Annotated in this window: 55 protein-coding genes and 1 pseudogene (1 of these 56 only partly in view); 36 read left to right on the top strand and 20 right to left on the bottom strand. The window is 38.9% G+C overall.

Going from position 1 to position 57,671, the window contains the following annotated elements; genetic code table 11:
- Both GM698_RS03555 and GM698_RS03560 read right to left on the bottom strand, forming a co-directional pair.
- Nucleotides 1–8,218, bottom strand: partial view of a hemagglutinin repeat-containing protein gene (locus GM698_RS03555; protein ID WP_245189288.1) — the 5' portion only. The gene continues 1,634 nt to the left of window position 1, outside the view; 8,218 of the gene's 9,852 nt are visible here — the first part of the coding sequence; the start codon lies at nt 8,216–8,218; the stop codon falls past the left edge of the window.
- Nucleotides 8,219–8,287: 69 nt separating this feature from the next.
- Nucleotides 8,288–10,036: a ShlB/FhaC/HecB family hemolysin secretion/activation protein gene (locus GM698_RS03560; RefSeq protein WP_209289671.1), complete on the bottom strand. Its 1,749-nt coding sequence runs from the start codon at nt 10,034–10,036 to the stop codon at nt 8,288–8,290.
- 246 nt (nt 10,037–10,282) lie between these two features.
- Here GM698_RS03560 and GM698_RS03565 point away from each other — a divergent pair, with 246 nt between their 5' ends.
- From GM698_RS03565 to GM698_RS03650, 18 genes are all read left to right on the top strand, one after another.
- Nucleotides 10,283–11,035, top strand: coding sequence for a hypothetical protein (locus tag GM698_RS03565; protein WP_176812192.1), 753 nt, complete (start codon nt 10,283–10,285; stop codon nt 11,033–11,035).
- A 222-nt stretch (nt 11,036–11,257) separates the two neighbouring features.
- Nucleotides 11,258–11,494 carry an AlpA family transcriptional regulator gene (locus GM698_RS03570; protein WP_238348733.1) on the top strand — a complete coding sequence of 79 codons (237 nt, stop codon included), beginning with the start codon at nt 11,258–11,260 and terminating at the stop codon, nt 11,492–11,494.
- A gap of 11 nt (nt 11,495–11,505) precedes the next feature.
- Nucleotides 11,506–12,258 carry an antA/AntB antirepressor family protein gene (locus GM698_RS03575; protein WP_176812191.1) on the top strand — a complete coding sequence of 251 codons (753 nt, stop codon included), beginning with the start codon at nt 11,506–11,508 and terminating at the stop codon, nt 12,256–12,258.
- Nucleotides 12,255–12,542, top strand: a complete 288-nt coding sequence (locus GM698_RS03580) for a hypothetical protein (RefSeq protein WP_238348732.1) — start codon at nt 12,255–12,257, stop codon at nt 12,540–12,542. Before GM698_RS03575 ends, GM698_RS03580 begins: the two co-directional genes overlap by 4 nt.
- Before the next feature lie 5 nt (nt 12,543–12,547).
- Nucleotides 12,548–12,991, top strand: coding sequence for a hypothetical protein (locus GM698_RS03585; protein ID WP_176812190.1), 444 nt, complete (start codon nt 12,548–12,550; stop codon nt 12,989–12,991).
- Nucleotides 12,988–13,407, top strand: coding sequence for a terminase small subunit (locus GM698_RS03590; RefSeq protein ID WP_176812189.1), 420 nt, complete (start codon nt 12,988–12,990; stop codon nt 13,405–13,407). Before GM698_RS03585 ends, GM698_RS03590 begins: the two co-directional genes overlap by 4 nt.
- Nucleotides 13,408–13,412: 5 nt before the next feature.
- The gene (locus GM698_RS03595; RefSeq protein WP_238348731.1) at nt 13,413–13,775 is read left to right on the top strand and encodes a hypothetical protein; all 363 of its coding nucleotides are present in this window, start codon (nt 13,413–13,415) and stop codon (nt 13,773–13,775) included.
- Complete coding sequence (locus tag GM698_RS03600; protein ID WP_176812188.1) at nt 13,772–14,104, top strand: hypothetical protein; 333 nt, start codon at nt 13,772–13,774, stop codon at nt 14,102–14,104. The genes GM698_RS03595 and GM698_RS03600 overlap by 4 nt, the downstream gene beginning before the upstream one ends.
- A 52-nt stretch (nt 14,105–14,156) precedes the next feature.
- Entirely contained in the window at nt 14,157–14,447 is a 291-nt protein-coding gene (locus GM698_RS03605; protein ID WP_176812187.1) for a terminase small subunit, read from the top strand.
- Nucleotides 14,448–14,730: 283 nt separating this feature from the next.
- Nucleotides 14,731–15,084, top strand: a complete 354-nt coding sequence (locus GM698_RS03610; protein ID WP_176812186.1) for a hypothetical protein — start codon at nt 14,731–14,733, stop codon at nt 15,082–15,084.
- A gap of 47 nt (nt 15,085–15,131) precedes the next feature.
- Entirely contained in the window at nt 15,132–15,578 is a 447-nt protein-coding gene (locus GM698_RS03615) for a hypothetical protein (protein ID WP_176812185.1), read from the top strand.
- Nucleotides 15,579–15,588: 10 nt separating this feature from the next.
- Nucleotides 15,589–16,203 carry a hypothetical protein gene (locus tag GM698_RS03620; RefSeq protein ID WP_176812184.1) on the top strand — a complete coding sequence of 205 codons (615 nt, stop codon included), beginning with the start codon at nt 15,589–15,591 and terminating at the stop codon, nt 16,201–16,203.
- Between the two features lie 328 nt (nt 16,204–16,531).
- Nucleotides 16,532–17,449, top strand: a complete 918-nt coding sequence (locus tag GM698_RS03625; protein ID WP_238348743.1) for an ash family protein — start codon at nt 16,532–16,534, stop codon at nt 17,447–17,449.
- Complete coding sequence (locus tag GM698_RS03630) at nt 17,442–17,642, top strand: hypothetical protein (RefSeq protein ID WP_176812183.1); 201 nt, start codon at nt 17,442–17,444, stop codon at nt 17,640–17,642. The genes GM698_RS03625 and GM698_RS03630 overlap by 8 nt, the downstream gene beginning before the upstream one ends.
- Nucleotides 17,643–17,652: 10 nt before the next feature.
- On the top strand, nt 17,653–17,922 hold the full coding sequence (locus GM698_RS03635) for a hypothetical protein (protein WP_238348730.1): 270 nt from the start codon (nt 17,653–17,655) through the stop codon (nt 17,920–17,922).
- On the top strand, nt 17,915–19,678 hold the full coding sequence (locus tag GM698_RS03640) for a DUF5906 domain-containing protein (protein WP_209289672.1): 1,764 nt from the start codon (nt 17,915–17,917) through the stop codon (nt 19,676–19,678). Before GM698_RS03635 ends, GM698_RS03640 begins: the two co-directional genes overlap by 8 nt.
- A 134-nt stretch (nt 19,679–19,812) precedes the next feature.
- Nucleotides 19,813–20,079: a type II toxin-antitoxin system RelE/ParE family toxin gene (locus GM698_RS03645; protein ID WP_176812181.1), complete on the top strand. Its 267-nt coding sequence runs from the start codon at nt 19,813–19,815 to the stop codon at nt 20,077–20,079.
- 42 nt (nt 20,080–20,121) lie between these two features.
- Nucleotides 20,122–20,520, top strand: coding sequence for a helix-turn-helix domain-containing protein (locus tag GM698_RS03650; RefSeq protein WP_176812180.1), 399 nt, complete (start codon nt 20,122–20,124; stop codon nt 20,518–20,520).
- Between the two features lie 474 nt (nt 20,521–20,994).
- On the opposite strand, the pseudogene GM698_RS03655 reads toward GM698_RS03650, so the two are convergent.
- The 14 genes and pseudogenes from GM698_RS03655 to GM698_RS03720 form a co-directional block, all read right to left on the bottom strand.
- A pseudogene (locus GM698_RS03655) lies at nt 20,995–22,314 on the bottom strand (IS3 family transposase).
- A 115-nt stretch (nt 22,315–22,429) separates the two neighbouring features.
- The gene (cysE, locus tag GM698_RS03660; RefSeq protein ID WP_176807585.1) at nt 22,430–23,245 is read right to left on the bottom strand and encodes a serine O-acetyltransferase; all 816 of its coding nucleotides are present in this window, start codon (nt 23,243–23,245) and stop codon (nt 22,430–22,432) included.
- A gap of 1 nt (nt 23,246) precedes the next feature.
- Complete coding sequence (gene gpsA / locus GM698_RS03665) at nt 23,247–24,257, bottom strand: NAD(P)H-dependent glycerol-3-phosphate dehydrogenase (protein WP_209289673.1); 1,011 nt, start codon at nt 24,255–24,257, stop codon at nt 23,247–23,249.
- A gap of 107 nt (nt 24,258–24,364) precedes the next feature.
- Entirely contained in the window at nt 24,365–24,868 is a 504-nt protein-coding gene (secB, locus tag GM698_RS03670; RefSeq protein WP_159629048.1) for a protein-export chaperone SecB, read from the bottom strand.
- A 21-nt stretch (nt 24,869–24,889) separates the two neighbouring features.
- Nucleotides 24,890–25,342, bottom strand: a complete 453-nt coding sequence (locus GM698_RS03675; protein ID WP_159629047.1) for a rhodanese-like domain-containing protein — start codon at nt 25,340–25,342, stop codon at nt 24,890–24,892.
- A gap of 94 nt (nt 25,343–25,436) precedes the next feature.
- Nucleotides 25,437–26,735, bottom strand: a complete 1,299-nt coding sequence (tig, locus tag GM698_RS03680; protein ID WP_176807588.1) for a trigger factor — start codon at nt 26,733–26,735, stop codon at nt 25,437–25,439.
- 278 nt (nt 26,736–27,013) lie between these two features.
- Nucleotides 27,014–28,198, bottom strand: coding sequence for an elongation factor Tu (tuf, locus tag GM698_RS03685; protein ID WP_176807589.1), 1,185 nt, complete (start codon nt 28,196–28,198; stop codon nt 27,014–27,016).
- Nucleotides 28,199–28,257: 59 nt separating this feature from the next.
- Nucleotides 28,258–30,360 (bottom strand): elongation factor G, encoded by a 2,103-nt coding sequence (gene fusA / locus GM698_RS03690; RefSeq protein WP_176807590.1) that lies wholly within the window; start codon nt 30,358–30,360, stop codon nt 28,258–28,260.
- Between the two features lie 93 nt (nt 30,361–30,453).
- A complete protein-coding gene (gene rpsG, locus GM698_RS03695; protein ID WP_159629043.1) occupies nt 30,454–30,924 on the bottom strand; it encodes a 30S ribosomal protein S7 in 471 nt (156 codons plus the stop codon).
- A gap of 129 nt (nt 30,925–31,053) precedes the next feature.
- The gene (rpsL, locus tag GM698_RS03700; RefSeq protein WP_005708967.1) at nt 31,054–31,428 is read right to left on the bottom strand and encodes a 30S ribosomal protein S12; all 375 of its coding nucleotides are present in this window, start codon (nt 31,426–31,428) and stop codon (nt 31,054–31,056) included.
- 119 nt (nt 31,429–31,547) lie between these two features.
- Nucleotides 31,548–32,507: a lipopolysaccharide heptosyltransferase RfaC gene (gene rfaC / locus GM698_RS03705; protein WP_176807591.1), complete on the bottom strand. Its 960-nt coding sequence runs from the start codon at nt 32,505–32,507 to the stop codon at nt 31,548–31,550.
- A 62-nt stretch (nt 32,508–32,569) separates the two neighbouring features.
- Nucleotides 32,570–33,607, bottom strand: a complete 1,038-nt coding sequence (gene waaF / locus GM698_RS03710; protein WP_176809590.1) for a lipopolysaccharide heptosyltransferase II — start codon at nt 33,605–33,607, stop codon at nt 32,570–32,572.
- 68 nt (nt 33,608–33,675) lie between these two features.
- Entirely contained in the window at nt 33,676–34,095 is a 420-nt protein-coding gene (locus tag GM698_RS03715; protein ID WP_176807593.1) for an MliC family protein, read from the bottom strand.
- Between the two features lie 61 nt (nt 34,096–34,156).
- Nucleotides 34,157–35,329, bottom strand: a complete 1,173-nt coding sequence (locus GM698_RS03720) for a LysM-like peptidoglycan-binding domain-containing protein (protein WP_176809589.1) — start codon at nt 35,327–35,329, stop codon at nt 34,157–34,159.
- A gap of 279 nt (nt 35,330–35,608) precedes the next feature.
- Between GM698_RS03720 and GM698_RS03725 the strand changes: the two genes are divergently transcribed.
- Nucleotides 35,609–35,935 (top strand): helix-hairpin-helix domain-containing protein, encoded by a 327-nt coding sequence (locus GM698_RS03725; RefSeq protein ID WP_159629038.1) that lies wholly within the window; start codon nt 35,609–35,611, stop codon nt 35,933–35,935.
- A 161-nt stretch (nt 35,936–36,096) separates the two neighbouring features.
- The gene (gene asd / locus GM698_RS03730; RefSeq protein ID WP_209289674.1) at nt 36,097–36,993 is read left to right on the top strand and encodes an archaetidylserine decarboxylase; all 897 of its coding nucleotides are present in this window, start codon (nt 36,097–36,099) and stop codon (nt 36,991–36,993) included.
- A gap of 59 nt (nt 36,994–37,052) precedes the next feature.
- On the opposite strand, the gene GM698_RS03735 is transcribed toward asd, so the two are convergent.
- Nucleotides 37,053–37,856: a tyrosine-type recombinase/integrase gene (locus tag GM698_RS03735; RefSeq protein ID WP_176807595.1), complete on the bottom strand. Its 804-nt coding sequence runs from the start codon at nt 37,854–37,856 to the stop codon at nt 37,053–37,055.
- A gap of 206 nt (nt 37,857–38,062) precedes the next feature.
- Here GM698_RS03735 and gshAB point away from each other — a divergent pair, with 206 nt between their 5' ends.
- The 5 genes from gshAB (at nt 38,063) to GM698_RS03760 (ending at nt 43,779) form a co-directional block, all read left to right on the top strand.
- Nucleotides 38,063–40,339 carry a bifunctional glutamate--cysteine ligase GshA/glutathione synthetase GshB gene (gene gshAB / locus GM698_RS03740; RefSeq protein WP_209289675.1) on the top strand — a complete coding sequence of 759 codons (2,277 nt, stop codon included), beginning with the start codon at nt 38,063–38,065 and terminating at the stop codon, nt 40,337–40,339.
- Between the two features lie 249 nt (nt 40,340–40,588).
- Nucleotides 40,589–41,566, top strand: a complete 978-nt coding sequence (gene manX, locus GM698_RS03745) for a PTS mannose transporter subunit IIAB (RefSeq protein ID WP_209289676.1) — start codon at nt 40,589–40,591, stop codon at nt 41,564–41,566.
- Nucleotides 41,567–41,577: 11 nt separating this feature from the next.
- Complete coding sequence (locus tag GM698_RS03750) at nt 41,578–42,378, top strand: PTS mannose/fructose/sorbose transporter subunit IIC (RefSeq protein ID WP_176807598.1); 801 nt, start codon at nt 41,578–41,580, stop codon at nt 42,376–42,378.
- Between the two features lie 13 nt (nt 42,379–42,391).
- Nucleotides 42,392–43,228, top strand: a complete 837-nt coding sequence (locus tag GM698_RS03755) for a PTS mannose transporter subunit IID (protein ID WP_159629032.1) — start codon at nt 42,392–42,394, stop codon at nt 43,226–43,228.
- An 89-nt stretch (nt 43,229–43,317) separates the two neighbouring features.
- Entirely contained in the window at nt 43,318–43,779 is a 462-nt protein-coding gene (locus GM698_RS03760; RefSeq protein WP_176809585.1) for a DUF986 family protein, read from the top strand.
- Nucleotides 43,780–43,886: 107 nt separating this feature from the next.
- Here GM698_RS03760 and tpiA read toward each other — a convergent pair whose 3' ends face one another.
- A complete protein-coding gene (tpiA, locus tag GM698_RS03765; RefSeq protein WP_159629030.1) occupies nt 43,887–44,678 on the bottom strand; it encodes a triose-phosphate isomerase in 792 nt (263 codons plus the stop codon).
- 185 nt (nt 44,679–44,863) lie between these two features.
- Between tpiA and GM698_RS03770 the strand changes: the two genes are divergently transcribed.
- The 8 genes from GM698_RS03770 to GM698_RS03805 all read left to right on the top strand — a co-directional run bounded on the left by GM698_RS03770 (nt 44,864) and on the right by GM698_RS03805 (nt 54,877).
- Nucleotides 44,864–49,696 (top strand): S6 family peptidase, encoded by a 4,833-nt coding sequence (locus GM698_RS03770; protein ID WP_209289677.1) that lies wholly within the window; start codon nt 44,864–44,866, stop codon nt 49,694–49,696.
- 18 nt (nt 49,697–49,714) lie between these two features.
- Nucleotides 49,715–50,734 carry a tRNA pseudouridine(13) synthase TruD gene (gene truD / locus GM698_RS03775; protein ID WP_209289678.1) on the top strand — a complete coding sequence of 340 codons (1,020 nt, stop codon included), beginning with the start codon at nt 49,715–49,717 and terminating at the stop codon, nt 50,732–50,734.
- A gap of 159 nt (nt 50,735–50,893) precedes the next feature.
- The gene (gene surE / locus GM698_RS03780; protein WP_209289679.1) at nt 50,894–51,682 is read left to right on the top strand and encodes a 5'/3'-nucleotidase SurE; all 789 of its coding nucleotides are present in this window, start codon (nt 50,894–50,896) and stop codon (nt 51,680–51,682) included.
- Nucleotides 51,669–52,253, top strand: a complete 585-nt coding sequence (locus tag GM698_RS03785; protein WP_176809581.1) for a YqaA family protein — start codon at nt 51,669–51,671, stop codon at nt 52,251–52,253. Before surE ends, GM698_RS03785 begins: the two co-directional genes overlap by 14 nt.
- Before the next feature lie 19 nt (nt 52,254–52,272).
- Nucleotides 52,273–52,764, top strand: a complete 492-nt coding sequence (locus tag GM698_RS03790) for a LysM peptidoglycan-binding domain-containing protein (protein ID WP_176807605.1) — start codon at nt 52,273–52,275, stop codon at nt 52,762–52,764.
- Between the two features lie 12 nt (nt 52,765–52,776).
- Nucleotides 52,777–52,980, top strand: coding sequence for a hypothetical protein (locus GM698_RS03795; RefSeq protein ID WP_159629024.1), 204 nt, complete (start codon nt 52,777–52,779; stop codon nt 52,978–52,980).
- 18 nt (nt 52,981–52,998) lie between these two features.
- Nucleotides 52,999–54,222, top strand: coding sequence for a peptidoglycan DD-metalloendopeptidase family protein (locus GM698_RS03800; protein ID WP_159629023.1), 1,224 nt, complete (start codon nt 52,999–53,001; stop codon nt 54,220–54,222).
- 79 nt (nt 54,223–54,301) lie between these two features.
- Nucleotides 54,302–54,877: a DNA-3-methyladenine glycosylase I gene (locus GM698_RS03805; RefSeq protein ID WP_209289680.1), complete on the top strand. Its 576-nt coding sequence runs from the start codon at nt 54,302–54,304 to the stop codon at nt 54,875–54,877.
- 31 nt (nt 54,878–54,908) lie between these two features.
- Here GM698_RS03805 and acpP read toward each other — a convergent pair whose 3' ends face one another.
- Nucleotides 54,909–55,139: an acyl carrier protein gene (gene acpP / locus GM698_RS03810; protein WP_159629021.1), complete on the bottom strand. Its 231-nt coding sequence runs from the start codon at nt 55,137–55,139 to the stop codon at nt 54,909–54,911.
- A gap of 195 nt (nt 55,140–55,334) precedes the next feature.
- Nucleotides 55,335–56,012, bottom strand: a complete 678-nt coding sequence (rpe, locus tag GM698_RS03815) for a ribulose-phosphate 3-epimerase (protein WP_176807608.1) — start codon at nt 56,010–56,012, stop codon at nt 55,335–55,337.
- Nucleotides 56,013–56,231: 219 nt separating this feature from the next.
- On the opposite strand from rpe, the gene GM698_RS03820 reads away from it, so the two are divergent.
- From GM698_RS03820 to GM698_RS03830, 3 genes are all read left to right on the top strand, one after another.
- Nucleotides 56,232–56,504, top strand: coding sequence for a type B 50S ribosomal protein L31 (locus tag GM698_RS03820; RefSeq protein ID WP_159629019.1), 273 nt, complete (start codon nt 56,232–56,234; stop codon nt 56,502–56,504).
- Between the two features lie 11 nt (nt 56,505–56,515).
- The gene (gene ykgO / locus GM698_RS03825; RefSeq protein ID WP_025218041.1) at nt 56,516–56,641 is read left to right on the top strand and encodes a type B 50S ribosomal protein L36; all 126 of its coding nucleotides are present in this window, start codon (nt 56,516–56,518) and stop codon (nt 56,639–56,641) included.
- A gap of 236 nt (nt 56,642–56,877) precedes the next feature.
- Nucleotides 56,878–57,651 carry an amino acid ABC transporter substrate-binding protein gene (locus tag GM698_RS03830; RefSeq protein WP_159629018.1) on the top strand — a complete coding sequence of 258 codons (774 nt, stop codon included), beginning with the start codon at nt 56,878–56,880 and terminating at the stop codon, nt 57,649–57,651.
- Nucleotides 57,652–57,671 lie beyond the last annotated feature (20 nt).

Consider the following 57,671-nt stretch of genomic DNA (forward strand, 5'->3'; position numbering starts at 1 on the left):
TCATTTTTGAAGAACCGTAACTACCAGAAACAGATGCCCCAACTCCCACAGTTGCAGAGCCTGAAACATTTTTCTGTTTACTGTCGTAATCAAGTGTTTCTTGTACACTTTCAATATGCAAGTTATCCGCAGTTAATACAACACCTTTGCCTGAAACTTGTCCACCTTTTAGAGTCACATCATTACCTGAATGGATTGTTGTTTGGCTATTTGAACTACCAATATGAGAATAGGTATAGGTAACTTCATCACCATTGCCGTATCCTTTTCCATAGTTTGCCCTAGCTGTAAATCCAATACCCCCAGTACTCACTGTTACTCCAGTATTAAAACCACTCGATTTATTATTGCTACGCTCTTGATGAGTTTGTTGAGCAGCTTCAATGTTGATATTGCCCTCAGATACTAAATTTGTACCCGAACGACCTGCAATATTTGAACCAATAACATTAATTTGAGAATGTTCGCCATTACCAATAGCAGAGAGATTAATCTTACCACCAGCCTTAATTTCACTACTTGCCATTGTTGAACCCTTACTTTGGCTTGTAGAAACACTTTTTTGTTGCCCGTAAGTTGCAGAAATACCAAAATCAGAAAAAGTATTGCCTTGTATAGACCCTAGAGCTGATAATCCTGCATCTATGGCTCTGAATGAATCCCAAGCCGCATTTACAGCAGAAAGAGCATTAATTCGGTTGTTTTGGCTTTCTCCTGCCTGCTGTAAGGAATTCATTGCTTTTTCTGCTGCATTAACTGCCGACATTACGGGGTGGTTAATCGCAACCGTTACTCCTTTTTGCTGTACCGTGCGTTTGTAATTGCTTTCATAATCCGAACGCGCCGCCGTAATGTTGGCTGATTTGGCGGCAATATCTACATCACCGTCTCGGGAGGTCACGACGCTGCCGGTTTGTTGGTAATGCCCGTCTGTGCGGATTATTGTATCACCCGATAAGCTCCCCACTTGGCTACGCGCCGCACTTTGTTGGGTGTGGTCTTGTTCAATTTGTTCTTTCTTCTTGCCCACACTAACACCAATTCCACCTGTCCCCATTAAACCGCTTTTCGTTTTAATCCGTTCATCTTCCGCATAATGCGTCTTGGTGGCAGAGGTAATATTTACCCCTTCTTTACTATCAATCACTAGCTGCTTATCGGCAACCACCACAGAGCCGTGAATATCAACTTTGCCAGCTTCCGAGTAGAGTGTGACATGATTGCCGTCTATCTTACTGCCGATATTTTCCGTGGTATCGTGGTAGTGACGGCGGGTTTCCGTGGTTTTACTAAACCAACCTTTGGTACTGCCTTTCGAACTGCTGGCTAATTGTTCGGATTGCTCGCCTGATTCAATACGCACATCACCTTTTGAGCCAACAAAGGTTTCACCGCTTTCGCTGCTCACCGTGGCTTGGCGAAGCGTAGCATTTTCCATTCCGACTAGGCGAACACCGTCTTTACCTCTCAGGGTTGAGCCAATTTCACCTTGTTGGTCTAAACGATAGTAGTTATCCGCATTGCCGTTGTAGTGTTCTTTGTTGCTCACATTCAGCGTAGTAATACTCAACGCCTTGTCTGCTATCGCTTTTAAGCTGCCTTGGCTTTCAATATTAGCGGCTTTTATCGTAAGGTTATCGTCACTGTGTAAAGTTAAACGTCCACCTTCACCGGTGACTTTGACCGAAGCGAGTTGGTCTAACACCGTGCGGGCAAAGTTGCCGTCAGTACTTTGACTTGATGAGAGGGTAGAGCTGATTTCGAGATTTTTGCCTGCATAAAGGGATAAATCTTTCACCGCTTCAATCTTACCGCCTAAGTTGATGAGGTTTTGCTTAGCCGATAAATCCACCGTATCACCCAAAATCGTGCCTCGATTTTCCAGTTGATTGCTGTGTAAGCGAGTTAAATCTAAGCCGGTAATCACGCCACTGTTTTGTAGATTATCAACATTACCGATAATTTGATTGGCTGAAATCACTGCACCTCGGGAAGTAATGTCACTATTGCGGGCAACCAGATACACTTGTGGCACAAGGGCTGTTACTTTTCGCCCATCAGCCAGCGTGATTTCTTTATTCACTAACCACACCATATCTGTTGTCAATTCGGACATCTGTTTTGCGGTTAAACCAACCCCAACAGCAAGGTTAAATTGTTTAGCGTATTTCACTCCGTTATTCATTAAGGCTTTATATTGCTCTAAATCGTTGTTATAGCCTTGAATAAAACGGCGACCAGTCAGTTGGTTAATTTGTTCGTTAATTAAACGCTGTTCATAGAAACCATCGCCCAAGCGTTTATGTACATTATCGTGGTTGTGACGGAGCTGTTCAAACATATAGTCTGAACTCAGCCATTGTTTGCGGTCGGTAAATTTAGGATCGGTTTCAACAATATAGCCTTTCGTAGCATCAGGATTGATTTTGTAGAGACTAGCCTGAGGTAAACTTACGTCTGCTAAATGGGTTTTTACCATCGGCATAGTCATATTAGAGATATCCTCAGCGCCAAATTTATCAATAGTTGTTTGTAATTTAGCTATGACTTGTCCTGAACTGATAATATTATGGTTATCAATAGTCGGAGTAAACGTAATTTCTGTAGTAGTACCAATAGAAGAGTCTAATGAAGCCTTCCCAATAGAAATCGCATTCGGTTTATCTACATTATTCGACACGACCGATACGGTATCTAGCTGAATATCTTTTACTTTTGTTTTACCATCAACAGTTGCATTAGATGTAATTGGAGTACCAATAGTATTAAGTACGCGATTAAATGAAAAATGTTCAACTGGGTGATCATAAGGTCCATATTCCAATCCATTATGGTGGTAGTGGTAATGACCTTTTCTTCCTTTTTTCTTACGAACACGGTATTCAATTCTATAAGTGCCATTATCTTGACGATTAATTTCACCTATAATATCTTCATTATGCAGTTTTACTCTACCTCCATCTAATGGACTATTTTGACGATTTTTATCAAAAACCGTATCTCCTAGCCAAAGTTGTTTACCTACTAATAAATGACTATATTTATTATGAAGATCTTCCCCATCTAATTCCAATGAACCACCTATAGCGATTTTAGCTGGATCCGTATATTCTAATGTTGTTGTATTCGTTGTTTGATTATAAAACCAAGAATACCAACCAAATCCCTCAATTCTCGTACCATTCTTTAATTGAAAATAAGAATTTGGGTTTCTAGAGCCATTATTAATATTATAATAACCATCTCGTCCTTCTCGATAACGGTTGGAATTCTTGCCTAATGCATGCTCAACAATATTTTCAACTTGAGTATCAATACCTGTTTTTACATAGAGATCTTGATTTAATAACTGAACTGTATTGATTTTACCGTTTCCAAAAGCCTCAATAGTTGCACTGCCATTCTCTACAAAATCTGCTTTACCTGTTGCGTGATGGTTTTCATCTAATTGTCCACCAATTGAAAGTTTATCTAAGCTAAGAATCAGTGAGTGATCACGGTTAATCAGTTTTTCAACACCAAAATCTAATCTTTCTCTTGCAGCAATCGTACCCGCTTTAGTTTCCCCATCTACCGTTTCAGCTAAATTTTCGACCGTAGAGGAATTAAATGCCACATGATCGCCATAGATTTTTCCTGTACCGATATTGGTTACAGCAATACTATTGATTAAGGTTTTTACCCCGTCAATTAAACCTCGGTTCGTTAAAGCGTTTGAATTAAGCGTTGTCTCATTTGATGAAAGTTCTGAATTGGCGTTATTCACAATGTTATTTGCTGAAATTGTCATTTTATTCGCAATTGTCTGCTCAGTATTATTAGTGAAATTCCCATCTGTTTTAAGAGTGAGATTGCCAGCTTCAAAAGCATTATTTAAAATAAAGCTATCTTTTAAAGTAATATTTAAGTCACCTTTAGTTCTAATATTTCCTTCAGATTCCAAGCTTTTTGCATTTAAATTAACGGTTTTATTACCTTGAATTAGCCCTTTATCATTATTTACTGTTAAATTACCACGATTTAATACATTTACTGTATTAACAGCTAATAATTCCCCTTCCTGATTATCCAAACGATTATTTGAAGTTATAGAGACATTATTCGAACTATAAACGCCCCCCTGTTGGTTATTGAATAATGAGGCTTTTAAAGTAATATCTTTCCCTTGAATACCTTGTGTCGGAGTATTACCTTTTGCTTTTGTGCCTTGGTTATCAAGTTGTTCCGTGCTAAGTGTTAATTTATCTGCATAAATGAGTGAACCATTATGAGATGTCGCACGGTTATTGATTGTTTGTGCATTAATATTTGCACTAGAAGAAGAGAGTTTACCTTCTTGGTTATCAAGTACTTTGGTTGATAAGGTTAAATTACCGTTACTTTGAATAATGCCTTGTTGATTTTGTGAACTCTCTACAGCAGTAATGTTAAGCTCGCTTCCACCATAGAGCTTACCTTGTTGATTAAGCAGAGTGGTTACGCCTTGTAAAACCACACGACCCAATCCAATAATCCCTTTTGCGACATCTTGAGTATTCCGGTTATCAATCATATTTTGGTTAACATCAATTAAAAGTGAATTATCTGCACGAATAAGGCCGTTCTGATTATTCATTTCACCTGAACGAATACTAGCCTGATTTTTAGAGAAGATTAGACCATATTGGTTATCAATCTGTTGTTGAGCAGTATTAATTACTAACTGATTTGATGAGGTGATATTACCTTGTTGGTTGTCCAAGCCTTTGGTCGTCAATGCAAGCTGATTTTCTGCACCAATTATTCCTTGTCGATTATTTAGTGCTGTTTGTGTAGTAATAGTTAAATTAGCAGATGTGGAAATAATTTGACCTATTTGGTTATTGATTTTATTTGCCTTCAACAAACCATCATTAACCACTAGAATTTCACCTGACTGATTTTGGATATCAGAGACTTGAAGTGTAGCATGATTCAATACTGCAACTCGCCCGTCTTGGTTATCAAGTTGTTTAGCATTCAAGGTTAAATCTGTTACTACAATACCTTGATGCTTATCTGAAAGCGTATTGCGATTATCTAAGGTTTGTAATGTTGTAACCCCTGCTGTTTTTGCACGAATAGCACCCTGTTGATTATTAAGAGTATTAGTGTCTAAGTTCAGTGTACCATTTTGTGCTGAAATAAGACCTTTTACATTATTGAGATCAGATTGGTGACTATTAATAGTCAGTCTTTCCCCGAGGCTAGCAAGTACGCCATTTTGGTTCTGAATCCCCTGTTTTACATCAACGTGTGCGGAGTGTTGTGCAATCAATTTACTCCCTTGATTATTAAGGGTTTGTGCAGTCACATTCACTTGATTACCACTGATTTCACTCTGTTTGTTTGATTTAATGGAATCAGCAACTAAATTGACAATATTCGCAGTAATTAAACCTGTATTCTGTAAGAGTGTATTGGTATTTAAATTAAGCTGTGATTGTGTACGCATTTCACCCTGATTATTAACGAGTGACGTAGTATTTACTGTACTATTTTTCCGTGAAAGAATATTGCCATTATTGTTATTCAGAGAGCCTGTATTTATCGTCAATGCATTCTGAGCGATAATTCCTCTATCACTCTGATTTTCCAATAGTGTATCTTGATTGTTAATTGATTGACTATTGCTATTAAGCGTAATGTTATTTGCAGAGATTAAGCCCTGATTATTTTCAATAACTCCGCTGTTAATAATAATATTTTTAGCAGCAACAATACGTCCTTTTTCATTTTCTAGACTATGATTATTAGTATCAATCTTTAAAGAGCTTTGCTTGCTACCAATAGTTCCACTCGTATTATCTAACGTACTTCCTGCTTTAATATTGCCATCAAACTTCGAAATAATTCGGCTATCTTTATTACTTAATTCTGCTGATGTTGTAATATCCAGATTATCAGCAAAAATTAAACTTTGATTGGTTGAACTCAGTGAGTTTGCAATTAAGTTTAATCTCTCTGCTTGGAGAGTACCATTTTGCTGATTGAAATTACCTGATAATGTCATATCTGCCTGCTTAGCAGAACGAATGCTCCCTTGATCATTAGTGAGGTTTTTAGCATTTAAAGCCAAATTTTCTTGAGAGTAAATCAAGCCTTGTTGATTATCGATATTTGTAACATTAAGAGTTTGATTCCCTACACTGACAATACGCCCTTGTTGGTTGGTAATATTTGCAGACTGAATATTCAGCTTACCAAGTGCTACAATCCCTTTATCTTGAGTGTCTGTTAACGTCTGCTTATTAGATAGGTTTTGTCCCTGAGTATTAATAGCAACATTTTGATTAGATTGAATTAAACCTTCATCATTAATGACCTCACCAGAGTTAATCGAAAGACTATGATTAGATAGCATTACGCCATTTGTCGTATCAATTTGACTTGTTCCAGCATTAACAAATAATTTACCATTTGCCAATAATCGACCTTGTCGATTATCCATTCCCTGAGAATGAATGGTTAAATCACCTTGTGTTTTAAAGGTACCACCTTGGTTTTTAAGTTGATCATTGACCGAGAGGTTCAGCTCATCCGTGCCCGTCTGTTCCCAAACTGCATTTTGTGTATTGAGCGAACCTTGATGAGAAGTGATTTTTTCTGCTTTAAGGTAGCTTTGTTGCGTTTGGAGTTCGGTTGGTGTACTTAATGATAGGGTTTTATCTGCAATCAACGTTGCATTATTCGCTTGAATGTGACCTTGATGAGCGGACACATTCACAGAGTAAGCGTAAGCTTGGCTATTATCAAGATCGATTTCTGAACCTTGAACATTGATCTTACCTGAAGCAATATTTTTTCCCTGTAAGGCTGCTTTTATCGTGGCCGAAACCGTAATATCTTTTCCCTGAGCAGAATGGGGTTCAAGAGAACGCACTTCACCTTGTGCAGTATCTTTGACTTCTACACCAGCTGCAATGAGTGATTGGGTTGAAGCTCTCACTTTAGGTGCTTGATAGGTAATGCTACCTTTAGCGACAGATTCTCCATTCTGGGTAATTTGAGAGGATGCTGTTTTATGGATATTACCATGACGAGCAACAATCGAGCCATCTTGCTTAATATCAGCGGTACTGTTCAGTTTGATATCGCCTTGTTTATTTTCAATCTTGCCTTTGTTTTCAATCCCTTGACTGGCAGTAAGTATCATCGGTTTAGCTGCATTAAGTGTACCGGTATTGACAATTCGCCCTTGGCTATCAATTTGCAGGGTGTCGGCACTCGCCCCAATATGCCCCGCATTACGTACACCCACGCCATTTTCCGTGCCGATAAGATGAATTTTGCCCGAGTACATTCCGCCCAACTCACCCACATCAATGGCGAATTGAGGTTTAGCTTCCTCTGCAAGCGGTTGTTTTGTGTGGATAATTTGCAAATGGTTGTCAGAATCTGACCGCTTGATGGTATTTTTACCCGTGATAACGTTAGTCTCTTTTTTCGACCAAATGCCTGCATTAACCTCGGCTTCTCGGGCAAGGATGGCAGTGTAATCCACACGGCTATTATCCATTCCTTTGCCTGAGACGCTTACCTTGCCTTTTTCCACCACAAAACTTTCAAGGTTGCCACTCACAATCTGTGGCTTGCCTGTGGTAAAGGTTGCTCGGTTTGAATGGATAATGCCGCAGCCCTCACAATGTAAGCCTGACGGGTTGGCAATAATCACCTCCGCCTTTTTACCTGCCACTTCCACATAGCCTTTTAACACAGAAGGGTCGGACGAATTCACCTCATTTAAAATCACTTTCGCCTCACCGCGTGCCAGGTAAGGGTTGCCGGTAATATAGCCTGCCAATTGAGTTTGAGTGTGTGTGTGGCTGTTGTTGAGAATCGCCCCTCGGGTATCGACATCGAATTTTGAATATTTATTATGCGAAAGCCCTTTATCGTTTGGGGTTTGGATATTGATTTGAGGCAGACCATTTGCGGTTTGCAGAATAATGGGTTGCTCACTTTTAGGGGCGGATTTATCCGCTTGAATAATGAGATTCGCCAGCGCTGAATCTGAAAATGCCACAAAGCCCAAGGCACAAAATAGGCTAAAGACAAGCGGTCGGATATGGGCAAAAAGTTGCAAAAACGTGAAAGGGGATTTTTCAGTTGATTTACCCTCAGACTTTGCGAGTTCAGAGGTCACCACTACGCGTTGTAAGGTTTTGCTGAAAATCACACGAAAGCATTGTTTGTTCATATTCAATTCCTTTATGTTGTAGAAATAGTGGGTAAATCCACCCTACGAGAAATATAAAACCCTATGTCATTAAAAAGGGTAATTTAAATTAAAACCTACCACGGTATCGGAGGTGCTAAACCCTTCTGGTTTACGCACAGGTTTACCCACAAAAACATCATAAGACATCCCTTTGATATTGCCTCGCAAGCCTAATGCTGACCCCATTAAATGATGCCCCAACTGATTTTTAGTTGACCAACCCATTACCCACCCGCTGTCTAAAGCAAAATAAAGTTGATGACCTAGGCGATTGACCTGCCACGCTAATTCATTACGCCACAACCAACCGCGTTCGCCTGTAAGGGTTAATTCGCCATCAAAACCACGCACGGTATAACGTCCACCAAGCGAAAAGCGGTCTTGCAAAATGAGAGGGGTTTTATTCCATTGAGCCTGCCAACTGGAGTTAAATTGCCACGGTTGTTTGCCCCACATAAACGGTTTGTCATAAGAAATTGATACCGTGATAATCTGTGGTCGAGATGTGCCTTCTCCCCGTAATTCTTCTGGCGCTTGTAACTGCCCGCGTGCCCCCGTTCCGCGTTTATAATTAGCGGATAGCACTAACGTGCCGTTGCCTAAATATTCTTTGTGAGAAAAACCCCCTTCCCACCCTGCCATTCGGCGTTTTTGCACGCCCACTTCAGCACCATCAATATAGTTTTGCGATTGGCGAGACCAAAGTGACGCGGAAATCGTCGTTTTACGCACGCTATCACGATAAAGCAAATAAGACAGCGTGAGTTTGTCGTTATCACTTACACCTGAATAACGATAGCTATTATCAAAAGCACCAAATACTTCTTGGTGATAACGGTTTTTGTTGTGAGAGAAAGCTAAACTCCAATAGCCAAACGGAATAGAGTAATACAATGTTAGATTTTTGCTGGCACGACTACCTTTATCATCGCCTTTTTGCTTGAGGCTGTGGGTAAATGAGGTGTAAAACAGGTCGTTGGCAGAAAAAATATTATCAATCGAAAGGGTTGCAGAAGCTTGTAATTTCCCTGTGGATGTTGAGCCAGCGTCATCCAGCCCTAAATTCAGCCTAAACGGAAAGGCTTGTGCATAGCTGATTTTTAAATCACTGTCACCCACTTCCGCTTTATCACTTTCGCTCGGCAAAATTTCAATATTTGCCTCGACAGTTGGCACACGTTTTAAATTTTCAAGAGATTGCTCAATATCTCGGATGTTAAGTAAGTCACCCGAATCAAAGGTTAAAGCCGTAAGAGCATGTAAGCGCGTAAAACGAGGTACATTGCCACTATCCGCTACAATCGTATTACGCACTTTACCCAGAATAACAGTTAAAACTAATTTTCCACCTCTCAAATCTTGTTCTTCAGTCACCACACGAGTCGTCACATAACCACGGCCAATAATTTCGTTTTGAACTTGTTTCATTAATACGCCTAAACCTTCACCACCAAAACAGTGTGGTAGCGTAAGCTTTAATGTTTGAGCAGCCTTATCAAAGGCCCATTGGAATTGACTTTGTAGGGTAGAAGAACCGTAATCAGTTAGTGTGATTTGATGGATAGGATAGCAGGGTGATTCAGTATGAGAGAGTAAAAGTGATTCAGAGGAAGATGTATCGAGACGAATATCGGGTTGAGCTTGTAATTGTTCGGCTTGTGCCTGTTGATGCTGTTGCTGGCGTTGTTGTTGAGCAGCATCTATGCCGCTTAATTGAGTATCAAGCGTATTAGCGAAAGCGGTAGTTGCTATCGCTGAAGAAATGAAGCTTAAAATGAAGGTTTGATGGTATCTCATAAGGTCAATAGAAGCTGTTATTCAGTTTGAAAGAGTGTATAAAATTCCTCACATTTTTGCAAATTTAAGTATAAAATATCAACAAATAAAAGTGTCAAAATAGAGTGTAAAAAACTATGCAAATTGCTGTTTATATTTACAAATTTATTTTTTAAATTTAAATATTTTTAATAAACAATTGATTTAAAAGATGTTTTTTATTTGCATTTTATAGATATATGCAAACAACCGTTCTAGGAGGTAAGAATGGCACAATTTAATCAGAATGATTTTGAGACAACGCTACTAAATAAAGCTGAATTAGAGCAGGCTTTAGGTATTAAAATCAATCTAAACAACAGCACAACACATTTAGATGATTATGCGATGTATTCAGAAATAAATTTACACGATGTTGTATGCATATTTTTAGATTTGCACCCTGAAGACTGGAATGCTCACGAACATCCGAGATACAACACTATTTTTAATGCCATCAAACAATCTGCTGAAACAGGAAACATCACAGCAAGAATAGAAAAGGACAGAAATGGATTTAACCAGATTTTTTTAAATCACGATACGATCAGACGATATGCTCAAACCTATAATTTACTATGGAATGTTCCACCGTATAAGGCGGTAGAAATTAACACCCAAACAGCAGACAACAGCGAACTAATACAACAACTCACCTCCAAGGATGAGGAAATAGCAAGATTAAAAGCGGAAATTGAGAGCTTGAAACAGGCTCAAATGCAAAAAACTCAAATAGTAGATTATGAGCAACGCTCAATCTATGGACACACAACCGAGCCAATCAAAGCTATTTTTGATGTAATTAATCGATTTTGGGTAAATGCGGATTTATCTCAACCTGACACGATAGCAAATGCGGAACATATAGAAAAATGGATAGAAGACAATTTCGATAATGTAAAGGTTAGTAAGACGATAAGAGAGGCTATTCAAAAAATCACTAGACCAGAACAAGCTCGCTATATAGGTAGAAAATCATAAAAGGGGCAACCCCTTTTAAAACCTTATAGCACAAGGCAATAACAAATATATAAGGGTTAAATTCTAAAAGGGTTTAACCCTTTTTCTATGATAAACCCCTCCCCCCTTTAAAACCCTTTCAATCTATTTTCATTCCTCAAAATTCCCAAAATATTCCCATAGCAACCGCTTACACCCTTTCAAGGTTTAAGCATTTCAATTTAACAGCATAGGGGAATATAAATGACCGAAAGCACTATCACACACTTAGCTGATGATGTTCGCATTATCCGCCCATTTATCGCTCGCCAAAAGTTAGGCGTAGGCAAAACCACCTTTTCAGACTGGCAAAACCCGAAATCAAAACGCTATCGCCCTGACTTCCCGAAGAAAATTCAGCTAGGGGCTAATTCGGTCGGCTATCTCGAAAGTGAAATTAATGCGTTTATTCAATCGCTAGCGAATAGCAGAACAGTATAGGGAGGTTGCCAATGACAGCAGAAAATTATTCAGCCACTCAATTAACCGAATTCTTACCGATTGTTACGCAACAACATCAAGGAGAAATCAAGCAATTAGTTGATGGTCGCCAATTATGGCAATTCTTAGAAAGCAAACAGCACTTTGCGGACTGGATTGTAAAAGCGATTGAAGCAGGGTTCTTTGAGAAAAATAAGGATTATTTTACATTTCATAAAATTATGAATCGTAAACAAGGCGTTAGAGGTGCAAGTAAACGCAATGAGTATTTGCTGACCGTATCAATGGCTAAAGAATTAGCAATGTTAGAGCAAAATGAGCAAGGGAAATTAGCTAGAAGATACTTTATTCAATGCGAAGAACGACTATCACAACTTGCCCCCAATGATGTTATTCAATACCGCCAACAATGGCATAAAGACCGAGAAGCAGTAAAAACCCCATTCAAACGAATGTGTAACGCACTTGAACAAGCAAGAGAAAGAAAGGGTAAGGCAACAAGCAAATTCCACTACACCAATGAAGCAAAAATGCTGATGGAAGTGTTACTAGGTATGAATGTTCATCACTGGCGACAGGCTCACAACATCATAGGCGATACAAGAAACGCACTTAATGCAGAGCAACTACTCAAGCTGGAATATTTAGAACAAGCAAACAGCCTATTGCTTGATATGGGCTTGTTAAATTACCAACAACGCAAAGCCAAACTAACTGAAATTTTATCTACTAAATTCAATAAAAAAATAATGGCGGTTCTATGAAGTGCATTACAGCCAAGCAAAATCCAGTTTTAATGCGGTTAGCTATCCGGCACTACCTAGATAATGACAAAGGCACTAAAACGCCATTATTCACGTTTTTAAGCCTGTATTCAGATAATGAGCCTTACCCCTTGCCCGAGCTTTTAATAATGCTAGGTAGGCGAATAGAGGCACTAGAGAAGCAATATAAGACAATGCCAATAGAAAACGATTTAATCACACTAGGTATTTTAAGAAAACAGCTCGCACAACTGCGAAAAGTGGCGGGCAGACTGGAGAATTAAACAAGATGAAAACAAAAAACACATTAAAGCACGAATTAAATTTACCGGGTATTACTGCCCTAATGAATGAGCCTATCAAAGCAACATTGAGCTTTTTAGATTTTCCGCATATCCGAATTGAACGACTATACCACGATAACGGCAACCCATTTTTTATTGGGGTGCTTTCTCTTGACCTTGAAGATCATATCAATATTGAAATGGCGGGGGCAACAGGCTTTTTAGAAGCCCTAGCGGTTATTGCCTATCATCAACAACTAACGGCAACGCCTTTATTAGTGAATGATGACCTATTGAGCGAAATCAACAAACTACCCTACCCACAGCGAACAAACCCATTTATCGACCGGCACGGCAATGAAATCACAAAAGAAATGATGAGCAAAGATTACAGAAAGCAAGTTGATTATGCCTTTGCTGAAAAACGAATGGCGGAGGGGAAAGAATGACAGAACTCACACCAAAACAAGAGGCTTTTTGCCTTACCTATATTGAAACAGGTAACGCAAGCGAGGCATATCGCCAAGCATACGAAGCGGAGGGAATGAAACCCGAAACTATCAACCGCAAAGCAAAAGAATTATTAGACAACGGCAAGATTACGGCAAGAATTGAGGAATTGAAAGCCGAACACGCAGAACGCCATAAATTAACCGTTGATGACTTATTAACTGAGCTTGAAGAAGCGAGAACACTTGCTAAAGCTAAAGAAAACCCTAACGCAATGACACAAGCAACAATGGGGAAAGCAAAGATTTTAGGGCTAGATAAACAAATTCACGAGGTAAAAGCCGATTTGCGAGAGCTACCCTCAAAAATCAATATTATTTTTACAGATGAACCAGAGCTGCAGATAACAGGATAAACATAATGAAAACCCTAAAACCCAACTTTAAAACCTACCCACAAACCAACCGCTTATTTGCGTTAAACAAAATCGCTATTGAGCATTGTAAGCAAGATTTCCCCGACTGCTATCACTTCAAAAAAGTGCTGGCGGAAGAATGCACCGAACTAGCCGACCGTTTGAAAATGGGCTTAGTGCTAATGGCGGAATTAAAAGCCAACGGCACAACGCTAACAAGCGACCAAAACACGCAATTTAAAGCGTTTAGAAATGGGGCAAAGTATTTGCTCTACACGTTGCTAACGTGGATAAAGGCGAATTTGAGCCGACACCCTACAAGCCGATTAAACAAGCGGACTAAACACTACATTAAGGCAGGAAAATGAAGAAACACCATACACAAACCAACGGCGAAAAAGTGATGTTAGAGGTTGCTTTAAATGAGAATGGCACGTCTGAACTCGAATGCACGTTTAAGCATTTCATTGTTAGCCCAAGAACCTATATCAGCCAATTTGAGCAAGAGACAGGGCTGAAACTATGGCATAACAACACAATATCGGATAACGGCAAATATTACACACGTTACCAACTACCCGACCGCCATACAGCCCGAAAAGTTATTGAGTGGCTAAATCATAAAGCAGGGCTAAGAAATGAAATTGCTATCACGAGCGAACAAGCACAGCAGATTTTAAGCCGTTTTGATGTGTAGCAAGGTGCAAGCACTCCCGAAAAAGTAGGGAAACACTACTGAGGAAATCACTATGCCAAGAATACGAACAGAAACCCTAACCGAAAAACAAGAAGCCTTTTGCTTAGCTTACCTGAAATGCGGCAACATTCTAAAAGCCTATCAAGCAGTGAATACCGGCACAATGAAACCGCATTCAATGCGAGCAAGGGCAAGCGAAATGATGAATGATTACAGGGTATTTAATCGGCTGAAACAGCTTGTCCAAGCACACAAGGCAAGAGGCGAACACTTGCCGAAGTTTAGAAAAGGCTCACTAATGGCGGAATGGCTAGAAAGCAATAACTTAAAAAACGATCCCTGATAAAAGTTGACTTTTATTCAGTCATTTTTACCCAAAACAGGTAAGAAAACTTACCCCAAAACAGGCAAACTTTTACTAATTCAGTCAAACAAAAACCCCTAGCCATACACAACTAGGGGTAATGGAGTGACTTCTTATGAAAAACTATCTTCTTAACTTCAACATTGATATTACTCTCTTTCATCTAAAAATCAATCTCTAACCATCTATAAATCTCACACCGAATAAATATGAACTTATGGTAAAATATTAACCATTTTCAAATACTTACAGGAGCGTTTCTATGATTGTAAAAGGCAATAAAAATCATATTGTCAAAAGCGGTAGATACCCCGCCAAACTAGCTGAAATTAAGACCATTCAAAGCGGATATGGTGAAAGAATGGCGTTCATCTTTGAAATCATCGGGGGAGTATATCAAGGCGTTAAATTAACCCGAACTTGTACCCCGATACTAAAACCTAATAGCAACTTAACTGAGATCGTCCAAAGTCTAAATCACAAACCGCTATCACCTGAGCAGATTTATAACGGTATTGATGTATCTCAATTTCAAGGCAACGAATATCAAATTAAAGTTACACAACGAGAAAGCAAAAACGGCTTTTACTACAGCCATATTGAGCAAATCATCTAGCCAGTGACTACACTCTCCACATCACCAAAAAGCAAAGGCTAAAAGGTATGAAGAAAAAAATCAAAAATAATAGTCAGTATTTCCAAGCTGACTTCTCTCTATTGAAATCCGTTGCAAGTAAAGGCGATTTTAGACTTCTATCCGCTATGCTTGTCTTAAATCGTTTTGCTAATGGCATTCCTAAAACCCCGAAAGAACAACCCTTCAGCATTACCTACGCAGGAGCAAAAGCAATCAGTGAACACCTAAATTGCCGTTGGGAAACAGGCAAACAACTTCAGTCTGAGCTTCTTTTAAATGGTTACATTTCTAAACTAAGACAGGCAAAAGGGACATTATTTAAAATTAACTACACGACATTAAACATCAATTTGCCCGTTGCATTTGTCGATAGTATCAATCAAGTTAGTTCTGTTATATATCGCATAAATCACGCTGAAAACGCCACAGAAAGCGAAAAACTAAATACCCTAGCTACTGCTAACTTTTTATAAAAATCTCTCTATGAGCGATTTAGGCGGTTTTAATGGCGTATTTCAAAAATGGGATATAGAAACAAAGCATTTTGATGCTACTGACTTTCTAATAAGACTTTCTGCTTCTAACACGAATAAAGAGGAAGCCTATAAATCATTTATTCGAGATTTTTTATTTTCACAAGACGAAGTAATCAGCGAAGAAAACAGCTCTCTATTTTGGAAAACGCTTCAGCAACTAAAACGGTTAGGATTGATTTATGAGGTTATTGTATTGCTAGAGAAGCAACCACCCAAGCAACCTAAGCTGATATTCACGATAAGAATTAACGACTATCACGCAGATAATGCCGATTTATCGTATGTTAGTTCAGCAATCGATAGCAGTATTGCTTACTACGGTAACAGGGATTTTAACTATGATGTAGATGAGTTGTACGATGAAGAAATGAGCCTGAAGAACAGCACCACAGGCAATAAAGTAATTCGCCTCGTTATCCCTTGCCACCCAAATAGAGAATATGAAATTTTAACGATTTATCGTCCACGCTTCCGCTTTTCTCACCCTGATATAGCTCTTTGGCAAAAAACAGAAGACGAAAACATCTCTAATTTCATTGATGAAGTAGATGACAATTTGTGAGTTTGACCAAATTTTTTTGTATGAAATCCCATAAAAAATGGGATAAATGTCCCGTAAAAAATGGGATTAATTTACCCAAAATAACCACAAAAAAAGTAATGGGAAGACATATAAGTAGAACGTAAATATATACGTAGATCGTAAATATATAAGTAGAGCGTAGAATATAAATAGAGTGATTGTCCGCAAAAAAATTTTTGCAGACCACGCACAAAAAAAGCCAAAAATGAAGATTAACAATTCGTACATTCTGAAAATGTGTAGATTGGCTTTCTGATGAAAAAATTAAAAAATGTGAACGAGATCACTTTACAAAATCCTAAGTGAGATTTATTCTGCTCACGTTGTAGCAAAATCTACAACCGAGCGTCAGAACTCGAACGATTTATACACGGCGAACAAAAGCATGCCATTCAATCGTGCTATTTTTGTTTGTAGCACACACACACCCAAAGAAAACAATCTCCCCACTTTTGGGCAGATTGCCTTTCTCTCTATGGTAGCGTGTAATGGGAAAGGTTCGCCCTTTGCTGTGTTCCGTGTATCGCAGTTTCTGACCCCGTTACACGTTACCGCCCAAATCGTCAGAAGTTTAGCGGTAGCCCCTGAAAAATCAAACACGGAGCTATCATCAATGATCTACAAATTCCTCTTACTAGGCTCACAACGCCTGAAAATCACCGTACACGCCAACAACAAAGCCGAAGCCTTGAGCCGTGTTCAATTTGCCTCTAAACCGCTTCTAGTGGCACGTTTACGCAATCCACTTGTAAATAATTCAGCAAATATGACCGCTTGCGATACTGAACAAAATAACAGCTTGCCAAGTGTGGATGGTTGCGGTCATAATGACCTCACTACTACATACGACGCTAACCGCAAGCGTGATACAAGCGGTCTTTTTTTACCTCAAATTCACAATCACGGGATTACTACACCCAAGATCTATTCAGAATTAGCGGTAAGGGCGACACCCCGAAATAAGGCTTTAAGCACGAATAAGGGGGGCTATTCGTATGTAGCAGTTGAACCCTTATCGCACCTTTCACAAAGCGATAAGTCATTTTATCAACTAACTAAAACATACGACACTATGAAAAAACCAACCCAAACCGGCAACACCGCCAAAACTACGCCTATCGTTCGCTCTACACGTTTTATTAACTTCCACCAATGGTGGAAGTTGAATAGCATTCGCTCCCCTATTGCCCTTTCTTCACGTTTTGAGGGGGTGCAATATGTATAAATCTCAAGAAATCAATGCCCAAGAATTAGAGGATTTTGACACAGCCAAATGCACCCTATGGGAAGCTCTATGTATGCTTGAAATGATTAAGGATAACCTACTTGCTAACGAAGATACTATCAATATAGGCACGGCTTTAAGAGGCGTGGTCAAGATGATTGATGACAGCGTAACACGTTTGGAAGAGATTTAAGGGGGCGGGTATGACTAATCAGCAAGAGCAATTTAACAACGGCATTTTTAAGTGTTGGCAAGCAGCCAATATTCTTGAAGCAATGATGAAATCTCGCCTACAAGATATGGACGGAGTCGCTATATCCGTGGCTTTAGAGGGCGTACATAGCATTTTGATCGGTGCATTAAGCGAAATGGAAGGACTTGATTTTAATCAACAAGCCTTTACACCTCACACCGCCACCAAGATAAACCGCATTGAAAAGCAACGATTAGCAACAGGGGGCAAATATGACTAAACTCAAGAATGCCCCGAACGTAAACAAGCAACCGAAAGGCAAACCATACGAAGCCTACATCATAGCCGGTAGCAATGCGTGGGATAAAACCAAAAAGCAAACCGTGCTAGAGTGGACGAAATCAGAAAGCGACTATCAACCTATCATTCTAGGTGGTAAAGAATTGCGAGAAATCGACCGCTTGAAATTGGCGGTAGAGGTAGGAACAACCTCAATCTATCGAGCAGGAACACTCACAGAAGCCGAGAAATCGGCTATCTGTCAAAACCTTGCCAAACATTCAACGGCTGAAACGGTAGCTTTCTATGATGAAGCTCTACAGCTTGAAGAAAATGTAAGTGAATACATTGCCCGATTGCGTGCGGAAATGGGGAAAGATGGCGGAAGAGTGAAAGCGGAAAGCGATATAAGCATATCCGATAACCCAACACAAAAGGAGCTATTACACGCCTTTTTGAAATGGCAACCACAACCACTAGCCCGAGACACTAAGTTAGGCATAAACTACCTTTACAACGGCATTTACTGGCAATCGCTCGATAATGAAATGCTTGAACGGCAGATAATGGCATTTTTTGAAGAAGTGGATATTGATTTTTCAGACCGAAAAATTACAAGCCTAGCTAAACTGGTAGAGCGTAAAATCCCCCAAATGCCTGACGGTTCGCCCGATATAATCGGGTTTGCGAATGGTAAGCTAAACAAACATACAGGCGAATTTACCGCCATCACAAAAGAGGATTATTTACGAGAGATTGAGGACTACGAAATAAACCCAAATAGCACCGATACACCGTACTTTGAGCAATGGTTAGACTTTGCTTCTAATGGCAACAAAAACAAGCGAGAAGCCCTATTCGGGGCGTTATACGCAGTCTTAACTAACCGCTATAAATGGCAGCTCTATTTTGAGGTAGTAGGCGTAGCCGGTGCAGGTAAATCAATCTTTGGTGAAATCGCCAAAGTAATTAATGGGCGAGGCAATACCACTATTCTTGATATTGGCGGATTTGATGAACAAACCGAGTTAGCAAAGATTATCGGTAAATCGCTTGTGCTATCACCTGAACAGCCATACTACTGCGGAAATGCAGATGGATTGAAACGAGCAACAGGAGGCGAAGCAGTCGGCGTTAGATTGCTATACAAGCAAGGCATAGACTACTACCCTAAAATCATTTTTATGTATGCGACAAATAACGTTATCACGTTTACTGACGGCAGAGACGGCAACCAAAACAGCGGACACTTAAGACGCAAGGTTACTTTCTACTTTGGGCGTAAAATTCCTGATGATGTACGTGATGATGATTTCATTGAAAAGGTCAAAGGGGAAATTTACGGTATTATTCACCGCTTGCTAAACACTTTCCCAAACCCCGAACAGGCAAGAGAAGTATTGCTATCACATCAAAAGCAAGGCGAAGCGATAGAAATGCAGCGAGAGAGTAATCACTTAATCAGTTTTGCTACACATTTCAAGATAGACAATAGCAAGCCAATCTCTATGCGATGGGGTTCAACGAGAACATCACTAAACGAAAGTAAAGCACTCTATAAAGCCTATCTATTCTTTTGTGATTGTATCGGACAAAAGCCGTTATCACTCCAACACTTTAAAAGGGCATTCCCTGAAGCCTTAAAAGCAAGCGGAGAACAAGCACAGATTATTGAAGTAATGAAAACAGGAAATAAAACGTTAAACATCTCTTATAAAGACTATCAAAGCACTATGGACGAATGGCGAGACGGTTAGCCCTACCGCCACATCATAAGCCTAGCTGAAATATGCTAGGCTTTTTATTTATAATTTACTTATAATATAATTGATTAGACAAATATAAGTCTTTATAATACATCTATTGTTAAATAATAAGAGAATGCTACACAATGAATAAAATCACATTCACAGGGAAAGCGGATAAGCAACTCTCAAAAATTGATAGTCGATATATACAAGCTATTTTGGATGCAATTGAAGCACTTGTTTTATTCCCTGATGTTCAACTCGATATTAAAAAACTAAAGGGCTATATAAATAGGTTTAGGCTAAGAGTTGGACGGTATAGAGTGATTTTCGAGGTGCAGGATGGAGAGCCAAAAATCATCGAAATTCAAACGATAGCAAAACGAGACGAGCAAACCTATACACATTAAAGAATAGGGGCGAAAGCCCCTCAAATAAGCGGAGAATGCGAAATGAAACCATATCAAACAATTAAAGACACCAACGGCAAGGATTTATTTGTGCTTGTGCCGGTGGCTGAATTTGAAGAGCTAACTGGGGCGGGTAAATATAACTTCCCTTATGATGACGAAACCGAACAAGACCTTGTAGAGATTGAAGTAGATAATGATGAATTTGACGATGTAACACTACCTTTTGAAGTAGTGAAGATCAAACTAGAACAAAACATCAATTCATTAGGAGCGTGGCGGATTTACCGCAACCTATCACAGCAAGACGTGGCGGAAAAAACAGGGCTTTCACAATCTGCTATTTCACAAGCTGAACGCAAAGGCAACCGACCACAGAAACGCACAAGGGAAAAACTAGCTAAAATCTACAACTGCACCCCTGAACAGTTGGCAATTTAAACCTACTACATATTACTACATTAAAAAGCCGTTGATTGAGAAATTGACGGCTTTAAAATTCCTATTACATTAAAAACGCCCCCTAAATATCACCTATTTTACCCAAATATCACCAATTTCACCAAAACATCACCACTCTACAAAGCCTTATATATCAATACTTTAAGCCTATTTTTGGTGATAATGGTGATATTTTTTTCAAAACTATTTTTCTAAACTTTGAAAAAAGAATGGCAAAGGTAAAATAAGCTACATATCACCGATTACAAAATAATCTATTTAATGAGGCACTTTGAATTTTAGGAGTATATTTAGGAGTACAAATAAAATTTGAATTAACCAAAACCCTTATTTATCAAGGCTTGATGACACTCAATTCAGATGACCCCAGCCACCAAATTATAAACCTATAGCGTTCTATAGATACCTAAAAAGCCTTGAAAATCAATGATTTGACCCCAAAAAGTTAGACTGTTATTTAAAGGACTGATGTCGATATTGTATCGGACTCAGTCCTTTTAGTTTTAGTTGGATTCGTTCTTCATTATAGTAACGAACATATTCATTGATGACTTGTTCCAGTTCATCAATACTCTCAAACGTTTTTTCGTAAAAGCATTCTGTTTTCATTCGCCCAAAAAAGCTTTCCATCGCCGCATTATCTAAACAATTCCCTTTCCCAGACATACTTTGCTGAATACCATTTTTAGCTAATAGACTCTGATAACGATGCATTTGATAATGAAAACCTTGGTCTGAATGTCATATCAGATTTGCATTTTTCGGGAGCTTTTCGACCGCTTGTCATAACATTTTCTGTACAAGCATGCCATTTGGGCTACGGCTCATTTGATAAACGGCCAATTCATTGTTAAAGCAATCTAAAATCGGCGAAAAATAGAGCTTCTCTTCTTTCACTTTAAATTCGCTAATGTCTGTCAGCCATTTCTCATTCGGCTTAGTTGCACTAAAGTTTCTTTGTAACAGATTTGGCGCGATTTTGCCTGGTTCTCCTTTATAAGCGTTATATTTACGTTGTTTCTTCGACCTAACTTGTCAGCCCATTACTTGAATCAAGCGTTGAACTCGTTTGTGATTCACATCGCCTAATTTTGCGGTGACTCGGCGATAACCATAGTGAGGCTCTTTCTGCTTAATTTCACAAATCCGTTTTTGAGCTCACGGTCTTTGTCTAATTTAGGGGGTTGATGATAAAAGAATGTACTTCGAGCCAGCTTTGCTATTCGCAGAAGAATAGCTAACGGATAGTGTTCTTTAACTTTTGGATGGTTTCTGCCGTTTGGCTTCGCCCCTTTTGATTATCTCGTCTAACTTTTTTAGATAGGCTACCTCTGCTTCTAGTTCTAAAATACGCAAGCGTAGGCGGTCTTCTTCTGTTTTAGGCGGTGGCGGCATTTTCGCATAGTGAGGCTTCATACTCGGGCGACCTTTGGATTTTGGTTGGAGTCCATTTATACCGCTTTTCCGAAAGGCTTTCAACCATTGGCTGATTACCCCGCTATTGGAAATACCAAAATGAAGAGTCGCCTCTTCAGCAGAAAATAAACCATCAAGGATTCATTTAATCGCCTGAAACTTAAATTCTGGAGAGTAAGCTCTTTTACAATGGAGGACAGCTAACCCATTGATACCTGAATATTTATATTGAGCAATCCAACGTCTCACTGTTTTACTAGATAAATCAAAATGATGAAGTGTTATAGGAAGATTTTCGTGATGTTCAACATAGAAATCCACGACTTGTTGTTTAAAAATTTGGGGGTATTTAGTCATAAAAAATCTGCACCTTAATCAGTTGGAAAGTGAGTCCAACTTTTGGGGGGCAGATCAAAAAACTTACAGGGCTTTTTTATTGTCCTATGCGTACCTATGAAGAAATCTAAAGTAGCTAAATTCCATCGCCAAACAATCGCTGTTCGTCTCCGAAATATTGGTTCATATCGAATGCTGGTTTTTGTTCTGAAGACTTGCCTATAATGCGAGCAGGTACGCCAGCGGCGGTAGCATATTCTGGAACAGGTTGTAGTACCACCGAATTTGCACCAATTTTTGAATAACGACCAATTTCAATATTACCCAAAATTTTCGTACCAGCACCAATCATTACACCTTCTCGAATTTTCGGATGACGGTCACCATTTTCTTTACCTGTTCCACCTAGTGTGACGCCTTGCAAAATTGAAACATCATTTTCAATGACTGAGGTTTCGCCTATTACAATGCCCGTAGCGTGGTCAAACATTATGCCACAGCCCACTTTTGCAGCAGGGTGAATATCCACATCAAAAGCAACTGAAATTTCATTTTGTAAATAAACCGCAAGTGCCTTTCTGCCTTGATTCCATAAATAGTGCGTGACTCGGTAGCTTTGTAGAGCATGGAAGCCTTTTAGATAAAGTAATGGCGTACTCCATTTATCGACTGCAGGATCGCGTGTGCGAACTGCATTAATATCACAGGCAGCACTCGCAATAATTTCGGGCTCTGCTCTATAGGCTTCTTCAATAATCTCTTTTAATGCAATTGCTGGCATAATCGGATTTTCCAGCTTATTTGCTAAAATATAACTTAACGCATCACCCAAATTATGGTGTTTTAAAATAGTTGCATGGAAAAAACTCGCTAACATCGGCTCACTGTTAGCAAGATCTTTTGCCTCTTCTCTAATAGATTGCCAAATCTGATTAATGTCATCTCGTTGCATATTATTCCTCTTTTCGCTCACGCCCTAACAAATCTTTAACTGCATCCGAAGCATTTTTCCCACAAAAGAGGATTTGATAAATCTGCTCGACTATAGGCATTTCAACACTTTGTTTTTGTGCAAGTAAATACGCTTCTTTGGTATTGTAAAAACCTTCCACTACTTGCTTAATTTCACCGATAGCGGCTTCTGCCGATTTTCCTTGTCCAAGAGCGAGTCCAAAGCGGCGATTTCTAGATTGATTATCGGTACAAGTCAGCACTAGGTCAGCTAGACCCGCCATTCCTGTAAAGGTTTTTGGATCAGCGCCTAAAGAGGCACCTAAGCGGCTAATTTCAGCAAGCCCTCTAGTTATTAAGGCAGTTCTAGCATTTGCTCCAAACCCCATTCCATCTGAAATACCAGCACCAATGGCAATCACATTTTTAATTGCACCGCCCAGTTGCACCCCAACAATATCGCTGTTGAGGTAAACACGGAATGCCTTTGAGCAGTGAATACGTTGTTGCATTTCATCAGCAAAAATAGGATCCGTTGAAGCAAGAGCAATAGCAGTTGGTAGGCCTAAAGCAAGCTCTTTTGCAAAAGTTGGACCAGAAAGCACAGCGAGTGGGTAAGATTCGCCTAGAATTTCTTGCATTACCGTTTGTAATAATCGTCCTGTATCTCGTTCGAGCCCTTTAGTTGCCCACATAATGCGGTGCTCTTTAGACAAAATCGGCTTAATTTGCATCAAAACATCAGAAAATACGTGGCTTGGCACAACAATGAGCAAATCTTTAACTTTTTGCAATACCGTTGATAAATCTGAAACCACTTCCAACGCTTCTGGAAAAATAATATCTGGCCAAAAAGCTTGGTTCATCCTAACTTTAGCAAGTTCCGCCATTTTTACTGGGTTATGTCCCCATAAGTAGGTTTTATGACCATTGCGAGAAAGAGCAATTGCGAGTGCCGTACCGTAAGAGCCTGCACCCAACACGGCGATTGGTGCTGAATAAACTTCACTCATAGAGCCTCTGTTTAATTCTCAAATAAAGTTGCAAAAAATTCGTAAAAAACGACCGCTTGTAAGATAAAAAAATAGGTATGCAGTGCATACCTATTTCTCTAAAATGCTTAGTTAGCTAATGACTGCTCTGAGCTTTCTTCTTGCTGCTGGCTTTGGAGGTAATCCATAAATAACGCATCAAAATTTACTGGGGAAAGATTGAGCGCAGGGAATGTACCCCGATTAACCAAGCTTGCGATTAATTCACGTGCATAAGGATAAAGCACATTTGGACATTGCGACGCTAAACAATGAGCAAGCTGAATGCCTTCTAGACCTTTAATGGTAAAGACACCTGCTTGTTTCACCTCGCAGATAAACGCAACATCATTGCTATCTTCCAAAGTAGTTTGTACAGTAATGTGCAATGTTACTTCGTATAAATCTTCACCGATCTCTTTGGTTTCAGTATCTAACTCAAAACCTAACTGTGGCTTCCATTCTTGATGGAAAATAGTAGGCAAATTCGGCGCTTCAAATGAAACATCTTTCACATAAACACGTTGAATTTGAAGTTCGAAAGGCGCTTGTGTAGCCTCTTCTGTTGAAGCAACTTGATTTTCTTCTGACATAAAATTTCCTTAACAAATAGATTATTTATGTTTCTTAACTGTTGGGAGGCTTGCTGCACGCCAGCCTGCAATTCCCTCTTTTAATACATATAGCTTACTAAAACCTTGTTTAGCAATAGCATCTGCAACACCGCCTGATGTAAACCCATTAACATCAACTAAAATCATAGGGCGAGCTTTGTATTTATCAATCTGATGTGTTTTTCCTGCTTTTAATTCTGAAGGTAAAACGTGAATACTATCAATAATATGACCTGCACGGAACTCATCATCTGAACGTAAATCAATCACTATCGCTTCTTCTTTATTAATCAACTGAGTGGCTTGTGCATTATCCACAATATTGTATTTGCGGTTCGCATTTTTATAAAAACTGAAAACCACCGCGACAAATAATGCAACCCATGCGAATACCATAATTGTATGATTTGCAAAGAATTGCTGAAATTGTTGAGCAAAAGTAAGTTGTTCCATAATTTAATTTCCTTAGAATTAAAAAAATAAGCGGCTGCTTTTATGACCGCCTCTAAAAGTAATAAAAGGTAGGCATAAGCCCACCCTAAGGAAATTACTGAGCTTGTTGTGACATTACTTCGTCAAATGACATTGCTTTTTCTGTCACCTTCGCTTTCGCTAATACAGTATCAACCGCTTGCTCTTCTAAAACCACATTTCGAATATTTTCTGTTAATTGGCGATTTTTTGCATAGTGAGCAACTACTTCTTCTGGTTGCTCATAAGCTGAAGCGATATCAGCAACCATATCTTCAACACGTTTTTCATCAACTTTTAATTCATTAGAACCAATGATTGAAGAAAGTAATAAGCCAACTTGTACACGACGCTTAGCTTCTGCTTCAAATAATTCCGCTGGTAGTTGTGCAACCATATCAGGCTTACCGCCAAAACGTTGAACGGCTTGCTGGCGTAACACATTAATTTCTTCTTCCACAGCAGCAGCTGGCACTTCAACATCGTTTTGAGCAATCAATCCGTTGATCACTTGTGTTTTAATACGTGAAGTTACTGCATTTTTAAGTTCACGTTGCATATTTTTCTTAATTTCTGAACGTAACTCTTCAACAGATTTTGCATTACCGAATTTTTTTACAAACTCTTCTGTTAATTCAGGTAATACCATTTCTTCTACTTTCTTCAAAGTAATCGCAAATTTTGCTGCTTTACCTTTTAAGTTTTCAGAATGGTACTCTTCTGGGAAAGTTACATCAATGTCGAATTGCTCGCCTGCTTTGTGGCCTACGATACCGTCTTCAAAACCAGGGATCATACGACCTTGGCCCATAAATAATACGAAGTCAGACGCTTTACCGCCTTCGAATTCTTCTCCATCTACCGAGCCTACAAAGTCAATAGTTACACGAGCATCTTCTTTTGCAACGTCTTGAGTTTCTACCCACGTTGCTTGTTGTTTACGTAACACATCAACCATTTTGTCTAAATCTGCATCTGTAATTTCAACAACTGGTTTTTCCACTTCAATGTTTTCTAAGCCTTTTAATTCCACTTCTGGAAATACTTCAAATTCAGCAGTAAAATCGAAATCCTGACCTGGTTGATAGTTGTTCGGTGTAAAAGTTGGGCGACCTGCAAGATTGATCTTTTCAGCAATTACAGTTTCAAAGAATGCACGCTGCATTTCATCAGATAATACATCTTGACGAGCTGCGACACCAAAACGTTGTTCAATAATTGAGTGTGGCACTTTACCTTTGCGGAAGCCATCCACACGAGCATTTTTCGCATAGCCTTTTAATTGTTCTTTGTAGCCTGCTTCGATTTTATCAGCTGGAACGGTTATTTTTACACGGCGTTGTAAGCCTTCTAATGTTTCAATTGAGAATGACATTCTTAAACCTCAGTTTAGGGATATAAAAAAGATACATAAATAGGGAACTATTGTAGCGTTCTATCACTAAACTGTCGAGAAGAAAGTCATTGGTAGATAAGGAAAATAGAATTGTTTTTGCAAAAAAATCTCAAAATCTAACCGCTTGTAAATTTGACTCTCTACAAGCGGTCTTTTTTCATCAATTTTTTGCAAATCACACAAACAAAAAAGAGGCATATCTTTCAATATACCTCTCTCTTCTAGCTATTTGCTATCAAATCAGAACATCCGTTCTATTATTTGATGATTTTCGCAACAACGCCTGCACCTACTGTACGACCACCCTCACGAATCGCAAAACGTAAACCTTCGTCCATCGCGATTGGGTGAATTAAGCTTACAACCATTTTGATGTTATCGCCTGGCATTACCATCTCAACACCTTCTGGTAATTCGATAGTACCTGTTACGTCCGTTGTACGGAAGTAGAACTGTGGACGGTAGCCTTTGAAGAATGGCGTGTGACGACCACCTTCTTCTTTTGATAACACGTAAACTTCTGATTCAAAGTCTGTGTGTGGTGTGATTGAACCCGGTTTAGCAAGTACTTGACCACGTTCGATTTCTTCACGTTTGGTTCCACGTAATAATGCACCAACGTTTTCACCCGCACGACCTTCGTCTAATAATTTACGGAACATCTCAACACCCGTTACCGTCGTTTTCGTTGTATCTTTGATACCTACGATTTCAACTTCATCACCAGTACGAACAATACCACGCTCTACACGACCTGTTACTACTGTACCACGGCCTGAAATTGAGAATACGTCTTCAATTGGTAATAAGAATGGTTTATCAATCGCACGCTCTGGCTCTGGAATGTAGCTGTCTAAGTGACCCGCTAATTCAAGGATTTTTTCTTCCCACTCCGCTACGCCGTTTAACGCTTGTAACGCTGAACCACGTACGATTGGTGTGTCATCACCTGGGAAATCATATTGTGAAAGAAGTTCACGAACTTCCATTTCAACTAATTCTAATAACTCTTCGTCATCTACCATATCGCATTTGTTTAAGAATACGATGATGTATGGAACACCTACTTGGCGACCTAATAAGATGTGCTCACGAGTTTGTGGCATTGGACCGTCTGTCGCTGCTACTACTAAGATTGCACCGTCCATCTGCGCTGCACCCGTAATCATGTTTTTAACATAGTCCGCGTGTCCTGGGCAGTCAACGTGTGCGTAGTGACGAGTCTCTGTATCGTATTCAACGTGTGAAGTGTTGATGGTGATACCACGCGCTTTCTCTTCTGGTGCGTTATCAATTTGGTCAAATGCACGAGCTGCACCACCAAAGTGTTTTGATAATACCGTTGTGATCGCTGCGGTTAAAGTTGTTTTACCATGGTCAACGTGGCCTATTGTACCCACGTTAACGTGCGGTTTTGTACGTTCAAATTTTTCTTTAGACACTTTAATATCTTCCTAAAAAATGAGCCACAGCCCTATTGCTCTGGCTCAGGTTAAACAAATTATTTTCTACGAGCTTCAATAATAGCATCAGCAACATTTTTTGGTGCTTCAGCATATTTTAAAGGTTCCATTGAGTATGATGCACGACCTTGAGTCTGTGAACGTAGGTCTGTTGCATAACCAAACATTTCTGAAAGTGGAACTTCCGCATTGATTTTAACAACAAACTCATTCGCTTCCTGACCGTTTACCATTGCACGACGACGACTTAAGTCACCGATTACATCACCAACGTAGTCTGGTGGAGTTTCCACTTCAACTTTCATAATTGGTTCAAGTAATACCGGGTTTGCTTTTGCAAACGCTGACTTAAATGCTAATGACGCTGCAAGTTTAAACGCTAACTCAGATGAGTCAACATCGTGGTATGAACCGAAGTGTAAACGAGCACCTAAATCCACTACTGGGTAGCCCGCTAATGGACCAGATTTAAGTTGCTCTTGGATACCTTTATCAACCGCAGGAATGTATTCACCAGGAATTACACCACCTTTGATTTCGTTCACGAATTCGTAACCTGGACCTTCCGCATCTAATGGGTACAAGTCGATTACAACGTGACCATATTGACCACGACCACCAGATTGTTTTGCGTGTTTACCTTCCACATCGTTAACACGAGTGCGAATAGTTTCACGGTAAGATACTTGTGGTTTACCAATGTTCGCTTCCACTTTAAATTCACGTTTCATACGGTCAACGATGATATCTAAGTGTAACTCACCCATACCAGAGATAATAGTTTCTCCAGATTCTTCATCCGTGTGAACACGGAATGAAGGGTCTTCTTGTGCTAAACGACCTAACGCTAAGCCCATTTTTTCTTGGTCAGCTTTAGTTTTTGGCTCTACCGCAACAGAGATTACTGGCTCTGGGAATTCCATACGTTCTAGAATGATCGGTGCATCCAATGCACATAATGTATCACCTGTACCAACATCTTTTAAGCCGATTGCTGCAGCGATATCACCCGCACGAACCTCTTTGATCTCTTCACGTTTATTTGCGTGCATCTGTACGATACGACCGAAACGTTCACGTTTCTGTTTTACCGAGTTGTAAACTGTATCACCAGAGTTAATTACACCTGAGTACACACGGAAGAACGTTAAGTTACCTACGAATGGGTCAGTTGCAATTTTAAATGCTAATGAAGAGAATGGTTCATCATCACTTGGGTGACGCTCGCCTTCAGTTTCATCTTCATTAATACCTTTAATCGCTGGAATATCAGTTGGTGCTGGTAAGTAATCAATTACCGCATCAAGCATCGCTTGAACACCTTTGTTTTTGAATGCAGAACCACAGCAAACAGGAATTACTTCACCTGCCAATACACGTTGACGTAATGCTGATTTAATTTCTTCTTCAGTTAACTCTTCACCAGAGAAGAATTTTTCCATTAATTCTTCAGAAGCTTCCGCTGCTGCTTCCACTAACATTGCACGACGTTCTTCACAAGCGTCTAGCATTTCTGCTGGAACATCTTCGTAAGTAAAAGTCATACCTTGGTCAGCTTCGTTCCAGTTGATTGCTTTCATTTTGATAAGATCAATAACACCTTTGAAGCTATCTTCTGCACCGATTGGAAGTTGCAATGCAACTGCATTACCACCTAAACGAGTTTTGATTTGCTCAACAACGCGTAGAAAGTTTGCACCAGTACGGTCCATTTTATTTACGAACGCAATACGTGGTACTTTATATTTGTTAGCTTGACGCCATACTGTTTCAGACTGTGGTTGAACGCCACCTACCGCACAGTAAACCATTACCGCACCGTCAAGAACACGCATTGAACGCTCTACTTCGATAGTAAAGTCAACGTGTCCTGGAGTATCGATAACGTTAATACGATGTTGTGGGTATTGTTGTGACATACCAGACCAGAACGCAGTTGTTGCCGCAGAGGTGATCGTAATACCACGCTCTTGCTCTTGTTCCATCCAGTCCATTGTTGCAGCACCATCGTGAACTTCACCGATCTTGTGGCTTACACCTGTATAGAAAAGGATACGTTCAGAAGTCGTTGTTTTACCCGCGTCGATGTGTGCACTGATACCGATATTACGGTATCTTTCAATAGGGGTTTGACGAGCCATTTATTTCTTACCTTTTGGGTTTAAATTGAAATTCTTAATAAGGGTAAGGCTTCACCACATAAGATGAAGCCTTGAAAAAGCTTACTTAAACGATTACCAACGGAAGTGAGCAAACGCTTTGTTAGCTTCAGCCATACGGTGAACATCTTCACGTTTCTTCACTGCTGAGCCTTTGTTGTCTGCTGCGTCTGATAATTCGTTAGCTAAACGTAATGCCATTGATTTGTCACCACGTTTACGAGCTGCTTCTACGATCCAACGCATAGCTAAAGCATTACGACGAGTTGGGCGAACTTCTACTGGTACTTGGTATGTAGAACCACCCACACGGCGAGATTTAACCTCAACGGTTGGACGTACGTTTTCTAATGCAATTTCAAAAGCTTCTAACGCTTCTTTACCAGAACGTTGTGCTAAAGCTTCTAATGCACCATAAACGATTTTTTCTGCAGTAGATTTTTTACCATCTACCATTAACACGTTAATAAATTTTGCAAGTAATTCCGAACCAAATTTCGGATCTGGAAGAATTTTGCGTGGTTCAATACTACGACGACGTGGCATTGGAAATTTCTCCGTATATTAAATCTTCAGGATATCCAAAACTCATCTAATCTGCCTAAGGCATATTGACTGGAGTTTATGGTTTAAATATTAAAATTTAGACGTTTGGCCTTACTCAACGGAGATCCATTAAGATTTAGGACGTTTAACGCCGTATTTAGAACGACCTTGTTTACGATCTTTAACGCCTGCACAGTCAAGTGCACCACGTACAGTATGGTAACGAACACCTGGTAAGTCTTTTACACGACCACCACGGATTAATACAACACTGTGTTCTTGAAGGTTATGACCTTCACCACCGATGTATGAAGTTACTTCAAAGCCATTTGTTAAACGAATACGGCATACTTTACGTAATGCTGAGTTCGGTTTTTTAGGTGTAGTAGTGTATACACGAGTACACACGCCACGTTTCTGCGGGCAAGCCTCTAATGCAGGAACGTTACTTTTTACAACCTTTTTCACACGCGGTTTGCGTACTAGCTGGTTGATAGTTGCCATTAAAAAAGCTCCAGTTAAAATTATTAAAAATAAAATTAAAAATATCCTTTTAAGAAAAGGACGTTGAATTCTAAATTGATCACGAATCAAAGTCAAGTACAGACCGAAAATTGAAATGATTATTTCCTAACCAAAGGTATTAATTTTGCCAATACTTGGGCTGGGGTAATATTTTCCATTTTGTCGGCTGTTACATAATACTGATTGTGACCATAAGCCCCGATTAATTTGGGATCTGTTGCACCGTACAAAATCACATTAGATTTATCTAAAGCGGCAGCTAAATGGCTCAGACCAGTATCTACCGATACCACGACTTTAGCTCCCTCAAGTTGAGCCGCCAATTCTGTTAATCCCATTTTAGGCAAAATAATCACATTATTTGCTGACTTAGCTAAACGCTCCGCTCTTTCTTTTTCAATTAAGTTTCCCCAAGTTAATCGAACTTCAAGATCCCACTTGGCGAGTTCTTGTATCACCTCTGCCCAATATTCTTCTTTCCAATGCTTATCTGCTCGAGTTGTCGCGTAAATGAGCATAACGTAAGCGGTCATTTTTGACTGATTTTTTGCAAAATGTTGTGCAATATTGTAATTACCCCGTGTCGCAGGTAAAGCATAACCCAATGATTTTGCAAATAATTTTCTCATTCGCTGGACTGCGTGCTGTTGATAAGGAATATCAAACCTATAGTCATAAAATAAGCTGCTTAAACCTTCGCGAGCTGAATTTTTATCATAGCCAAATTTTTGCCCTTTTGCTGGGTAGGTAACCAATACTGCACTTTTGATTAGTCCTTGTGCATCAATGACCACATCATATTGCTCACGTTTCAACTCTTTTAAGAAATTTTGCCATTCTATCCAAGTCTGGCGTTTGCATAAATTCTTCCGCCAACGGCGAATCGCGACAGGAATCACTTTATTAACCGCAGAATGCCAAGTCGGAATGTCTGTAAAACTTTCTTCAACTACCCAATCTACCGTTAAATTAGGTATCGCATTTTGCATATCAGTTAAGGCAGGCAAAGTGTGTAATACATCGCCCATAGAGGAGGTTTTTACGATTAGAATTTTCATTTTTATATAACAAGCGGTTATTTTTGCAAAAAAATTGACAAAAACGACCGCTTGTAGTGCGTTTATGCTAATAACTGATTGAGTTTTTCTATTACCATTTGAGGCTCAATGTCAATCAAACTTTGGTGATAACCTTCCGCCCCGTCACCTTTGCGGATTTTAATTAATCCACCGTCAATTAAACGAATAATAACCGCGTTTTTGGAAAGCGGCGGTGTATATTCAGGGCTTGTCGGCCCATATAAAGCAACTAATGGTTTATTGAGTGCCGCCGCAATATGCATTAAACCTGAATCATTGCTTACGACTGCTTTACAATCGGCAATTAAATCCACGGCCTGATTTAAGTCGGTTTGCCCTGCTAAGTTTAAGCAATATCGCTGTAGATTTTCAGGTAATGATAGACAAATTTGTTCACCAACTTCTTGATCTTTTTTCGAGCCAAATAATCTGACAGAATAGCCTTGTTCAATTAACATTTTAGCTAAATTCGCATAGTGGTAATGCGGCCAACGTTTTGCAGGACCAAATTCAGCCCCTGGGCAGAAACCAATCGCTAGGCGATCTTCTGCATAACTTAATTGCTTCTCAAATTTTGCTTTGGTTTGCTCAATTTCTTGGCTATCCGTTTGCAGGTAAGGATAAGCAATCGGTAACCGTTCTGCTTGAGGAACTCTTCCTTGCTCAAAGGCTAAGGCAACGTAACGCTGCACCATCATTGGATAAGCATTTTTATTAGTGCGAAGATCATTTAAGAAAAAATATCGACTTTCGCCTTTCCAACCACGACGTGTTGCAATTTGAGCAAAAAATGGAATCAACGCAGACTTCAAGGAATTAGGCAATATAATTGCCATTTCATACTGATGTCTCAATGATTTTCCAAGTTTATAACGTTCACACAAACGAAACGAGCCGTGCCCAATTGGCATTGAGATTGCATTACGTACCTCAGGCATTCTAGCTAAAAGCGGACGGCACCAATCAGGTGCCATCACATCAATTTGACAACTCGGATATTGCACTTTAAGCTGCTGATAAAGTGAATGAGACATCATCATATCGCCAACCCAAGAAGGCCCAATAACTAAAATATTCATTTGTAATATTCTCTTAACTCTTTTTGTACGTATGGGTAAATCTAATGCCCAAATTGCCCAATCGATTATTATTGTTTTACACAATTTACTGCTAGATTTCTTTTCGTATTATCATACAAAAAGGCTTTTCCATTACGCAGTTCATTCCACGTCCAACGAATATTAGTATATTTTCTACCATTTCTGGTGACTGTAGAAGAAAGTAAGTGTGATGTGCCTTGAAATGTAATCTTTACACTCTCTTTTTTATCTAATTTTCTATCTTTTTTCTGTCGATCAACTTCGACTCTTTTACCATTATCACAACGATATATATTCACCTTGTGTGTTCCCTCAACTTTCTTCTCTACCATTTTTACAGGGGTTTTGGTTTTATGGATCTGATGAATTTGTTCAACTGGTGGAGTAACAACTGAGGAACAGGCACCTAATAGAAATGCTAACACTGCTACACATACAACTCTATGTTGCTTGAGTAAGATACTCATTCTTCTCTCCTTTTGAAATAGAAAAAAGCAACACTTGTAGCATTGCCTTTATTTAATTTGATTATTTAAAAGTATAGCTGCCGTTTGGTTGACGAATAAACTTACCACCCGAGCCGATACTCATTTCAACAACACGGTTATTTTTATCTAAACGAACCGTTACTCGCTCACCTACTTTTAAATTACTCACAATATTATTTGCTTTACTCATTGAATTAACATCGGAGATATTTAAATTGTTATCACGAAACACCTGCATTAATGACACACCTTTTGGCACAGTCATAGTTTTGGTGGCAATTGCTGAAGTCGTATTCGTTTTTGATGCTTCCGCTTTTACAAGTGGTTTTTCCACGGGTCTCACCGCTACCTTTGGTGCTGGTGGTGCCACACGCTCTGTTTTAGGCTGTGACTTTGGTGTACTTTCAGGCTGAAATACAACACTGCCTTCTGTTTTTGGTTTGATTGCAGGCTGCTCAACTACAGGTTTATTTTGAACGGGCTTCTCTGATATAAGTTGTTCCGTATGAGAGACTGCTGAAGGATTAGGTAGATCTTGTTGTGCTTTCTCTTGGGTTTGAACAACAATTTCTTGTTCTGCACGAGCTTGCTCTTCTGCACGTTTTGCTTCAGCTTCATCTACTGGACGAAATTCGATCGGTAAGCTGCCACCGTGCTGTGATTGCAACTCTTCTACTGTTTCAGGTGTGCTTGGTTTTAATAAAAAAAACAGTACTAATAATGCTAAACCTAACAATGCAAGCAATAATAAACGGCGAGTTTTAGGTGGAATTTTAGCGTTAATATCTGGTGTTTTAGTTCCTTCAACGACTGAGCCCGCACCTGTTACTGCGACATTTGGAATAATACGCTCAGTCGTAAAACGTTCTTGAACTTCTAGCTCTACGTTCTCATTCCCTTCAGCAGGCACTTCTGCCGATAGATTTTCTTCGATATTTTTCACTACAGACTCCGCATTATCTGAACTTGGTGTAAATTGAAATTCTTTTTTTGATTTACTTGCAAATACATCTACAGGACCATCTGTTGCTGGTTCGGATCTTTCCATAGTTGGAGTAAAGGTATGGTGAGGTACTTTTGTTGAATGCAATGAAAAGTAAGTTTTGTTTTTATTTTGTATATCTGCTTGAGCTTGCTCGACCTTTTCTTGAGATTCTTGAGAGGTTAAAGGCTCACCAAAAACAGGCTCTTTACGAAAGTTATTTTGTGTCATATTTCTTCCAAAAATAATCGGGTTAATTCATATAAAATGGCTAATATTTTAAATCAATTCACAGTTTATTTAAAATAATTTGAATAAATAGCGGTCGTTTTTTCAAGATTCTTTGCAAATTTTTCTAATTTCACTTAATTTCAGACTAAATACAAGCCAATAAGTTTATCTTTTTTTATTTTTTCGATCTGTGTCGAGAAATTTACTTTTGCTACTTGAGGTAAATATTACTCGCTTTTAAGCTTGCCAATACATTCACTCAACCCAAAAGGAAATACTATGAACAAGATGAAAACTCTCGCACTCAGTCTATTAATCGGCTTAAACACCCTAGCTTTTGCTCAAAAAACACCACAAATTGAGCAAAATAATACGCTAAAAGCACAACAAAGTATGCAAAAAAACCTTAGTGCGGTAAATATCAATACAGCGAGTGCAGCCGAACTGCAAGATAAGCTCGTAGGTATAGGCGAGAAAAAAGCCCAAGCCATTGTGGATTACCGTACCCAAAACGGCAATTTCAAAAGTATTGAACAACTTACTGAAGTTTCTGGAATCGGGCAAGCTACCTTAGAGAAAAACCGAGGAAATATCATTTTAGAATAAGACGAAAATATTGTTGAGGTGGGCAAACTTATAAAAGTGCTATCTCTTATCTTTTATGTGGCCATCTCAACATTTTTAATTTTTTCTCTTTCGTATTGCATTTCCTATATTTGTCCCCATTTAGAAACGGACTTCTGTTTTTAATCAAAAAGGAAAACGCAATGCAATTAAAACCATATCCTATTTCAACTTATTTACAGCGTGTAAAAATCGCTCTGCACTACCTATTGCCACAATTAGCAATAACTAGAGCTGCTGGTTGGTTAGCGGAACAAAAGTGGGGAATTGTCACTCATTTCATTATTAAACTATTTGCTAAGCAATACAAAGTAGATTTATCTGAAGCAGCAAAGACTGAGCCTTCAGACTACGCAACTTTCAATGAGTTTTTTATTCGTGAATTAAAAGAGGGAGCTCGCCCAATTAATAATGAATTAAATACGCTTTGTTTGCCCGCAGACGGTAAGGTAAGCGAATCTGGTGAAATTTCTGATGACCGTTTACTACAAGCAAAAGGTCATCATTTTACGTTAGCCGCTTTATTAGCAAATGATGAAGAAATGGCTGCGAAATTCAAAAATGGTACCTTTATTACTACTTATTTGTCACCAAGTGATTACCACCGTGTGCATATGCCATATGATGCCACATTGCGTAAAATGATTTATGTGCCAGGTGAGCTATATTCTGTCAATCCATTTTTAGCTGAACACGTTCCAAATTTATTCGCACGTAATGAGCGTGTAATTTGTGAATTTGATACCGCATTCGGTCCGATGATACAAATTTTAGTCGGTGCAACGATTACCGCAAGTATGAGCACCGTTTGGGCAGGCGTAATCAATCCGCCACGAGCTGATGAAGTGGTTATTTGGAACTACGATACAGACGGCGAAAAAGCAATTAAATTACAAAAAGGGGAAGAAATGGGTGCTTTCCGTTTAGGTTCCACTGTCATTAACCTTTTTCCAAAAGGTAAAATAAACTTAAATCCAGCTCTCATTACTGGAACAAAAACCCGAATGGGAGAAGAATTAGGCAAAGTAATTACTCACTAACCTAATCAAATTCCTTGCTACATTAAATTAAAGGGCAGATCTGATCTGCCCTTTATTTATTACCAGTCAATAATTTTATTCACAATGTCTTGCTGCTCAGTACTTGTTTTACGCAAATAAATCCTGGTGGTTTCTATACTTTCATGCCCCATTAAATCGGCAAGAAATGCAATATCATTAAAACGCTCCAAAAAACTTTTTGCAAAACGATGACGAAATGAGTGAGGATAAACAATTTTAGGGTCTAATTTATAGCGTTTGGCGAATACTTTTAATTGACCAGCAATTCCACGCGTCGTAATTCTATCCCCATATTTATTAAGAAAAATAAATCCATTTTGTTTATTATTTAACCTTAACCATTCTAAACACTCTTGTTGTAGAGCTACTGGGATATAAATTCGTCTTAATTTACCACCCTTGGAGTAGAGATCTAAATAGCCAATTTTAATATGTTCACATTTTATCTGGATTAACTCACTCACCCTTGCACCTGTTGCAGCCATAAATCTAATCACAAAATACCAATAAAACTCCCTATCTTCTTTTAAGGATTGTTTAAAGTAAGCGTAATCTGCCTCACTAATCACATTCTCTAAAAATGGTTTTTGTTGCACTTTGATAAATGACAATTTCCATTTCTCTTTTTTAACAAATTCCAAGTAATAATTTATGGCTCTTAGCCTTAAATTAACCGTTTGCGGCTTATAGTTTTCAATTAAGAACACTTTATACCGCTGTAAATTAATTTTGGACAACTCAGAAAACTTTTTGTGATACTGCTTTATAGCAAAAATATAAGCTGTTTGAGTATTCTCAGCAAGATTAGATTGATGGAGATGTTTTTCAAATAAAATAAACATATTGATTTCCTTATTGTTGGTTGAAAATCAATATAATAATTATAGATCTACGGGTTACTATATTTTACCTTAATCATATTGATACCATATTAATAATGGCTATAACCCAATCATCTAAACCATTCCAATAAATAAGACCTATTGTTTCACTAAGTATTTCATTTATGATATTGTGCATCAAATTTATCGACAAATAAGGATAGATAATGAAACTACAACAAATTATCCAAGAAAATCATTTAGGATTACTATTTCAACAAGGAAATTTTGGGTTAGAAAAAGAGAGTCAACGTATTGATAAAGAAGGTAATATTGTTACAACCCTACACCCAGCCGTATTTGGAAATCGCGCTTATCACCCTTATATCCAGACTGATTTTGCCGAAAGTCAGCTAGAACTAATTACTCCTGCGAATGCGAAATTGGAAGACAGTTTCCGCTGGTTATCCGCAATACACGAGGTGGTTTTACGCTCTTTACCAGAAGATGAATACCTCTTCCCACTCAGTATGCCCGCGGGTTTACCGCCTGAAGAGTTAATCTTAGAAGCACAATTTGATAACCCTGAAGATGTAAACTACCGCAAATACCTCTCGGCTAACTATGGTAAATACAAACAAATGGTAAGTGGCATACATTATAACTTCCAGCTTTCGCCTGAGTTTGTTGAAAAAGCATTTGCTTTGCAAACTGAATACCCTAATTTGAAAACATTCCAAAATGTACTTTATATGAAGTTAGCGAATAACTTCCTGCGTTATCAATGGATTTTCATTTATTTATTGGCCGCCACCCCAACCGTGGAATCGCAATATTTTTATCATAAATCACCGCTTGCAGAAGGGCAATTAGTGCGTAGTTTACGCTCTAGTCCTTATGGTTATGTCAATTCAGAGCAAGTTGTGGTGAATCACGACAGTTTAGAAAGCTATGTCGAAACCCTTGAAACACAGGTTTCAAAAGGCTTACTCATTGCAGAAAAAGAGTTTTATTCTAACGTGCGTTTGCGTGGCGGTAAAAAGGCACGAGACTTACTGGAAAAAGGCGTACAATACGTGGAATTCCGCCTGTTCGATCTCAATCCATTTGCACCTTATGGTATTGAATTAAGTGATGCGAAATTTATCCACTATTTCTTGCTTGGTATGCTTTGGTTGGAAGAAACAAGCGGTCAAAAAGAGGTAGAAATTGGCAAACAGAAACTTTACCAAGTCGCACTTGAAGATCCCAGAACTGAAACCGCCTTCCGTACTGAAGGAGAAGCCATCTTAAATCACATTTTAGCGATGCTTGAAGCGTTAGGAACAAGCGAAGAGAATCTAGAGCTCGTGCGTGAAAAAATCGCTCAGTTTGCCGATCCCACAAAAACCATTAATGGACGCTTACTTAAAGCTATCGATCAATTCGGTAGCTATAAAGCACTAGGTGCAAAACTCGCTCAAGATTATAAAAATCAAGCGTTTGATCGTTTTTATGCCCTGTCTGCTTTTGACAATATGGAGCTTTCTACTCAGGCGTTATTCTTTGATTTAATCCAACAAGGAATTGGGGTGGAATTGCTCGATGAAAACGATCAATTTCTCGCCCTGAAATTTGGCAATCATTTGGAATATGTAAAAAATGGCAATATGACCAGCCACGATCAATACATTTCGCCATTGATTATGGAAAATAAAGTGGTGACGAAAAAAGTACTGGCAAAAGCAGGTTTCAATGTGCCGAAAAGTGTCGAATTTACCACACTTGAAGAGGCAGTCGCTCACTATCCGCTGTTTGAGGGCAAGGCTGTGGTGATCAAGCCGAAATCCACCAACTACGGATTAGGCATCACGATTTTCCAACAAGCGGTCAAAAATCGGGAAGATTTTGCAAAAGCGGTAGAAATTGCGTTCCGTGAAGACAAAGAAGTGATGGTAGAAGATTATTTGACTGGCACCGAATACCGCTTCTTTGTGTTAGGCAGTGAAACCCTTGCCGTGCTTCTACGTGTGCCTGCCAATGTAGTCGGAGATGGCGTTCATACCATTAAAGAATTGGTTGAAATGAAAAATGACGATCCACTCAGAGGCGATGGCTCTCGCAGCCCTCTTAAAAAAATCACCTTAGGCGAAATCGAACAGTTACAACTAAAAGAGCAAGGCTTAACTGTCGATGCTGTGCCTGAGAGAGGTCAAACCGTGCAACTGCGTGCCAATTCTAATATCAGTACAGGGGGCGATTCGATTGATATGACCGACCAAATGCACGAAAGCTATAAACAAATTGCTGCCAGCATTGCTCGTACTATGGGAGCGAAAGTGTGTGGCGTGGATTTAATTATTCCCGATCTCACTCAAGCTGCCGAGCCAAATTTAAGCTCTTGGGGAGTGATTGAGGCAAACTTCAATCCAATGATGATGATGCATATTTTCCCCTATCAAGGAAAATCTCGCCGTCTAACCAAAGCAGTGATTAAAATGTTATTTCCAGAAATAAATCATTAAAATTTATGCTTATTCTGTTTATATTATGAGGAACCACTGATGATCAATGGCTTTTCTTTATCACTCAAATTAAATTTTCTTTCATACAATAGCACTCCAAATAAAGAATGTTAGTCTAATTTATAGACAAAAAATAGCGTGATATGTGATATAGATCACACTTCTGTAATTATTACATTGTGTGAAATAATTATCATATTAAAATCACACCCCGATTAATAACTTAAAATACCTCTATAGGAGTAATATATGAGTATTGCTATTATCGTAGCAACCCATGGTGTCGCTGCAGAGCAACTTCTCAAGACAACAGAAATGTTGATTGGCGAGCAAGAAGATGTCGCCTACATTGATTTTGTTCCTGGTGAAAATGCAGAAACTATTATGGGGAAATATCAATCATTGGTTGATGGCCCATTGTCACATTGTGATCAAGTACTGTTTCTTGTAGATATGTGGGGAGGAAGCCCTTTCAATGCAGCTAACAGATTCCAAGATGGAAAATCTGGTATGGATGTTGTTGCTGGAGTGAATATCCCTATGTTAGTCAATACCTGTATGGCCAGAGATGATGTTGAATCATTAGAAGAACTTGTTGAAGTTGCATTAGAGGCTGGCACAACAGGTATTCGTTCTTTAAACCATCAACCTGAGGTTGCTCAAGCAACTACAGCAGCTCCAGAACAAGAAACATCTGTTACCCAACAATCTGAAATTGTCGATGATGGTCGCCGAATGACGATTGCTCTTGCCCGTATTGATGATCGTTTAATTCACGGTCAAGTCGCAACGGTCTGGACCAAAGAAAGCAAGGTAAATCGTATTATTGTCGTCAATGAGGGGGTTGCAAAAGACAGCATTCGCACGACAATGTTAAAAAGTGTAGCGCCACTTGGTGTTACGGCACACGTTGTTGATGTACCTAAAATGATTCGTGTCTATAACAATCCTGAATACGCCGATGATAGAGTGATGCTGCTTTTCACTAACCCTAGCGATGTGTTAGCACTGATTGAAGGAGGCATTCCTCTTAATTCAATTAATGTAGGGGGGATCTCACATAAAGAAGGAAAACAAATGATCAGCCATGCTGTTGCCGTTGATCAGAAAGATATTGAGGCTTTCAAAGCGATGGACGCTAAAGGTGTCGAGTTGGAAGTACGCAAAGTATCAAGTGATAGCCGTCAATATATGATGGATTTATTGAAAAAACATAATTTAATCTAAAGGAAATCAATATGGAACTCTCAGCATTACAAATTGTGCTTTTATTCCTCGTTGCCTGTATCTCTGGTATGGGTTCAATTCTAGATGAATGGCAAACTCACCGTCCATTAATTGCTTGTACTATGATAGGTGCAGTGTTAGGTGATGTGACCACTGGTATCATCGTGGGTGGTTCATTAGAGCTATTAGCATTAGGTTGGATGAATATCGGTGCGGCAGTTGCACCTGATGCAGCCCTTGCCTCTATCGTTTCAACTATCCTTGTTATCGTCGGTCGCCAAGATATTTCAACAGGTATTGCGATTGCAATCCCGCTTGCTGCTGCAGGTCAAGTACTAACTTATATTGTGCGCGCTATTACAGTTGGCTTCCAACACGCAGCAGATAAATCAATAGAAGATGGTAACTTAAACCGTCTAGATTGGCTACATCGTGGTGCTTTACTCCTACAAGCAATGCGTATTGCTATTCCTGCTTTAATTGTTGCCTTAACGGCAGGTACAGATGCTGTACAAACAATGTTAAATGCTATTCCAGAAGTGGTAACAACAGGACTTAAAATTGCTGGTGGCTTTATTGCGGTTGTTGGTTATGCGATGGTGATTAATATGATGCGTGCAGGTCATTTAATGCCGTTCTTTTTTGCGGGTTTTGTGATTGCTGGATTTACCAATTTCAACCTTGTAGCACTCGGCGTATTAGGTACTGTAATCGCGATGGTCTATATCCATATGCATCCAAAATACAATAAAAGCCAGCAAGTCGTAGTAACTTCGGCACCAAAAAATGATTTAGACAACCGTTTAGACTAAGAGGGCATTCAATATGACAACCGAAATCAAAAAAGTAACAAAAAGCGATTTGAATGCCGTTGTACGTCGTTCAAACTTATTTCAAGGATCGTGGAACTTTGAACGTATGCAGGCTTTAGGCTTTGCTTATGCTATGGTTCCTGTTATCAAACGTTTATATCCTGATCCAAATGACCCAGGCCGTAAAGAAGCAATTAAACGCCATTCTGAATTCTTTAATACTCAGCCATTTGTCGGAGCTCCGATTTTAGGCGTAACGATTGCGATGGAAGAAGAGCGTGCAAACGGCAAAGAGATCGACAATGCAGCAATTAATGGAATTAAAGTCGGTCTGATGGGGCCCCTAGCTGGTGTAGGTGACCCAATCTTCTGGGGAACCGTTCGCCCAGTCTTCGCAGCATTAGGTGCAGGTTTAGCATTAAAAGGCGAGCTTTTAGGTCCAATTTTATTCTTTGTCTTATTCAATCTTGTCCGTTTAGCCACTCGCTATTATGGCGTTGTTTATGGTTATAAAAAAGGATTAGATGTTGTACAAGATATGAGCGGAGGCCTATTACAAAAATTAACCGAAGGTGCATCCATTTTAGGTCTGTTTATTATGGGAGCATTAGTCCAAAAATGGACTAGTATCAATGTTCCTCTTGTACTTTCTACTATTCAAAAACAAGATGGCACCACTGAAATCACCACGGTACAAAGCATTTTAGATAGTTTAATGCCAGGTTTATTACCATTACTACTTACTTTTGCTTGTATGTGGCTACTTCGTCATCGTGTTAATGCCATTTGGATTATCTTAGGATTCTTTGTCATTGGTATTTTAGGTGCTGCAACAGGTGCATTAGCTTAAAACCGATATGTAAAATCTCTCTCAAAAATGACCGCTTGAACGTTCAAGCGGTTTTTTATAGCTTCTCTACTTATCTTTTACCTAGAATTATGACAAATACTATTCTTTTTCTCTTTATCTTACTTAGCTTACTTTTTGCTGTTTACGACCAAATCCTCATGGATAGACTTAAAGGACGAACAAAACTCACTATCATACTTAAAAAACAAAAAACTATTGATACTTGGCTATTAATAGGCTTAATCATATTGTCGATTGGCTATGGCGTTCAAAACCAAATTTCAGCATTTACACTCTATCTGCTTAGCACTTGTGTTATTTTAGCCGTCTATTTAGCATTTTTTCGTTCACCACGTCTTTTATTAAAGCAAGAGGGGTTCTTCTTTGCGAATATTTACTTTAATTACGCTAAAATTTATCAAATAAATATTGCAGAGATAAACACAAATGAAAAAGTACTAGTCATTGATTTACACGGAGGAAGAAGGCTACTTGCCCAGCCTGAAAACGAAGAAGATCTTCAATCTGTCGTTAATTTTTTCGAGAAATAAAAAACAAAATATAACGGCTTTATCAATAAAAAGATCAAGCGGTTATTTTTCTCAACAATTTTGCAAATTCTTAAAGAAAAACAACCGCTTGTAAAATACTAATTAAATTATGCTTTCGCGTCTGCCGCTGCTTTTACAATTACCGCAAATGCAGGTGCTTTAAGTGAAGCACCGCCGACTAATGCACCATCAATATCTGGCTGAGCAAATAATTCTGCTGCATTAGCCTCATTTACTGAGCCACCGTATTGAATAATCACTTGATCTGCAACTGCTTGTGATTTCGCCGCAATATGACCACGAATGAATGCGTGAACCGCTTGTGCTTGTGCTGGCGTTGCTGATTTACCTGTGCCGATTGCCCAAACAGGTTCGTAAGCAATTACTGCACCATTAAATGCCTCAACACCAAGAGCATTGATCACGGCATCAATTTGTTTTGCACAGACTTCTTCTGTTTTGCCCGCTTCATTTTCTGCTTCAGTTTCACCAATACACAACACTGGCACTAATCCTGCATCTTTTAATACTTTAAATTTTTGTGCGATAAACTCATCACTCTCTTTATGGTAAGTACGGCGTTCGGAATGCCCGATGATGATATATTTCGCTCCAAATTCTTTTAACATATCCGGGGAAATCTCACCAGTAAAAGCCCCTTTTACATTTACATCAACGTTTTGTGAACCTAACGTAATTAAGCCTTTGTCGCTACAACCACAGCCACAACCTGCTAATGATGCTTCAGCATAAGCCAAATACATTACTGGCGGGGCAATAGCCACATCACAGCCTTCAACGCCGTATAATTCTGCTTTTAAATCTGCAATTAAGGTTTTAGTAAACGCTTTATCGCCATTTAATTTCCAGTTACCCATTACCAGTGGACGACGTGCCATATTGTTTCTCCTATAAGTTAAATTAAGTATCAACTGGTGTGAACTATACCAAATTTTATTAGTTTAATCATTTTTTATGTCATTTTTCCTAAAATTTCCTCTAAAAGCATAACTTGCTTTAACTCTTATTTTACAAAGTCTATAATGCCCAACTTTGACGATATAAACGAGAAAATATATTACTTATGAAAAAAGCGTTCACTCTCTCATTTTTAGCCACTACATTAGCGTCTATTCTTCCCCTTTCAACATACGCCGCTATTGTGCGTGGCGATGTAGATTATCAATACTTTCGCGATCTCGCTGAAAACAAAGGAAAATTTTTTGTTGGTGCGACTAATATTCCTGTACTGAATAACAAAGATCAGCAAATTGGCACATTCTTAAATGTAACACCTAAAAAACTTATTGAAATTGAGCCACCTCGTTTTGATGTTAGTCTCTGTTTTAGTGACAATCCTCCACCACAGTGCAATGGAGAAGAGCCTCCTCGCTATAAAGAAGTTATACTTGATCCAGTTGAAATTCCAATGATCGATTTCTCATCAATTAACCGTACATTGGGATTTGCCACCTTAGTAAACCCACAATATGTTATCAGTGTTAATCATAATCAAAGTTATAACTCCGTACAATTTGGCGATTCAAGTAGCAATAAGCTAGACGATCACCATTACGATTATCGGTTAGTAAAACGAAATAACTACCAGCCAGATCCTGCTAAACTCAAAGCGGATAAAGGTAAAAATGGTGAATCTCGTGAACGAAATGATAATGGTGAAAAAATCATTTATGATATATCCAATAAACCCACTGATCGCTGGGATTATCACGCACCTCGCCTAGCGAAACTCGTTACCGAAGTCGTGCCAGCAAAACAGATCGAGCCTGAAAATGGTCAGAGTCTTTATGACTATTACGAGCAGTTTGGCGACCGCACCTTATTCCCTATGTTTATTCGTGCGGGTTCAGGCAAACAAGCTATAGTTAATAACATTACAGATCGTTTAAAGAAGGGACGTATTGAGGTAGGTAGCGGTACATTTTTAATTGGTGGAAGTGTACTCCCTGTAAGTAGCGATACTGATAACGGCTTAAGCAAAATTTTAGTTGCTTTATCAAACAAAACAAATGATGTATTCCAAGATCACGGCTATGGCCCATTAACAACTATTGGCTTACCTGGTGATAGTGGCTCCGCAATCTGGGGATACAACCTTAAGAAAAAAGAATGGGTGGTACTGGGCGTTTATAGTGATTATTTCTCTGAAGGGAATATTCCTGGCGGAGATGTATTTAAATCTTACTGGAACTATCATCACCCACACTACGTTCGTGCATTAGAAAAAGAAAATACTGCAGGTACCATCACAACAACTGGAGCAACACTTACTTGGAAGACACAAGGCAATAGTAGCACCATTTCAGATGGCACAACTTCTCTTAAAGTAGATTTAGCCGATACTGCACTGCCTACATTGAAAGGACATAACGGCAATATAAACGATAATCCTTGGAACCCACAATTACACCACGGTAAAACATTCCATATCAACGGTGAAAATAATACCTTCATTTTAACTGGTGATGTTAACCAAGGAGCTGGGGCTATCCATATTCATAGTAACGCTACATTTCAAGGAGAAACCGATAATATCTCTTGGCTAGGTGCTGGCTTAGATATTGATAAAGATAAAACCGTTACCTGGAAACTTCACAATCCAAATGGAGACCGCCTATCCAAAATTGGTAAAGGTACCTTACTCGTTAACGGCAAAGGGAAAAACCTAGGTTCAATCAGCGTTGGAGATGGCACGCTCATTCTCGATCAACAAGCGGATGAAAATGGCGAAAAATCTGCATTTTCTGAAGTGGGAATTGTAAGTGGTCGCCCAACAGTCATACTTAATAGTGCTAATCAAGTCAATCCCAACAATATCTATTTTGGTTATCGTGGCGGTAAATTAGATTTAAATGGACATAGCATTACTATGCACCGTATTCAAAATTCAGATGACGGTGCAGTTATTGTGAATAATAATGCTCAAAAAGCAGCAAAGTTACACTTAACAGGCATCGCTAGCCCAACGGCTGAACAGGTAAAAGTCACGGCAATTTCACGCCCAGATCAAATATCGCCAAATATGGCAACAACCGATATTTTTGCCTTCCAGCGTTTACCAAATCAACCGACCAATTATATTCGTTTGAAAAAACCATTAACGGTGAAACAAATCACAGAAATTTTTAATGCCCACAAACTTTTTGTTGACATTGACTTCCGTACAGGGTTAATCAGGGATAACGAATACTTTGAAACATTAGGTACAAATGAAGATTTAGCTAAAAGTAAAGTACTTGCTGAAAAAGTAAAATCAGCTGAAGGCTCCTTTCTCCCATATAGTGGTTACTTTGGCGAACGTGATGCCAATAACAAGGGTATATTAGATGTCATTGTTAATACTGAAGTTGCAAATGGAAAATTACTCATCACAGGTGGCACAAATCTTAACGGTAATTTAATTGCTGAAGGTACAAGCGAGATCATTTTATCTGGTCGCCCAACACCACACGCTTACGATCACCTAAAGAATCAAGAAGTCATTGTGGAAGGAGATTGGCTCAATCGTAAATTTAGTGCTACAACTTTTACGGCTAAAGATAATGGAAAAATTGAAGTTTCTCGCAACGTATCAAATGTAACAGGTCACTTTAATTTAGCTAATAATGCTACTGCCCAAATAGGCTTTAGCCAAAGCAAATCACAACAATGTATTCGCTCTGATAGAACTGGTATGACCACCTGTAATGTTGCGACGCTTTCCGATGCCGATTTAAATAGCTGGGAAAGAACGATCGTCAATGGTAATGCAACATTAAATGATAATTCAACTTTCCGCCTAGGCAGTAAAGCTACAATGTCTGGTTCAATTACAGCGGAAGAAACAACTCATTTACAGCTTGATAATGGAAGTGTTCTAAATCTCACAGGTATAAGCAAAACAGGCCATTTTACTGCCGATACAGGCTCAACAGTAAATCTAAGTAGTACATTAACAATACTCACATCAACCGTATTAGATGTTTTAAATATGGCAAGTGGAACCTTAGAGCTACGCGGTACGTTAACAGCTAATACCTTATCTGGTAATGGTGTATTTAAATTCACAACCGATTTAGCTCAAACTACAAGTAACGTTGTGAAAATTATTGGCTCTGCAAGCGGTCAATTTACTGCTGAAATTTCCCCAATAAAGGAGGCAAATTCTCTAGACAAAATTAAATTATTAGAAATAAGCGGTGAAAATAACTTTTCTCTAACACTAAAAGAGCCAATGGAATCTGGTGAATATACATACGACTTAGAAAAGGTGGGAATGGCATACTACCTAAAACCAACAAAAAGGGAAGAGCCAAAAATCACTCAAAAAGGCGAAAGTGTTACTGCCGAGCCTCTGCCTGAATATACAGGTACGGTAGAAATTACAAAAAAAGGCGAAAGTGTTACTGCCGAGCCTCTGCCTGAATACACTGGTACGGTAGAAATTACAAAAAAAGGCGAAAGTGTTACTGCCGAGCCTCTGCCTGAATATACAGGTTTGGTGGAAATTACAAAAAAAGGCGAAAGCGTCACCGCTGACCCTCTACCTGAATATACAGGTTTGGTAGAAACCACACAAAAAGGCGAGAGCGTTACTGCAGACCCTCTGCCTGAATATACAGGTTTGGTAGAAACCACACAAAAAGGCGAGAGCGTGACTGCTGACCCTCTACCTGAATATACAGGTACGGTAGAAATTACAAAAAAAGGTGAAAGTGTTACTGCTGACCCTCTGCCTGAATATACAGGTTTGGTAGAAATTACAAAAAAAGGTGAAAGTGTTACTGCTGACCCTCTGCCTGAATACACTGGTACGGTAGAAATTACAAAAAAAGGTGAAAGTGTTACTGCTGAGCCTCTACCTGAATACACTGGTTTGGTAGAAATTACAAAAAAAGGTGAAAGCGTCACTGCCGAGCCTCTACCTGAATATACAGGTTTGGTAGAAATTACAAAAAAAGGCGAAAGTGTTACTGCTGCCCCTCTGCCTGAATATACAGGTTTGGTAGAAACCACACAAAAAGGTGAGAGTGTTACTGCTGAGCCTCTGCCTGAATACAAAGATAGTACGATTTTTGTTTCTGAGCCAGCAGCACAAATCAATGCCCTGCTCAGCTTAACTACTGAGGTAGATAAAGCCATTATTTCCCCAAGTACAAACAACCAGAAAGTATGGGCAAATATTGGCACAACAGATAGCACCTATCGTTCAACTATAAACAATTTTAATCAGAGACTAACTCAAACTCATCTAGGGGTAGAGAGCGTATTGAATAACAACATTGTTATCGGGGCGATACTATCAAAATCCCAATCAAAAAATGATTTTAAACAATCATTCAATGGTAAAGGGACAACAACAATGTTATCTCTTTATGGTAAAAAAGAGTGGAAAAACGGCATATCTATTGGTATTGATACAAGTTTAGGTAAAACCCAAAATACCGTTACTTATATGGATAAATCCACTAAATTTAATCGTGATATTATAGTAGTTGGAGTCAATATTAGTAAGTATTGGGCGGTTCAAGGTTTTAATATTAAACCAACTATGGGCGTACGCTACTACCATCTATCAAGTGTAAATTACCCATTACCTATGGCAAACATAAACACGCCTTCAGTGGATTTAGTAAGCTATCAAGCAGGATTATCAATCAGTAAAACGTTCGATATTAACAAAGTGAAAATTACACCTGAGATCAGCAGTTATATCTTAAATGTTAATCACGGAAAATTGAAAACCCAAATAAACGCACGGAATTTGGAACAGGGAATAGGAAATCAATTCAAACAAGAAATGGGCATTTCCTTATCGTTCCATAACTGGAATACCCGCATTAATGCAGGCATTTTAAAAGGCAATAAAAGACAAAATCAAAAATCTCTGTCTTTTAAAATAGGCTATGAATGGTAAATTTTTATCGAGGTGAAAGTGAATTTAGCATATATTTGGGGTACACCATTACAAAGCGGACATTTAAAATCCGAATTCATCGACTTTATTGTGCGTGAAGAATTAGGCTATGAACTCTCTGGCGAAGGCGAATTTGTTGCGGTTAAAATCCGTAAAACGAATGCGAATACCCTTTTTGTTGGTGAAAAATTGGCAAAATTTGCAGGCATTCCAGAGCGAAATATGAGCTATGCTGGTTTAAAAGACCGCCACGCAGTAACTGAACAATGGTTCAGCTTCCACTTAGCAGGTAAAGAGACGCCTGATTTCTCGACTTTTGAATGTGAAGGCGTGGAGATTTTAGATGTGACTCGGCATAATCGCAAAATTCGAGTGGGATCTTTAGCTGGCAATCACTTTGAATTATTACTACGTGATGTTAAAAAAAGCGATGATCTCATTCATCGCTTACAGCAAATACAAGCGGTCGGATTTCCTAATTATTTTACCGAACAACGCTTCGGACGAGATGGGCATAACCTAACTCAAGCCCTGCGTTGGGCAAAAGGCGAAATTACGGTCAAAGATCGCAAAAAACGTAGTTTTTATCTCTCAGCCGCTCGTGCCGAAGTGTTTAATTTAGTCGTTTCACAACGTATTGCTGATGGCTTGATGAATCAAGTGCTAGAGAACGATTACGTTCAACTTGCTGGCTCAAATAGTTTTTTCTGTGTAAAACAAGAAGACATTGCCGAAACGCAACATCGTTTAGCGTGTTTTGACGTGCAACTCACCGCTCCGTTAATTGGTGAGAAATCCCTTGAAATAGAAAGCAATGCAAAAGAAAAAATAATGATTGAACAGCACGCAGACTTGGTTAAATTAATGAAAAAAGAGCAAATGAACACCGCTCGCCGAGCAATGCTTTGCAAGCCACAACATCTAGAATGGATATTTGAAGAATCTGGTTTAAGACTTAAATTCTTTTTAAATTCAGGGAGTTATGCAACAGGATTAGTAAGAGAGCTAATTAAGTTATCAGATGAAAATGCAATTTAGCACTATGACAAGCGGTTAGATTTACAAGATTTTTTGCAATTTGCAAAACATCTACAAAATCTTACCGCTTTTTACACTTTTAAGCTAAAAAAATTGTCGAAAAATTGTTAGAATGGCAAACTTTATATTCAGCACCCAATTTAAGATCTAAAAGAAACTATGAAAATTTTAATCAGTAATGACGATGGATTTCACGCAATCGGCATTCAAACTTTAGCGAAAACATTGAGAAATGCAGGGCATACCGTAACGATCATTGCACCTGATCGTAACCGCAGTGCTGCCTCAAGTTGCTTAACACTTGCCGATCCATTGAGAGTTCACCGTTTTGATGAATATAATTATGCTGTAATTGCTGGCACACCCGCAGACTGCGTCCATTTAGCCTTAAATGGATTATTTAACGGTAAATTTGCAGCACAATTTGATTTAGTCATTTCAGGTATTAATCACGGTGCAAACCTAGGAGATGATGTGGTTTATTCAGGGACAGTTGCCGCTGCATTAGAAGGTCGCCGTTTACCCTTGCCTAGCATTGCCGTTTCTCTTGTTGGACGTAAACATTCTTCGTTTTTAGATGGCGAAAATTATTTTGATACCGCAGCACAAGTCGTATTAGATTTACTGGCAAAAATGGAAAATCAGATGTTTCCAGCCAACCACGTTTTAAATGTGAATGTGCCAAACTTACCCTATTTAGAACTAAAAGGCACAATGATTACCCGCTTAGGGGAACGTTCAACGGCGGCGGAAATTGTAAAACAGAAAGATCCTCGCAATGCTGATGTGTATTGGATTGGCATAACAGGCGATCCGATAGATGAAAGTTATGGCACGGATTTTTATGCGTTAAATCGGGATTGTGTTTCTATCACGCCTATTCAAGTCGATATGACCGCACATAAAGCAATTGCGGCGTTAAAAGGCATTTTTAATGAAACTGTTTGAAAAAATTTATGACAAAACCATTGAGTTATCAAAACACCGCTTAGCAGCATTTTGGCTGAGTTTTGTAAGTTTTATTGAGGCAATTTTCTTCCCAATTCTGCCTGATGTAATGCTCATTCCGATGTCAATGTCAAGACCAGAGAATACGTTTAAATATGCGGTTTATACCACTATTGCTTCTGTATTAGGCGGTATCGTCGGTTATTTTATCGGTGTATATGCTACTGATTGGGTACAAGGCATCATTGCCAACTGGGGAATGCAAGCAAACTTTGATAGAGCCAAAATGTGGTTTGAAACCTGGGGAGTGGCAGTCGTGTTTTTAGCGGGTTTCTCGCCTATTCCGTTTAAAGTGTTTACTGTGTGTGCGGGTATATTACAAATGGCGTTTTTTCCGTTCGTCATTACCGCTGCAATTTCTCGTTTTGCCCGTTTTATTCTAGTGGCAAAACTTTCCGCTTGGGGTGGTAAAAAATATGAAGCCAGAATTCGCCACTCTATTGAATTAATTGGCTGGGGAACTATCGTACTTGCGGTAGTTGCTTATCTTATTTACAAATTATTAAACTAAATTTTAAGGATAGAAAATAATGAAAAAATCATTTTTTGTTTTATCTCTCGCTTCTTTCGCTTTAGTGGGCTGTTCTACTAGCTCAAGCGAGTCTAGCGTATCAAGTGTTGAAACTACCGATGTTGACGCAACTTGGCAATCAGCAGATAACATTCAAGCAGCACCAATGCCAGATTCGATGAATCAACCAGTTGCGGTAGCACAACCCGTTTACTCGCCAGCACAACCTATTTCTGCAGCACCAGCTCCGATGCCTGTTTCAACTAATAGTGATGTTTCGCAAGTAGAAATGGTTGGTCACTGCAAAGTAGTACGAGATAGCAACAATGCCCCTATCTATTCACAAATTAGCAAAGGCTGTTATACCAATAACTCTTACACCGTAGGCAAAAGCGATACCCTTTATTTAGTTGGTTATTTAACCGGTACAAGTGCTAACAGAATTGCTAGCTTAAATGGGTTAAACGTAAACGCTGCATTAAAAGTTGGTCAAGTATTGCGTGTACGTTAATAGGCGGATGGAATGAAGAAATCACACTTATTTTTTACAATTTATTGTGCATTTCTGACCGCTTGCGGAGCAGGCTCAAAACAGGAGCAAGTTGATGATCCTAACCTGTTACCTTCAGGTACGTTAGAGCCCGTTGCAGCATCAGGTGCAAGCAAAGATAGTTATAGCTGGCCGTCAGATATTAAATCAACCTCTATGCCTGATACGATGAAATAATTTTAGGATAACCATTTAATGAAAAAGCAATTTATTCTTTTACCTTTAGTCTCCACGATTTTAGCTGCCTGCTCCTCTAGCAATCCTGCGCCTGTAGTGAATGCTTCAGGCAATAATGAACTTAGTCCAGGCATAATGCAACCTGTAGACACTAATATGGGAGCAATTAACTCAAATGGTGGCTGGCAATCTGATATTCGATCAGCGCCAATGCCAAGTTCAATGAATACGCCTGTACAAACGACTCCTCAGCCCGTAATTAAAGAACAGCCACCACAGCCAACAACCACAACGAAAATCGTTAAAAAAACGAAAACCGTAGAGAAAAAAGTAGATCAGGATTTTAAGATCCCACGAGATGCCAATAATGCCCCGATGTATAACCAAATTCAAAAAGGGTTCTATGATGGCTCAACTTACACGGTTCGCAAAGGCGATACTATGTTCCTCATTGCTTATATTGTTGGCAAAGATGTAAAAGAAATCGCAGCCCTGAATAATATGAAAGAACCTTATCAATTAAATATTGGGCAAAAAATTAAAACGGGTAAATCAGCCACCGAAACTATCACTGTTGAGGAAAAAGTCACCGTACCTGTTGAGCCGCAAATTACATATCAGCAAGGTGCAAATGGCACAACTTATGCTTCTGATGGCAATATTACAGGCCCAGTTAAAGCAGAAGTTGGCAATGTGGAAACACCCGTTACCGCCGATAAAGGCATTCAAGCAACCGCTGGCACAACTCTAGAACAAACAGCCTCTGCCAACCCAGCAAGCTCGGTAGAAAATCGTACCGCTTCAACGATCCGTGCAACCACGGCGACGGCAAACCCATCATCTACAAATACGACCGCAATTCCTACCTCATCAATTAAATGGCAATGGCCAACGAATGGCCGTGTTATTTCGGGCTTCTCATCAACGGAAGGCGGTAATAAAGGTTTAGATATCGCAGGCACGAAAGGTCAAGATGTAAATGCGGCGGCGGCGGGTAAAGTAGTCTATGCAGGCAACGCATTACAAGGTTATGGTAACTTAATTATCATCAAGCACACCGATGATTTCTTAAGTGCTTATGCACATAACAATACTATTGATGTTGATGAACAAGACATTATTCAAGCAGGTCAGAAAATTGCAACTTTAGGCAGCACCGGCACAAATACCAACAAGCTTCACTTTGAAATTCGCTACAAAGGCAAGTCTGTCGATCCTACTCGTTATCTACCCCAAAAATAATGGCAATATTTTAACGTTTTTAGACCGCTTGTATTCTTTAATTGATTACAAGCGGTTAATTTTTATCGGAATTTTACAAATGACAAAAACTATGCGTTGTAATTGGTGCGAAACAAGTGATATTTATATGAAATATCACGATGACGAGTGGGGAAAACCCGAGTTTGACAGCCTAAAACTGTTTGAAAAAATTTGTCTTGAAGGACAACAAGCAGGGCTTTCTTGGATTACGGTATTAAAAAAACGCGAGGCCTATCGCCAAGCATTTCATCAGTTTGATCCTTTAAAAATCGCACAAATGACAAAAACAGATCTCGACCAATTAATGCAAAATACAGGTTTAATTCGCCATCGGAAAAAACTAGAAGCGATTGTACAAAATGCGAAAGCCTACCTTACAATGCAGGAAAATGGTGAAGATTTTAGTGAATTTATTTGGGGATTTGTTCATCATCAACCACAAATTAATGATGTACCAACACTTCACACTATTCCTGCTAAAACAGCAACATCGAAAGCAATGTCCCAAGCGTTGAAAAAAAGAGGATTTGTTTTTGTAGGCGAAACCACTTGCTACGCATTTATGCAATCTATGGGATTAGTTGATGATCATCTAAATGGCTGCATTTCTAAAGGAAGTAAAGATAAAAACTAGGCGACCAATGGTCGCCTAATATTAACTCAAATTATTGATTGCTTTGAACGTAATCAATCGCTGATTGAACTGTAGTAATTTTTTCAGCTTCTTCATCTGGAATTTCAATATCGAATTCTTCTTCTAAAGCCATTACTAATTCAACTGTATCTAAAGAGTCAGCACCTAAATCTTCAATGAATGAAGCTTCTGGTTTAACGTCTTCTGCTTTCGCGCCAAGTTGATCAACAATGATTTTTTTTACGCGTTCTTCAATGCTCATTTTGTTTTTCCTATAGTGAATATCGCATAAGTGCGAGAGTTAATTAGTGTAATTGAAATAATTTTTGATACAACCTTTTTATAGAAAGGTCAAACCAGACTACTTCAACACACAAGAATAAAACATTATATGTTTCGCCATTCTATCATTATGTTTGCCTTTAATCCATAGCGAGAATTCAAATTTCCAATGTGATTAACTAACTTTAGCTAATTCACTTCTCATTTGCTCAATCACAACTTGGTAGTTAGGCTGGTCAAAAATAGCTGAACCCGCTACAAACATATCTGCACCAGCTGCTGCAATTTCCGCAATGTTATTGACTTTTACACCGCCATCAACCTCTAATCGAATGTTATAACCACTCTCATCAATATAGTGGCGTACTGCACGCAATTTATCCAAAGTTGATGGAATAAAAGATTGCCCACCAAAACCTGGATTCACTGACATCAATAAAATCACATCCACTTTATCCATCACATAATCCAAATAGTGTAAAGGCGTTGCAGGATTAAAAACCAAGCCCGATTTACAACCTAAATCACGCACAAGCTGTAAATTACGATCGATATGCTCTGTTGCCTCAGGATGGAACGTAATATAATCTGCCCCTGCTTTTGCGAAATCGGCAATTAAACGCTCAACGGGTTTTACCATTAAATGTACATCTATCGGACACTGAATACCATAATCTCTCAATGCTTGACAGATAGCCGGACCGAACGTCAAGTTCGGCACATAGTGATTATCCATTACATCAAAATGAATTAAATCAGCACCCGCTTTTAGCACATCTACCACATCGTCGCCCAATCTAGCCAAATCTGCTGATAAAATAGAAGGAGCAATCAAATAAGGATTTTTGCTCATATTTCCTCACAATTTAAAAAACTGCTATTAGATTACCATAATTCTAAAAGTGAAAAACAGATCTAAATCTAAAAATTGGCTTTCTTTCCTTTCTCAAAGAGATGTTGAAAATTCCATAAAAAAGTTATGGAATTAAAGTTGAATTTCATATAACATATATTCCATAATTTAATTATGGCTATATAATCTATCTTAGATCAACATTCTGGAGAAAATATTATGAAAAAAGGGATTCACCCTGAAAATTATCGCGAAGTGCTATTTTATGATGCCTCTGTACAACAAGGCTGGGTTATCCGCTCTTGTGCCTCAACTAACAAAACAATGGTATGGGAAGATGGGAAAGAGTATCCACTTTACACCTTAGATACTTCATCAGCCTCACACCCTGTTTACACAGGTAAACGTCGTGAAGTAAATAACGAAGGGCGTGCAAGTCAATTTAAAGATAGATTTAAAGGCTTTGCATCCACACTTTCAAATAAAAAATAGAAGTAAAGAAAATGAAAATTTTAAACTCATTAAAATCTGCAAAGACACGCCACCCTGATTGTCAAATTGTCAGACGAAAAGGTAAACTATATGTGATCTGCAAAACCAATCCGAGATTTAAAGCTCGCCAACGTTAAAATATCCGCACCCAATCTGTGAAATTCACCCACGATTAGGGTGCGATTTTTTATAACCAAATATTTCCAATAACGAACTTTATTCGTCATTTTCTTCATTATTCTCTACCTCTGACTCCCGTTTAGGCTAAATAAACCATTTTCTTCTTTCTTATTCGATTTAGTTATTTGTAAGCGGTCAATTTTCCCTTTAAATTTGCAAAACATCAGTTTTATCTATGGAAAAGGGGTTTATTATGTTTAAAAAATTATCAGTTACCGCATTAGCACTTACGCTTTCTATCTCTACCTTTGCTAAAGATAGTCTACTTGAGCGTATCAATAACAAAGGCACAATTACCGTTGGGACAGAAGGAACTTATGCACCTTATACTTACCACGATGAGAAAGGTAAATTAACAGGCTATGACGTGGAAGTTACCCGGGCGGTTGCAGAGAAGTTAGGGGTAAAAGTTGAATTCAAAGAAACGCAATGGGACGCAATGTTAGCTGGCTTAAAAAGCGAACGTTTTGACTTAGTCGCAAACCAAGTGGCATTAACTAGCCCAGAACGTCAAGCAACATTTGATAAATCGGAACCATATAGCTGGGACGGTGCAGCATTATTAGTGCGTGAAGACGAAACCAAAATCAAAACACCCGATGATGTGAAAGGTGTGAAAACAGCACAAACTTTAAGTTCTAATTACGGTGAATTAGCTCGTGAAAGTGGTGCAGATATTGTTCCAATTGACGGTATGGCACAAGGTTTGCTATTAATCCAACAAAAGCGTGCTGATGCAACCTTCAATAGCCATCTATCGCTATTAGATTATCTGAAAAAGAACCCAAATTCAGGCTTGAAAATCGTTTGGGAAAAAGCAGAAAAAGTTGGTGCTGGCTTAGTTGCTAACAAGGGCAATAATGAAGCATTAGTAAAAATCAATGAAGCGATCGTAGCATTACGAGAAGATGGCACACTAAAAAAATTAAGCGAACAGTTTTTCGGTAAAGATATTAGTGTACAATAATCCATATTGAATTTGGTTGG

Origin of the sequence: Mannheimia sp. ZY171111, from assembly GCF_017750945.1 — a bacterium.
GTDB classification, from domain to species: domain Bacteria; phylum Pseudomonadota; class Gammaproteobacteria; order Enterobacterales; family Pasteurellaceae; genus Mannheimia; species Mannheimia pernigra.

What these genes read in the sequence shown, in the direction of transcription:
- GM698_RS03760 (WP_176809585.1), top strand. Translation starts at nt 43,318, where the DNA reads ATGACAAATACTATTCTTTTTCTCTTTATCTTACTTAGCTTACTTTTT.
- GM698_RS03640 (WP_209289672.1), top strand. Translation starts at nt 17,915, where the DNA reads ATGACTAAACTCAAGAATGCCCCGAACGTAAACAAGCAACCGAAAGGC.
- GM698_RS03675 (WP_159629047.1), bottom strand. Translation starts at nt 25,342, where the DNA reads ATGGAACAACTTACTTTTGCTCAACAATTTCAGCAATTCTTTGCAAAT.
- acpP (WP_159629021.1), bottom strand. Translation starts at nt 55,139, where the DNA reads ATGAGCATTGAAGAACGCGTAAAAAAAATCATTGTTGATCAACTTGGC.
- rfaC (WP_176807591.1), bottom strand. Translation starts at nt 32,507, where the DNA reads ATGAAAATTCTAATCGTAAAAACCTCCTCTATGGGCGATGTATTACAC.
- GM698_RS03605 (WP_176812187.1), top strand. Translation starts at nt 14,157, where the DNA reads ATGCCAAGAATACGAACAGAAACCCTAACCGAAAAACAAGAAGCCTTT.
- surE (WP_209289679.1), top strand. Translation starts at nt 50,894, where the DNA reads ATGAAAATTTTAATCAGTAATGACGATGGATTTCACGCAATCGGCATT.
- GM698_RS03805 (WP_209289680.1), top strand. Translation starts at nt 54,302, where the DNA reads ATGACAAAAACTATGCGTTGTAATTGGTGCGAAACAAGTGATATTTAT.
- manX (WP_209289676.1), top strand. Translation starts at nt 40,589, where the DNA reads ATGAGTATTGCTATTATCGTAGCAACCCATGGTGTCGCTGCAGAGCAA.
- rpsG (WP_159629043.1), bottom strand. Translation starts at nt 30,924, where the DNA reads ATGCCACGTCGTCGTAGTATTGAACCACGCAAAATTCTTCCAGATCCG.
- rpe (WP_176807608.1), bottom strand. Translation starts at nt 56,012, where the DNA reads ATGAGCAAAAATCCTTATTTGATTGCTCCTTCTATTTTATCAGCAGAT.
- GM698_RS03650 (WP_176812180.1), top strand. Translation starts at nt 20,122, where the DNA reads ATGAAACCATATCAAACAATTAAAGACACCAACGGCAAGGATTTATTT.
- GM698_RS03590 (WP_176812189.1), top strand. Translation starts at nt 12,988, where the DNA reads ATGACAGAACTCACACCAAAACAAGAGGCTTTTTGCCTTACCTATATT.
- GM698_RS03735 (WP_176807595.1), bottom strand. Translation starts at nt 37,856, where the DNA reads ATGTTTATTTTATTTGAAAAACATCTCCATCAATCTAATCTTGCTGAG.
- waaF (WP_176809590.1), bottom strand. Translation starts at nt 33,607, where the DNA reads ATGAATATTTTAGTTATTGGGCCTTCTTGGGTTGGCGATATGATGATG.
- GM698_RS03645 (WP_176812181.1), top strand. Translation starts at nt 19,813, where the DNA reads ATGAATAAAATCACATTCACAGGGAAAGCGGATAAGCAACTCTCAAAA.
- GM698_RS03755 (WP_159629032.1), top strand. Translation starts at nt 42,392, where the DNA reads ATGACAACCGAAATCAAAAAAGTAACAAAAAGCGATTTGAATGCCGTT.
- GM698_RS03635 (WP_238348730.1), top strand. Translation starts at nt 17,653, where the DNA reads ATGACTAATCAGCAAGAGCAATTTAACAACGGCATTTTTAAGTGTTGG.
- GM698_RS03560 (WP_209289671.1), bottom strand. Translation starts at nt 10,036, where the DNA reads ATGAGATACCATCAAACCTTCATTTTAAGCTTCATTTCTTCAGCGATA.
- GM698_RS03580 (WP_238348732.1), top strand. Translation starts at nt 12,255, where the DNA reads ATGAAGTGCATTACAGCCAAGCAAAATCCAGTTTTAATGCGGTTAGCT.
- tpiA (WP_159629030.1), bottom strand. Translation starts at nt 44,678, where the DNA reads ATGGCACGTCGTCCACTGGTAATGGGTAACTGGAAATTAAATGGCGAT.
- GM698_RS03785 (WP_176809581.1), top strand. Translation starts at nt 51,669, where the DNA reads ATGAAACTGTTTGAAAAAATTTATGACAAAACCATTGAGTTATCAAAA.
- GM698_RS03750 (WP_176807598.1), top strand. Translation starts at nt 41,578, where the DNA reads ATGGAACTCTCAGCATTACAAATTGTGCTTTTATTCCTCGTTGCCTGT.
- rpsL (WP_005708967.1), bottom strand. Translation starts at nt 31,428, where the DNA reads ATGGCAACTATCAACCAGCTAGTACGCAAACCGCGTGTGAAAAAGGTT.
- gpsA (WP_209289673.1), bottom strand. Translation starts at nt 24,257, where the DNA reads ATGAGTGAAGTTTATTCAGCACCAATCGCCGTGTTGGGTGCAGGCTCT.
- GM698_RS03770 (WP_209289677.1), top strand. Translation starts at nt 44,864, where the DNA reads ATGAAAAAAGCGTTCACTCTCTCATTTTTAGCCACTACATTAGCGTCT.
- GM698_RS03610 (WP_176812186.1), top strand. Translation starts at nt 14,731, where the DNA reads ATGATTGTAAAAGGCAATAAAAATCATATTGTCAAAAGCGGTAGATAC.
- GM698_RS03565 (WP_176812192.1), top strand. Translation starts at nt 10,283, where the DNA reads ATGGCACAATTTAATCAGAATGATTTTGAGACAACGCTACTAAATAAA.
- gshAB (WP_209289675.1), top strand. Translation starts at nt 38,063, where the DNA reads ATGAAACTACAACAAATTATCCAAGAAAATCATTTAGGATTACTATTT.
- tig (WP_176807588.1), bottom strand. Translation starts at nt 26,735, where the DNA reads ATGTCATTCTCAATTGAAACATTAGAAGGCTTACAACGCCGTGTAAAA.
- GM698_RS03595 (WP_238348731.1), top strand. Translation starts at nt 13,413, where the DNA reads ATGAAAACCCTAAAACCCAACTTTAAAACCTACCCACAAACCAACCGC.
- secB (WP_159629048.1), bottom strand. Translation starts at nt 24,868, where the DNA reads ATGTCAGAAGAAAATCAAGTTGCTTCAACAGAAGAGGCTACACAAGCG.
- GM698_RS03790 (WP_176807605.1), top strand. Translation starts at nt 52,273, where the DNA reads ATGAAAAAATCATTTTTTGTTTTATCTCTCGCTTCTTTCGCTTTAGTG.
- GM698_RS03615 (WP_176812185.1), top strand. Translation starts at nt 15,132, where the DNA reads ATGAAGAAAAAAATCAAAAATAATAGTCAGTATTTCCAAGCTGACTTC.
- asd (WP_209289674.1), top strand. Translation starts at nt 36,097, where the DNA reads ATGCAATTAAAACCATATCCTATTTCAACTTATTTACAGCGTGTAAAA.
- GM698_RS03570 (WP_238348733.1), top strand. Translation starts at nt 11,258, where the DNA reads ATGACCGAAAGCACTATCACACACTTAGCTGATGATGTTCGCATTATC.
- GM698_RS03720 (WP_176809589.1), bottom strand. Translation starts at nt 35,329, where the DNA reads ATGACACAAAATAACTTTCGTAAAGAGCCTGTTTTTGGTGAGCCTTTA.
- fusA (WP_176807590.1), bottom strand. Translation starts at nt 30,360, where the DNA reads ATGGCTCGTCAAACCCCTATTGAAAGATACCGTAATATCGGTATCAGT.
- GM698_RS03620 (WP_176812184.1), top strand. Translation starts at nt 15,589, where the DNA reads ATGAGCGATTTAGGCGGTTTTAATGGCGTATTTCAAAAATGGGATATA.
- cysE (WP_176807585.1), bottom strand. Translation starts at nt 23,245, where the DNA reads ATGCAACGAGATGACATTAATCAGATTTGGCAATCTATTAGAGAAGAG.
- GM698_RS03795 (WP_159629024.1), top strand. Translation starts at nt 52,777, where the DNA reads ATGAAGAAATCACACTTATTTTTTACAATTTATTGTGCATTTCTGACC.
- GM698_RS03630 (WP_176812183.1), top strand. Translation starts at nt 17,442, where the DNA reads ATGTATAAATCTCAAGAAATCAATGCCCAAGAATTAGAGGATTTTGAC.
- ykgO (WP_025218041.1), top strand. Translation starts at nt 56,516, where the DNA reads ATGAAAATTTTAAACTCATTAAAATCTGCAAAGACACGCCACCCTGAT.
- GM698_RS03820 (WP_159629019.1), top strand. Translation starts at nt 56,232, where the DNA reads ATGAAAAAAGGGATTCACCCTGAAAATTATCGCGAAGTGCTATTTTAT.
- GM698_RS03725 (WP_159629038.1), top strand. Translation starts at nt 35,609, where the DNA reads ATGAACAAGATGAAAACTCTCGCACTCAGTCTATTAATCGGCTTAAAC.
- GM698_RS03830 (WP_159629018.1), top strand. Translation starts at nt 56,878, where the DNA reads ATGTTTAAAAAATTATCAGTTACCGCATTAGCACTTACGCTTTCTATC.
- GM698_RS03575 (WP_176812191.1), top strand. Translation starts at nt 11,506, where the DNA reads ATGACAGCAGAAAATTATTCAGCCACTCAATTAACCGAATTCTTACCG.
- GM698_RS03600 (WP_176812188.1), top strand. Translation starts at nt 13,772, where the DNA reads ATGAAGAAACACCATACACAAACCAACGGCGAAAAAGTGATGTTAGAG.
- GM698_RS03715 (WP_176807593.1), bottom strand. Translation starts at nt 34,095, where the DNA reads ATGAGTATCTTACTCAAGCAACATAGAGTTGTATGTGTAGCAGTGTTA.
- GM698_RS03585 (WP_176812190.1), top strand. Translation starts at nt 12,548, where the DNA reads ATGAAAACAAAAAACACATTAAAGCACGAATTAAATTTACCGGGTATT.
- GM698_RS03800 (WP_159629023.1), top strand. Translation starts at nt 52,999, where the DNA reads ATGAAAAAGCAATTTATTCTTTTACCTTTAGTCTCCACGATTTTAGCT.